This window comes from Chitinophaga barathri (assembly GCF_003807585.1).
Classification (GTDB): domain Bacteria; phylum Bacteroidota; class Bacteroidia; order Chitinophagales; family Chitinophagaceae; genus Chitinophaga; species Chitinophaga barathri.
Genome location: NZ_RMBX01000001.1, coordinates 692,055 through 749,725 on the forward strand (window position 1 = coordinate 692,055; position 57,671 = coordinate 749,725).

The window sequence follows — 57,671 nt, forward strand, 5'->3', positions numbered from 1 at the left end:
ATCCGCGCGTTGAAACCGCCTTTCAGTTCTTTTACAATATCATAGCAGTTTTCGCCTGTTTCGCGGTGGATGAGTTTCATGAGTACTTTTCCCTGGTATACGGACAGGTTTTCGAGCTTATCTCCAAATTCGGCTTTGAGGAGTTTTTCCTTGGAGGCCAGGTATTCTTTGCGTTCTTTTTTGGAGGAAAAGGTTTTCAGGTCGCGGTTCACATCTTTCAGGATGCGGCCGGCGGATACTGCGTAGGGATAAGTCACATATACGGCGTTGCGCAGCCTGGTCCAGCGCTCGCGTTGTTTGCGGAGGCGCCTGGGCAGTTTATCTGTTACATCAAAAATGTGAAGGGTAATGGATGGGATCGTGTCGTTTCCATACAGCACAGCCCTGACGGCTACGGTATCTGTAGCGGTGCGCTGCTGAGCCGCAGCGGAGCCTGCCAGGCACAGGATACATATGGAGAGGATGATCGAATAACGAAGCACGGTCATTGACGATTAATGGTAAACCCTGATCCCACCCAAGATACGAATTAGTTCCGATTCCTGTTTACCTCCCGCCACCAGCTGATGATGGCGGCTTCCACACCGGGCACGTCACCTGAAGTAATGCTGGAGCCAATCACGTGTGTACCCGCTTTGGGAATGGCCATTGCTTTTTTCAGGCTGTCCGGCGTGCCCAGCTCTTTGTGCATGTCCAGTATGGCGGACACTTTCACCGTCTGATCCTGCTCGGTTTCATTCTTATAATAATACAGGTTCAGCACCGGCTGGTGGATGCGCGCGAAGGTTTCTGGCGTCATGGTGTGGTCTACCAGGTTTTCCAGTTCCACAACGGCTTCCAGCCTGTATTTGGTATACCAGTATTTAGCTTTCTCCGGGTTCTCGGGTTTGTATTCGTTGTATTTCCCGCCCTTTACCAGCCGCGCTACCATCAGGCCCCACGGTTCGTCCAGCATCCCGATCATCTTTTCATTGATCGCGATGTTCGGGCTCATATTAATAACGGCCGCCACGTCATTGGGATATTGTGCTGCGAGCAACAGCGCGAGGGTGCCGCCGGTTGAAGTACCCATAAGGATCACCCTGTTGCCCAGCTGTTTACCGATGGCGAGGGCTTCTTTTGCGTCTTCCCAAAGACCCTGCGCGGTCATTTTTTCGAGTGCTTCGGAAGTATCTATGCCATGCTGATCCAGGCGGGAGAGATAAAGATTATAGCCGTTGAGTTTTGCAAAATCGCGGTGAACGGGGTCGCCTTCTTTTTCACTGGCCGAGAAGCCGTGCAGGTACACCACGCTATAAGGCGTTTTTTCGCCTTCCGCCCCTGCCCATACAATACGGGCCTCATTTCCCGGTCGAAGGCGGTGTTGAGCCTCTTTCTGGCCGATAAACGTCTCCAGCCAGGCCGGCTGATCGGGCACACCGGGCAACGCGCCGCCCAATGCGGGAGGTGCGGGCTTCGGCCCCAGAAAATACACGATCACCAAAAGGGCAATTACGACTAGTGCTGTTTTTAACGTCCGGCGCATAGGGTAGGGTTTATATTGCTAAGATAACAAAAAGGGCGGCCTTCCCGGGCCGCCCTTTATTATCATGTTGTAAAACAGTTATTTGTTGGCGCCTTTCAGCCGCTGACGGATGCTCATCACAAAGCCGATGATCATGATGATGATACCGATCCACAACACGTTAATATAAGGGAAAATAAGCGCCTTGAGCACGATGAATTCCATCGGGTCGCGGCTTTCTTTTATTTCCAGCTCAACTTTATTGTCGTTCGGCAGGATCTTCGTGAAACGCACGGCCAGGCTCAGCGGAGCGAGGGTATCGGGCACATTGCCCTGGAAACTGCTGTCCCGGATAAAATACACCGGGTGCATGTTATAATCGCCGTTTTCACGGGTGTGTACATAGATATCGGCGCCCACCGCGATGTCCCCCGGCTCGGGCTTGTAATTTTTCTGCTGCTGTACCCCGGTTTTGAGGGCGTTGAGCACCATAAAACCTTTCGAGAAGAAGATGGTATCTCCCTGTGAAATGGTATGTTTCTCATATGGCAGCGTGTCCGTCACCGCGCCTTTGATGGGCGCGAGGGTCACGTAGGTGAAGATGTCGCGGGTGAGGTAATGTTTGGAATCCGGGTTCGGGGACAGCTGTCCTTCCTGGCCTTTCACGTTCAGGTAAGCGTCCGGGTAAAGGGTGAAACGCTCTGTGGGCTCGTCATTCAGCTTCGCCTTTTTCTCGTATTCCACGATGAAGAAGGTTTTTTCTTTATCGGCCGTGCCGATGGAATCCCCTTTGTAGGTCACAAAATAAGGCCCCATCTGCACGGGCAGGCCTTTGGGCAGCAGGGTGTTCTCCTGGCTTTTCTGGCCGCTTTCTTTGGTGAAATATCCCGCCAGCATGTTCATTTTGTCCACGCTCAGCACTTCTTTTTTGGAAGAGGAAATCAGCACGCCCAGCAGCACCAGCCCGAAGCCGATGTGCGCCACGGAAGCGCCTGCTGCTTTGGTTTTGCCTTTCAGCACACTTACGATATACCCTGTATTGGCCACTACAGCGTATACGCTGGCGAACAACATCAGGTAAATAGCCACGAGGAAGCCGGGGCCGAATTCGTTATAGTTGATACGCCCCAGCCAGCCGATCAGTACGGTGAGCACCACGGAAATGATCGTCGGCAAGGCCAGTTTTTTCCAGAGGGTGCCTTTGGGCGTGTCTTTGTATTTCATGTACTGCACCACGGCAGTGAGTATACCCACGATGGCCGCCAGCCAGATCTGTATCTGGTTGTAGTGGAATACCGGGTCGGTAGGCGGCGCGAAGTCTTCCAGGTTGAAGAGTTTTTTCAGGCCGAACAGGTCCAGCAGTTTGTTCCACACGGGGATGGAAGTAGTGAAGGTGATCTGGATAGCGGACACCATCAGGATCAGCGCGCCCACAAACAGCCAGAACTCGCGGCTGTAGGTACTTTCCTCTTTATTGATCTTCGGGATATCTTTGCTGCGCGCGATCAGCATCCAGAAAGCCGGGATGGTGAAAATGCCCATAAAGATGAGCAGCTGGCCGCTCATGCCCAGGTCCGTAAAGGAATGCACGGAAGTTTGCCCCAGTATGCCGCTCCTGGTAAGGAAGGTGGAATACAGGATAAGCACGAAGGATATGATAAAGAAAAAGAAAGTAGAACGAAGCGCATGACCGGAGCTGCGGTATGCGAGCATGGTGTGCAGGCCTGCCACCAGGGTGATCCAGGGCACGAGCGATGCGTTTTCCACGGGATCCCAGGCCCAGTAACCGCCGAAAGTGAGTGCTTCATAAGCCCAGGCGGCGCCCATCATGATGCCGGTACCGAGGATCATAGTGCCGAACAGCGCCCATGGCATGGCGGGCTTCACCCAATCGCCGTACTGGCGCGTCCAGAGGCCGCCCACGGCGTATGCAAAAGGCACGATCACGGAAGCGAAACCGAGGAACAGCACCGGCGGGTGGATCACCATCCAGTAGTTCTTCAGCAGTACGTTCAGGCCGTTACCATCTACGAACTGTTTGAATTGCAGGTAGTTCGGATTCAGGAAGATCGGGGAATCCGGTGCGTCCTGGCGCATGAGGATGAAGGGGCTGCTGCCCACTTTGTACTCAAACCAGGGGAGATCCAGGTAAATGCCGAGCAGCATGGTGCCGAGGCAGATCTGCGCAAAGGCCAGTACGGTCATCACCGGGCCTTCCCAGCGTTTGCTGGTCCTGATCAGGATGAGGCCCAAAACGCTGTGCCATACGCTCCAGAGGAGGAAACTTCCCTCCTGCCCTTCCCAGAAGCAACTGAGGAGGTATTGCACCTCAAGGTCGCGGCTGGAGTGCTGCCAGGCGTATTTATATTCAAAATAGTGATTGGAAATGATGTAATAGAGGATGGCAAAAACGGCGAAAACGGAGAAAGCCTGCGTGATAAAAGCCCAGCGGCCCATTTTCAGCCAGGAAGCCTTTTTCAGCTCATCTTTCTGCTGAACGCTGCAGAAGTATGCAACGGTAGCCACAATTGAAGCTACAAAAGCGAGAATAGTGAAAAAATGCCCCAATTGTCCGGGAAGTAAATGCTCCCCTGCATATTTGATTTGTTCCAATTTTATGATCCGTAAGACGTTATGAAATCCCGCCGTGGCCGGGTATAGAGGCAAAGGCAGACGATATACAGTTACAGTTGTTTCTAGATATCTTTGGAGGCGCTGTAGGCCGTTTGTTCATCCTTGTATTTGGAAGGGCACTTCATGAGGATCTTGCTGCAGTGGAACTCGTTGCCCACCATTTTGCCCGTCAGTACCAGTTCTGTGGATTTTTCGAAGTCGGTGGGGCGTGTGCCGTTAAACACCACCTTGACGATGTCCCCGCTTTTATCTTTCATGTGGAAGCTGAAAAAATCGGCATTCGCAACCGGGTCGTACACCATCCCTTTGGCCTTATCCAGTGCGCCGATCACGTGAATTTCCTTTCCTTCTTTTTTCTTCGCGGTGGCAAAGGTCTCATAAGTGCTGAAATCCCCTACCATCATTACCATACCGGCAACGCAAACCGCTATTACAATGAGCAGAATAATACTTGTCTTCTTCATCCTTACCAGATTATAGTGAGCAAAGGTAGCCAAAAAAACGGTGTATAACGGCTGATATTCGTCAGGTTTACCCGCTGGGGGAACCAATTTTTACCTGTACCTTTGCGCCGAAATAAGCAAAGTACTGATTTATCATGGCTGATCTATCGCAATTTGACCCCAACTCGCCCGGATTGCTGTCCAATAACATATTCGGACTGCCTTTCAGCGAAGAGGACGCGCGGCTGGTATTGCTGCCCGTGCCCTGGGAAGTGACGGTATCCTACAACAACGGTACCGCCCGTGGCCCGGAACAGATATTTAAAGCCTCGTTGCAGGTGGATATTTATGATGCGGACGTAAAAGACGGCTGGAAGCAGGGCTTTTTTATGCGCGAAAGCAACCGCCAGCTACTGCTGAAAAGCGATTACCTCCGCAAAGAGGCCGAACTTTACCTGAAATTCCTCTCCGAAGGCGGGGATATCTCGGAAAATGAGTTCCTCCGCCGCTCTGTGGACGATGTGAACCGCGGTACGGAGAAAATGAACGACTGGGTGTACAACCAGACCAAAGAACTGCTCGAAAAAGGCAAACTGGTGGGCCTCGTGGGCGGCGACCACAGCACCCCGCTGGGTTTTTTCCGCTCCATGGGCGAATTCAAAGGCGATTACGGCATCCTGCAGATAGACGCGCATATGGACCTCCGCAATAGTTACGAAGGTTTTAAATATTCCCACGCCTCCATTATGTACAACGCGCTGACGGAGGTGCCCCAGATCAAAAAGCTGGTACAGGTGGGCGTCCGCGATTACTGCGACGAGGAAATGAATTATATCAGGAACAGCGAAGGCCGCGTGGTAACCTTCTTTGACCAGGAGATCAAAGAGCGGCAATACGAAGGCGAAGCCTGGAAAAGTATCTGCGACAGCATCATAGACCATCTGCCGCAGCAGGTATACATCAGTTTTGATATAGACGGCCTGGACCCGAAACTCTGCCCGCATACCGGCACCCCGGTGGCTGGCGGGCTGGAAGGGCCGCAGGTGTTTTATCTTTTCAAAAGACTGCTGGACAGCGGCCGCAAACTGATCGGGTTTGACCTGAACGAAGTGAGCGCCGGTCATGATGAGTGGGATGCCAACGTGGGCGCCCGCATGTTATTCAAATTGTGTAACCTGATGGTGAAATAAACATGTACAGATTCCGCATACTACATCCCAACGCCATGACACGCCTGCGATTGCAGCCGGTGATGCACGGCATGATCGGGATCCTTTTCCTGTTCAATGTAATTGGCGTGTACAAAATGGCGGACCCGAACTGGATCATCGCCGCGCTGTTTATCGTGATGGGCTTTGCCAGCCTGCTGTTCCCGTTTATGCTGCGCCGCGTGCGCAAGATCACGGAAACGAATTCCGTACTGCGGATGCTGCAGGCCTTTACCATGCTCAGCGGGTGCCTGTTCTTTTTATCGCACATGCAGCCGGTCATCGGGTTTACCCTTTTCCTGGCGGGCCTGGGCGTGGGTTACATCGGGTATGCGGAATATAAGATATTGCAACCGGCGTATGTAACGATAGACACCACCGGCATTTCACTCCCCACCGTGTTCGGCCACCGCCACCACGGATGGAACGAAATGAAAAACGTAATTTTGCGGAACGACCTGCTTACGCTCGACTATAAGAACAATAAAATATTACAGCTGGAAGTGCTGGATGAATTCGGCCCCGTGGAAGCAGCCGAAATGAATACTTTCTTTCAATCAAGGATCAGCTCATGAACGTATCGCCTTATATAATGTATTCAGATGGTAAAGGGAATATTTTTGAAGATACTTCTCTTTACGTGGTAGGCCGCAGCGGCTGGGATGCCATTCCCATCCCTGAGGACGAGTGGATAGAGCTGCCTGACGGCGGCAATCTCTACGAACTGCCGGGCCGCCGTGGCATTGGCATAGACGTAACAACCGGCGAAATGCGCCTTTGCGAAAAAGGATGGGCCGTAGCGGCTTTTATTCCTCCCGCCCATACCGGTTTTTACCTCGCCGCATACGAAACCGCGCCCGACGCGCCCACCCTGCCCCTGTTCTGCTACACGGCAGCCGGCTGGCATGATGATAAGTTTTATGTACCGGCCATCCGCATCGAGCAGGACATCCGCCAGGAATGCGCCGGCTTCAACGATTCCAAAGTACAAAGCGGCGTTTCCGGTATGCTGGAAGCCTACCCGCACAACCGCCTGGTACAGCACCTGGCGAACAATTGCGCCCTGACGTATCATTGCCCGGCAGCGCGCAACTACTTCATGGGCCGCTGGGAATGCCCCATCCCTTCTTCCCCTGCCTGTAATGCGAACTGCATCGGCTGCATCTCCTTCCAGCCGGAAGAAGAGACCATCGTGAGCACGCAGGACCGTCTCACGTTCAAACCCACCGCGGCCGAGATCGTGGAGTTTACCGTGCCACACCTGGAAACGGCGCCCTACCCCATCGTGAGCTTCGGCCAGGGTTGCGAAGGCGAGCCGCTGCTGATGTGGGAAACCATCCGCGAATCCATCCTCGAAATACGCAAACATACCCCGAAAGGGAGCATCAATATCAATACGAACGGTAGCAAGCCCAATGCGGTGCGCGAGCTTTGCAAAGCAGGGCTGAACAGTATCCGCGTGAGCCTGAACTCCGTGCGGGAACATATTTACACACCGTATTACCGCCCGAACAACTACACGTTCGCGGACATCATCGAAAGCATCAAAGTAATGCGGGAACATGGCGGCTGGGCTTCCATCAATTATTTTGTGTTCCCCGGCATGACAGACAGCGTGGAGGAATACGAAGCCCTGCGCACGATCATCCAGGAAACGGGGTTAAACATGATCCAGTGGCGGAATTTCAACATCGATCCGGATTGGTACCTGGGCAAGGTAGGCGTTACCGAAACCGGCGATTGTTTAGGCATGAAACAGATGATGGAACTGCTGCGCGATGAATTCCCCGATCTGAAATTCGGGTACTTCAATCCGCCGATGGAAAGGATCAAAGGGAATTACGAAGCGGATTTTGCACACGCGTAGATCCTGCTGAAAAGATATAAACAACGCCGCGGGCGGAACTTACACTTCCACCGCGGCGTTTTGTATTACGGGCGCCGGCGGTTCAGGCCTGGGCGTGGCATTCCCCCGTTTCAGCATCACCCTGAAACCAAGACTGGCCAGCACGCAGATGCCGCCCACGATATACCACCAGTTATTGAACCCGATACGCTCCACCACAAAAGCGCCGATGGTGGGCGCCGCGATCGTGGCTACGCAATAGGCGATCGTATACAATGCGGCGTACTGCCCGCGGTTATGTTCTTTGCTGCGGTGTATCCAGAAGTTGTTCATAAAGGGCATGCTCAGCATCTCCCCGGCCGTAAACATCACGATATATACAAATGCCACCCCGTATACCGGCGGCAGGAAATTAAACATCACATAAGCCATCCCCAGCAGAATGCAGCCCATGCTCATGTACGCCACATCCGGCCGTTTGTTCTCCAGTTTGTACACCAGTATCATTTCGATCAAAGCGATCAATATCCCGTTCACAGACATCACGATACCGATCAGGGCTTCGGACATATGGATCTTTTCCTTGAAATACACCGGCACGATGTTGAACAGCTGGAAAAGGCAGATGGCGAACAGGGTGACGAGCAGGATAAAGAAAAGGAACACTTTGTCGTTGTACGCCGAAACGCCATCCCTTACCGGCTTTGGTGTATCCACTCCCTTCGCAGCCTTACTGCGCACCGGTTTCAGGAATATACGCAGCAGGATGGCGGCCACGATGCAGGTGAAACCGTCCGTCCAGAACAGGAGATGATAACTGAAGGTGGCCAGGAGCCCGCCGATGGCGGGGCCGACGGAAAAACCCAGGTTGGAAGCCAGCCTGAGCAGGGAATAGGACCGCATGCGGGAGGTGGTGTCGCTGTAGTGCGCTATGGCGGCGCTGTTTGCCGGCCGGAAAGATTCCGCGAACACGCCCACGATAAACATCGTGGTGATCACCTGCGGGAAGGTGGACATTTGTCCTAACACCATGAACAGCAGGCCATTCATGATCAGGCTCCAGAACTGTACCGGTGCAAAACCGATGGTATCCGCCAACTTTCCACCCAACCAGGCGCCCGCGATGGCGCCCAGACCATAGATAGTGACAATCACCCCGGCCTGTTCCAATGAAAACCCCAGTTTTGACGTTAAATAAATGGTCAGGAAAGGAATCACCATAGCGCCGCTGCGGTTGATCAGCAACACGGTGGCCAGCAGCCAGACGCGGCGGGGAATGCCGCCGTATGCGTTTTTGTACAGTGAAAGCGTTTTGTGGAACATGTGGCTGCAAACTACATTTGACCCGTACAATTTCCAAGGGCGAAATGATGAACCGCATTAGCACAGGATGAATCCGGCGCATGGCAATGAGGCTGCGCGAACAGCCCGGCGGCGATGGTATAATTATCATGCAAGGTTACCGCAAGGCTGCGATCCCCGGTACTCAAAATCCATGGCCGTATCCGGCAGGAAATTTGCAGCAAAGGGGCGGATTACCGCCGTAACAAAAAAATATTAACTTTGGAACACCATGGCTGATCAAAAACAAGAAAAAAACGTAAAAGCAGCCGGCGTCACTATCGCCGTGCATGCGTTACTGTTAGTGGGGCTGTTCCTCATCAGTTTCTCCGCACCTCCGCCCCTGCCGGACCAGGACCTGGGCATGGAAGTGAACCTCGGTACATCAGACGATGGCATGGGCGACGAGCAGCCGCTCAACCCCAATCCCCCGGCCGCGGCACAACCTGCGCCTTCTATCCCGCCTCCCGCGCCCGCACAGGCTGAAGAGCAGGGGAACACACAGGAGCTGGCCACGCAGAACGAAGAAGAAGCGCCCGAAGTGAAACAGCCGCCCAAACCCGCACCCAAACCAAAAGAGATTGCCAAAACGATAGAGACCAAAACAGAAAAAGTAACACGCAAGCCCAAGGCCGTGCAGCCTCCCGCCCCCACTCCGCCCGCTCCCCCGAAACCGAAAGCGGTATTCACCGGCGGCACTTCCACCAGTGCGAACAGCGGAAATGGAGCGAACGGCAGCAATAACTCCACCGGCGAAGGCAATACCGGCAGGCCCGGCGACCGCGGCGTAATAGGCGGCGATCCCAATGCCACGGGTTATACCGGTACGCCCGGTGCGGGAAGAGGCGCGTCGGACTTCAGGCTCAGCGGCCGCAACCTCGTAAACCGCCCTTCAGTAGAATGGGATGGCAACGAAACCGGCTACGTTTCCGTAAGCATTAAGGTGGACCGCAACGGCAATGTGACCAGCGCTACGCATTCCCTGCGCGGCTCTACTATCAACAATCCTGCGGCGGTGCGCATCGCGCGCGACGCGGCCATGCGGATAAAATACAATGCCAGCACGGATGCGCCGGAAGAACAATTCGGCACTATCCGTTTTTATTTCAAAGCGCAATAAGATAAACACGGCAGAATAATCCGGTTATTTTCCCGTTATATGAACTAATGCGAACCAATCCGCGGACTATTCTATGCTGCATACAAGACTTCTAATAGCCATGCTGATGCTGTGCGCTGCTGTTTCAACGCAGGCCCAGGTCTTCCCGGGATATCACACCAGCCAGTATGCAGGCATACACGCTGTGCCCTTCAACCCCGCACTCGCCGCAGGCACCCGTTACCGCTGGGATGTGAACATTGTGGGCCTGGATGCGAAAGCAGGCAATACTTATATCCGCGCAAACAAATCATCCCTGCTCTCCGGTGACAAACTCGTAAGAAACGTAGATTATTTTCCTGACAGCACCGCTACCCGTAAACAATACGGCTGGGGCAGCGCGGATCTCATGCTGCCGTCCGTACTTTATTCCATAGACGAAAGACAATCTGTTGCATTCACCTGGCGCGTGCGCGGCTCCTCATACGGCGGAGGCGTCGAAACTTCCACTGCCAATTTCTTTACGCTCAACTACCCTAACCCCCGTTTCTTCGACCGCACGTTTGCGGACAACTACGGCAGCGGGATGGGTCATGCCTGGAACGAATTCGGGTTCAGCTACGCCCGCGTGATCAAGGACCAGGGCGATCACCGCTGGAAGGCCGGCATTACCGTCAAATACCTCGGCGGACAAGCAGCCGCATACGGCGTGGGCCGGGACGCCGCTTTTGTGTTTGAAGACCGGAACAGAGTGGACATCAACAGCGGTAAATTCTTTTACGGATACAACGAAGGATTGGATGAATGGGACAAGAACAATCAATTGTCCAACTTCAGCCCTTTCCAGAACCCGGGCATCGGCGCGGACATTGGCGTGGTATACGAATGGCGGCCGGACAACGACGGGTTTAATACCATGCAGGAAGGTGGGGACTGGAACCCCGACGCCGATACCTGGAAGGCACGCATAGCGGTGTCCATTGTGGACATTGGCGGCATCAGCTACAAGAAGTCCGCAACCAGTGCGGACCTAGACATGCGCGCGCAGGACTTCCCGGCCAGCCTGCTCAATAAAAGAAAAGAAGAAAGCATGCGGGCATGGACCAGCCGCCTCTCCAGTATGTTCACCCCGCTGGAAACAGACGAGAAATTTTACATGAACCTGCCCACCAGCCTGAACCTGATGGGCGATTACAATATCGACGGGCGCTTTTTTGTGAGCGCCAGCGCCACTATTGCACTGAACGGCGGCAAAAAGGACGACAACAAAACCACCGCCCTCACACAATTCCAGATCACTCCCCGGTGGGAAAGCACGCACCTGGGCGCCTACCTCCCCATCCAGGTGAACCGCTTCGGGCAGGCGGATGCGGGTGTGGCACTGCGTGCAGGGCCGCTGGTACTGGGCTCCGCCAGCCTGTTCACAAACCTCTTCCGCGAAAATATCAATCATGCGGATGTATTCGTAGCTTTGCGGATAATTCCGATCCGTTTCAACAAATGGAGCTGGGATAAAGGCAACGGCGGTATCTTCCGGAAGAAGCGTAACCAGCTGGGTTGCCCCGACATCTAGCCAGGCGATTTATGAATTATCAGCAAACCATCGAATTTCTGTACAGCCAGCTGCCCATGTTCAGCAAAGTGGGCGCGTCCGCGTTAAAAAACGACCTGCTCAATATCCGCGAGCTGTGCGGCATACTCGGCCACCCCGAACAAAAGTTCCCTACCGTACACATAGCCGGCACAAACGGCAAAGGCTCCACCAGCCATATGCTCAGTGCCATCCTGCAACAGGCGGGTTACAAAACAGGCCTGTATACTTCCCCTCACCTGCACGATTTCCGGGAAAGGATCAAAATAGACGGCGAAATGATCCCGCAAGATGAAGTGGTGCGTTTTACCGAACGTATGAAAGGCAATATCGCCACCATCCAGCCATCTTTTTTTGAGCTGACGGTGGCCATGGCCTTTGAATATTTTGCGCAGCAGAAAGTAGACATCGCGATCATAGAAACCGGCCTTGGCGGCCGTTTGGACAGTACAAACATCATCACCCCCCTTCTTTCCCTGATCACCAATATCAGTTACGATCACATGAATATACTGGGCGACACCCTGCAGCAGATCGCGTTTGAAAAAGCGGGTATCATTAAGCCGGATACGCCTGTGGTGATCAGTGAAACGCAACCTGAATCCATCCGTGTGTTCAGGGATACGGCGGACCTCCGCAATGCCCCCATCCGGTTTGCGGACCAGGAGTACCGCATCATCCACCGCCAACCGGGGCCTGATACGCTGCATCTTACCGTTGAATATATTCCTACCGCGGATGTGGAGCTGTATGTGCTGGACCTTCCCGGGCATTACCAGGAAAAAAACCTCGTGGGCGTGCTGGCGGCAATGGAGATATTGCAGCTGAAAGGTTTCCCTGTACCGCAGGCGGTCATCAGCGCGGCATTGTCCAATGTAAAACGCCTGACCGGTCTGGGTGGCCGCTGGGAGGTGATATCACAAGCGCCTTATACCGTACTGGATGTGGGGCACAACGAAGCAGGCATTCACGCCATCATGGAGCAACTCGCGCTGGAGAGTTTCCGCCGGCTGCATATTGTAACGGGTTTTGTAAAAGATAAAGATGTAATGGCCGCATTAAAACAGCTGCCACCCGATGCCATCTATTATTTCACGAAAGCGCAGATACCCCGCGCCATGCATGAAACCGACCTGCTGAAACTAGCCGGGGAAGCGGGTTTAAAAGGGCTCTCCTATCCTGATGTGCCCGCGGCTTATGCAGCCGCGCTGGCCGCCGCGGGCAAGGAAGATATGATCCTGGTCTGTGGCAGCGTATTTATCGTAGGCGATATGCCGGTGAGCTCAGGGAGGATGTAAACACCCCGTATCCCTGCTGGGTGCCGTCGGGAGTCGCGCAGAACGTCAGCCGGAAAAGTACAATTACTTCCCGCTCAATTCCTTTAGTTTTTCCAGCCCGTAATACAGGCAGCTTATATGCAGGGCCTGCAAAAACTCACGTTTTTTCAGCATGGCTTCCAGTTCCGGAATGCTTACTTCAAGCACTTCAATTTCCTCGTTATCGTCCAGCTGCTGCTCCTGCACTTTTTTGCCGCCGGTGGCCAGGAACATATGTACCAGGTTCGTCGTGGTGGAAGGATTGGCGGATACTACGCCGAGATCATATACTTCGCTGAACGCGTACCCCGTTTCTTCCAGCAATTCGCGGCGCACGGCCACTTCCGGGCTCACGTCTTCCGGGTCCATCACGCCGCCGGGTATTTCCACCAGCACACGGCCGATGGCATGGCGGTACTGGCGTATGAGCAGCACCTTGCCGTCTTCCGTGAGTGCCATCGCATTTACCCAGTCAGGATATTCAAGCACATAATAAGCGTCCACCTGTTTGCCATGCGGGGTTTCGCAGACGTCTTTGCGAACGGTGAGCCAGGGCTCCCTGAACAGGTATTCCGATCCTAAAAGTTTCCAGTCCAATGCAGCGGGTATTTAATGGTTAAAATTTTTTACCAGCCTTCGCGCTCTTTCAGCTTTTCGATATGCGCCAGGTGGTGCAGGCCGTGCCAGCTGTAGTTTGCGAGATGCGTGGCCATATTGTTCACGGCGTTGTTGCCGGGGTGAAAAAAGGTCTTGTCCCAATGGCGCGCTTCCATATGCTCCAGCACGGCCACCCAGCGGGTGTGCAGTGCATGCAGCAGGGTAATGGATACGTTGATGGGCGTGTATTGCACATCGGGCAGCTCGGCCCATGCCGTTTCGTCGTATGGTTTAATGGTGGGATTGTCTTCCGTAAGGGCCAGTTTCAGGCGCGTAAGCCCGTTCATATGCGAATCCGCCACGTGATGTACCACCTGTGCCACCGTCCAGCCGCCGGGGCGATAGGGCGTGCCCAGCTGGTGCGCATCGAGGTTCTGAATGGCCAGTTCCAGCAGCGAAGGCAGGTACCTGATATCGTTGATGTACTTCTTCCGCATCTCTGCGGTGATCACGGCGGGCGCATGGAAGCGGCCGATAGGATAGCGTAGATCTTCCATTATACGGGATGTTTGACTTGTTATTCTTCGCGAAGGTCTTTGCCGGTAAGGTGGATGAACACATCCTCCAGGTTCGCCAGCTTCACTTCTTTTTTACGCTCAAAACCTCCTGCCACCAGCTGGTCTATCAATGCATCCGGGGTATCCAGGGCAATGATCTTCCCGCTGTCCACGATCGCGCAGCGGTCGCAGAGGAACTCTGCTTCGTCCATGTAATGGGTGGTGATCACCACGGTGGTGCCCTGGTCGCGCACTTGCTGGATCAGCGTCCAGAGGTTGCGGCGGGCCTGCGGGTCCAGCCCGGTGGTGGGCTCGTCCAGGAAAATGATGCGCGGGCGGTTGATGAGCGTGGTGGCGATGGAAAAACGTTGTTTCTGGCCGCCGGAGAGGGATTTGTATTTCTCTTTGGCCTTGTCTTCGAGGTTGAACTGTTTCAGCAGCTCCATACCGTCCACTTTTCGGTTGTAGAGGCCGCCGAACAGGTCTATCAGTTCCAGCAGGTTGAGGCCGGGATAATATCCCGAGGTTTGCAGCTGCACGCCGATGAGCTGTTTGATGGCTTCGGGGTTATCGTCCAGGTTGAGACCGTTCACCGTTACGGTGCCGGACGTCTTTTCCCGGAGGGTCTCGATGATCTCCAGCGTGGTGCTTTTACCGGCGCCATTCGGCCCCAGGAGGCCAAAAACCTCGTTTTCGTATACGTCGAAGCTGATCCCTTTCACGGCGGTGAAGTCCCCGTATTTTTTCACCAGGTCCCTCACCTCAATGATCTTTCGTTTTTCCATGGGACCAAAATACGGCAAAAAACATTGCAGCGTATCCCGAATGTGAAGAGGCGTTTGGAAACCTCCCTGTGCGCGGGATCAGGGGGAAAGGCCGCGGCCGCCTCCCCGGTTAACTGTGCGCCACGGAGTGAAACAGCCCCGGATCGCAGGCTTCCTAAAATGCGTAAAGGCGCAGTTTCCTGCGCCCCTACACTCAAAATAAACAGTTAGTAAGCAGTTATTTTTTAGCCGTTGCAGCCGGCTTGTTGATGAATATCTGCGTGAAATAAACGATGTTGCCTTTGCCCCTGGCCGTACCGATGCCGATCAGGTTAAAGTCGCCCAGCATGTTCTTGCGGTGGCCCGGGCTTTTGATCCAGCCATCCACTACCGCTTCGGCGCTGAGGTTGCCGTAAGCCACATTCTCCGCAGCAGCGCGCACGGTGCCCAGTTTTTTGGAAATATCATCCACCCTGGATTCAAACCCGTCGTGCCCGAAATTCCTGCGGCCGGTAGCCATGGACTTGCTGTGGTCCCTCGCTTCGATGCTGATCACGTTGCTGATCTCCAGCGGCTTCAGGCCTTTGGTACGGCGGAACTTGTTCACATAAAAAAGGATATCTTCCTCTACACTCTTCTCATCTCCTTCCCTGGCTGTGGTATTGGCACTGGTGGATGTGGAAGTGGCAACGGGCCTGGAGCAGGCTACCGATTGGGAAGCGGCAAACACAAAAGTTGCCAGTACAAGGATCTTACAATAATGCTGGTTAAACATGTTTCTTTAAACGGTTTTTATATACCAAAAATTGTATGATCCAATATCAGGCCAAAAGTTTAACGGAGCGTTTCCTTCACCGCTTCCACCATGTTCTTTGAACCGATGAAGATAGGTATACGCTGGTGCAGCTCCGTAGGCTTGATGTCCAGCAGGCGGCGCTCCCCGTCCGCAATGGCCATGCCTCCCGCCTTCTCCATGAGGAAAGACATGGGGTTGCACTCATAACAAAGCCTCAAACGGCCTTGTGTATATTTTCCAAAGATGGGATACATAAAGATGCCGCCCTGTATGAGCGTGCGGTGTATCTCAGACACCATGCAGCCTACAAAACGGTGGCGGTACACCCGCTGGGTGTTATCCTTTGCCATGAACAGGTCTATGGCATTCCTTACCTTTTCTTCATACAGATGGTAATACCCCACATTCACGGAGAAAATATCGCTGTCCTCGGGTACTTTCAGGTTCGGGTGGCTGAGGCAGAACTCCCCGATGCTGGGGTCCAGCGTGAAGCCCTGCACGCTCCGGCGCGTGGCGTATACGAGCATGGTGGAAGAGCCATAGATGATGTACCCCGCGGCGATCTGCTGGCTGCCGGGCTGCAGGAAGTCTTCCAGCGTGCAGCGTGTACCGTTGGGGGAAAGACGGCGGTATACGGAAAAGATAGTGCCGATGGAAACATTCACGTCGATGTTGCCGGAACCGTCCAGCGGGTCCATGAGCACCACGTATTTGGAGTTCATGGACAGCTCGTCTTCAAAAGCGATAAACTCCTCGTTTTCCTCGGAGGCCACCCCGCAGCAATAGATACTGTTGCGCAGCGTGCTGATCAGCTGGTCGTTTGCAAATTCATCGAGCTTTTTCACGGCTTCGCCCTGTACGTTGGTTTTACCAGCTTCGCCCAGTATGTCCGCAATGCCTGCCTTGTTCACTTCCACATTCACTCTTTTGGAAGCCAGGCCGATATCCCGGAGGAGGCCGGAAAGCTGGCCGGTAGCGCCGGGGTAGTTGCGCAGTTCCTGGATCGTGAACTCATCCAAAGTCATCACTCGTTTGTTCATTTTCATATACGTGTTTAGGTTTGGGTGCGCTAAAATAAGCTAAATCAAGGGGTTTTATAAGAAAACGGTCATTCCCCGCCAAAGAGATTTTTAAACAATTCTACAATTGATGTACTTTTGCGGGATATTTTTTAAAAGAAGAGGTTTCTCCTTATGAAGGTTTTCAAATTTGGCGGCGCAAGTTTAGAAACTATTGAGCGCATACAACAGGTGGGTAAAATCATCCAGTCATTTCCTGACGATAAGCTGCTTGTCGTAATATCGGCAATGGGCAAAACGACCAATGAACTGGAAAAAGTCGCCCAGAACTATTTCATGCGTAAAAGAGAGATAGCCGCGCAGCTGCTTTACAACATAGAGCAGCAGCATATCCAGACCGCGGAGAACCTGCTGGGTACCCGCGAACACCCGCTGTTCGTACAATTGCAGCAGTTCTTCACCGAAGCGGAATGGACCCTCGGCGAAAAACCCACCCGCAATTACGATTATTATTACGATCAGCTCGTGGGCCTGGGCGAACTCCTCAGCACCGCTATCGTGAGCGCGTACTTCAACCAGGCGGGCATTGTGAACAGCTGGGTGGATGTAAGGGATGTGTTCAGAACGGACGATAACTTCCGTGATGCGAATATCAACTGGGAAATAACGGAATTGCAGGTGAACCAGAAGGTAATGCCGCTGTTCAACGCCGTGAACATCGTGATAGCACAGGGTTTTATCGGCAGTACGGACCAGAATGAAAGCGTCACCCTCGGCCGCGAGGGCAGCGACTTTTCCGCCGCCGTATTTGCCAACCTGCTGAATGCGGACAGCCAGACCATCTGGAAAGATGTGGAAGGCCTGAAAAATGCAGATCCCAAACTCTTTGCGGACACCATCAACATCCCCGAGATCGCATACGGGGAAGTGATCGAAATGGCGTATTACGGCGCGCAGGTGATCCATCCCAAGACCATCAAACCTTTACAGAACAAACAGATCCCCTTATACGTAAAATGTTTCCTGGACAAAGACCTTCCGGGCACCGTGATCAGGCAGGATGCAGACAACCGCAAGCTGCCGCCCCTCATTGTGCTGAAGAAAAACCAGGTGCTGATCTCCATCACTTCCCGCGATTTCTCCTTTATTACCGAAGACAGGATCAGCGACATTTACGAGATCTTCCACGACAAAAAGATCAAGATCAATCTCACGCAGAATGCCGCGATCACTTTCTCCTGCTGTATAGATAATAACCCGGAGAAGATTGAACTGCTTATCAAAGCCCTGCACGAAGGGTTCAAGATCTCCTATAACGAAGGCCTTGAACTGCTCACTGTAAGACATTACAAAAACGGTTTGCTGGAAGAGCTGACGAAAGGAAGGAAAGTATTGCTGGAACAACGTTCTGACAATACCGTACAGCTCGTGATGAAGTTGCCGCCCCAATGAGAGAACGCCGCGATCCCGGCACCTTACAGGTCTCTCCCCCTGTAAAAGGTGTCATCCAAATGCCGGAACCGCAACGTTCCATCACCGGCGTACATTTTTCCCATAAGCATAAAAGTGCATTTGCGGAATGTCCCCTGCGGGACGGCGTTGCTGTTACTATACAAATCCTAGAATAACGCGCTGTTCAAATATACACGCCATCTTTTCCTGTTACACAACAATTCAACCGGCCAGGGTTTGCGGCTGCCATACGGCCGTTTTTAGCGGCGCAAATGCATTCGTGGGGAGGAAACGGTCGTTCGTAGACAAAATTCCGGGCAGGCAAGGCATATCCTGGCTCAGGAAAGCTCCCGCAGCACCAGTTCCTTATAACTCCGCCCGATGGGAATGGGCTTCCCGTTGATCTCGATATCCGTAGCGGTAAAGGCGTCAATTTTGTCTTTAGCCACGATGAACGAGCGGTGGATGCGGATGAAGTTGTTCCTTGCCAGCAGCTCTTCTATTTCACCCAGCTGGAACTTGGTGAGGATGGTTTGTTTGTGCGTGGTGATGCCGATGTATTCTTTGAGGCTTTCGATGTAGAGTATTTCATCAAGATAGACCTTCACTTTCTTTTTACTGACATTAAAAAACAGGTAAGCCCTTTCCGGCGGTGTTACCCGCGCGGGCAGCGGTGCCGCGGGTGCGGGCAGCGGCTGTTGCCGCACTTTGTTCACCGCTGTGAGGAACCTGCTGAACTCGATGGGCTTGAGCAGGTAATCCGTTACATTCAGCTCGTACCCTTCCAGCGCGTATTCCTGGTAAGCAGTGGTGATGATGATCTGCGGCGGGTGTTTGAGGGCTTTGATAAAAGCGAACCCTTTGAGTTTGGGCAGATGGATGTCCAGGAAAATGAGGTGTACCTGCTCCCGTTGTAATACTTCCATAGCAAAGATGGCGTCCGCGCATACGGCCTTCAGCTCCAGGAAAGGCACCTGGCGGATGTAGTCGCACAGCACTTCCGCGGCCAGCGGCTCGTCTTCCACGATGATGCAGTTAAATTTTTGCATGACTGTCCAGGTTGATGGTCAATACTACTTTGAATACGGCGGCTTCTGAAAATACGAGCAACTGGTGTTCGGTATACATCAGCTCCAGCTGCCGCCGCACGTTGCCCAGCCCGATCTTGTGCTGGCTGTTGTTTCCTTCATGCTCGCGGTTGTTTTCCACGGTAAAGGTCAGTATTCCTTTTTGGAGGCGCAGGTCCATATGCACGTATGAATCGAAACGGGTTTCACTGACGCCGTGTTTAAAGGCGTTTTCCACGAAAGGCATCAGCAGCAGCGGCGCCACGGGGTGTTGCTCCTGGTCTATGTCCTGTGTGAAGGTAACATTCAGGCGGTTGTTGTAACGGATCCTTTCGAGGTCCAGGTAATCGTTGATCATCCTGATCTCTTCCGCCATCGTGATCATGCCTTTGCCGGATTCGTAGAGCATAAAACGCAGCAGTTTGGAGAGTTTCATCACGATCTCCGGCGCCTGGTCGCTTTTTTTGCGGGTGAGCGCGTAGATGTTGTTCAGGGTATTGAAGAGGAAATGCGGGTTCGTCTGGTTCCGCAGGAACTTCAGTTCTGTTTCCAGTTTTTCCTTTACGAGGTCCTTTTCCCGCACCCGCGCGGAAAGCTGCATCCGCAGCAGTTTGAAGGCCACGGCGGTGGCGCATACAAACCCGATGTCTATAATCCCCAGCAGCAGCCTGGGCAACGAAAACAACGCGCCGGGTTTGCCGATGCCATCATAAACAACCTGGTTGATGTAATACACGAACGTAACGCGGTATAGCACCAGCGAAACGGCCATCACGGCTATCACCTGGAGCGTGACCCAGGCGAGGTTCCGTTTTTCCTTCAGCACCTGCGGCACGGCGGCGTACAATACAAAATAGGTGATGATAAGTTTAGGCATGGTGGCTGCGGTAGCGGCATGAAGCGCTATTATAAAACGCCTGCCATCCGGCACGCCGGCCATCAGGGCGGCGGACCAGGTATATTCCATCAGGGCGTCCTGGAGGGTATAGGCCACCCAGAACAAGACATGTAAGAGCCATCGCTTCATCAGGGCCAAAAGTCGGTAAAAAGCATTTATATGAAGGCAAAAACATCCAAACGGCCGGTTTCGCAGGCCAGACGACAGGTAACAACAACCGGCGTTCAACTCCTTTCTATCTGTTTTCTTTTCTTTCCTTTTTGTATTTTAATTTATTATTAAAAATGAAGAAATTCTTATTATTTTGTTACCAATAACCATATTTTGTAAACTGTTCATAAGACCAAAATCAAGCGGATCTGTTCCGAAAGACTGAAAAGTTCCACCATAAGCATTTGAAAAACATTATGATAGGCATGTTATTTAGTTCTCTTAACAATTCTTTAATGGTTACTTAACCTGAAAGAAGAAGTAAACTCTTCTTTTATTCTCAACTTGCGTCCGCAATCCATTTGTTTCGCTGACGCTTTTTTACTGACAGTGCAGGTAACTGCTCTGAACGGACTTGTCGTTTTCGCACTCTTTGTATTTGTATAACTATAAAACCTTCAAACATGCTCACCACGCTTCGATCACTCAGCGGCTGGTTGCTATTGCTACTCTGCCTTTTCCCGGCATTGGCCAATGCCCAGCAGACAGGCGCCACCTTATCCGGCGTAATTACAAGCTCTAAAGGCGAACAACTTCCCGGCGTTACCATTGAAGCCAGAATGACGGACGGCCAGCGCAAAGGCACTGCCTCTCTTTCGGACGGCAACTACACTCTCGCCAATCTCCCGGAAGGCGTTCCTTTACAGATCACTTTTACATTCCTCGGATTTGAATCCCTTGTGATCAAGAACAAAATTTTAAAAAATGGCAACAACGCTCTTTCCGTTCAGTTACTGGAAGGAGACAGGAAATTGAATGAACTGGTAGTAGTAGGTTACGGCACCCAGAAAAAAGTGAACCTCACCGGCGCCATCGCCCAGGTGGATTCCAAAGCGCTGGAAAACCGCCCTGTAGCCAACGTAACACAGGCCCTGCAGGGTGCTATCCCCGGGCTTAACATCAACTTCACCGATGGCCGCCCCGGCGCAAACGGCCGCTTCAACATCCGCGGCACCAACCCGCTCAGCTCCGGCGCCACCCCGCTGGTACTGATAGACGGTGTACCCGGTTCAATGAACAACGTGAACCCGCGCGACATCGAGACTTTTACCGTACTGAAAGATGCCGCCGCTTCCGCCATCTATGGCGCGCGCGCAGCATTCGGCGTAATACTGATCACCACCAGGACGCCTAAAAAAGGTAAACTCAACGTTAACTACGGCAACAACTTCTCTAAATCCTATAACACCGTAAGCACAGACTTCATCACCGACGGTTACACTTCCGCCATGCTGAACGACGAAGCTTTCCTCGTAACCACCGGCAACACTTATACAAGATATACCCCGGCGGACATGGAGGAACTGAAAAAACGCCAGACGGACAAATCGCTGCCCACCGTGATCACAGACGTCCGCAACGGCCGTGAACAATACGTTTATTATGGTCATACCGACTGGTGGAAAGAATTTTTCCTGCCCGCACAGGACGGTATGGAGCACAGCCTGAGCGTTTCCGGCGGTACTGAGAAAGTAGACTTCCTGCTTTCCGGCCGCATGTACAACAAAAAAGGCATGATGCGCTACGACCGTGACGAATACAATTCGTTCAACCTCCGCACCAAACTCACCGTGAGGGCCACTAAATGGCTGACGTTCACCAACAATACCCAGTTCATGATCGGCAAGTACACCTACCCAGGCTGGGACCCGAACACGAACTTCGTGAACACTACCGTACACGCCCTTCCCTCTTATCTTCCCAAAAACCCGGACGGCACCGCCACTTACATCACTGCTCTGAATAACTACCAGATCGGCGACGGCCTGTTTTCCGACCTGCTTTACGGCAAAAACAAAGGCATTCAGCGCTGGAACGAGCTGATGAGCACCTGGGGCGCTACCATCAGGGTGAATGACAACATCAACCTGTACGCGAATTACACCTTTACGCTGAACCCTGCCAGGGACAACGATAACCCGACTATCTCCACCTACAGGCAGACTTCTTCTCCGTATTCCATCTATCCCGGTGTGATCGCCAAAGTGCCCAGGCCCGACTTCCTCCGCGAAGAGAACAACCAGGACTACTATCACGTTGCCAACGCCTATGGCGAGTTCCAGAAAAGTTATGGCAAACATAACGTGAAGTTCATGGCGGGCTACAACCAGGAGCTGAAACAGTTCAAACGCGTAACATCCGAGCGCGGCGACCTGCTGTCCCAGGACCTGAACGACGTGAACCTCGGCTCCGGTTATTACACCCTCACCGGTGACCAGAGCGAATGGGCGCTGCTCGGCTTCTTTGCCCGCGCGAACTACGATTACAAAGGCAAATACCTGCTGGAACTGAACGGCCGCTACGACGGAACTTCCCGTTTCCCGAAAGGCCAGCGCTTCGGCTTCTTCCCCTCTGTTTCCGCAGGCTGGAGGATCAGCGAAGAAAGTTTCTTCGAGCCGCTGAAAAAGACCATCAACGACCTGAAATTCCGTGCTTCCTACGGTCAGCTCGGCAACCAGGTTACTTCCAACTACCCTTATATTCCGTTGCTCGCACGCGGTACTTCAGACTGGATCGCAGGCGGCAAAAAGATCGAGTTCCTGACCGCTCCCCCTGCGATCTCCCCGAACCTGACCTGGGAAAGGACCGCTTCACAGAACTTCGGTATCGATATGGGGCTGCTTCAGAACAAACTGTCCGTAAGCCTGGATTATTACATCCGCGACACGAAGGACATGCTGACCAGGGGCGCCACCGTACCGGTAGTATTCGGTACCACCGAAGCGCGTGAAAACGCCGCCGATCTCCGCACAAAAGGTTTTGAAATCAGCATCAACTACAACGACCAGTTCGATCTCGCAGGCAAACCCTTTATGTGGAGCATCGGCGCGAACCTCAGCGATTTCAGCTCTGTGATCACCAGGTTCTCCAACGACAACAAACGCCTGAATGATTATTACGTAGGCCAGAAATACGGCGAAATGTGGGGTTACCTCACAGACGGTTACTTTAACAGCGACGAAGAAGCCGCCGCATGGCAGGCCAAAGTGAACCAGGACCTCGTTGGTTCCAACATCAAAAGCGCTTCCGGCCAGTGGAACAAACTGCGCGCGGGCGACCTGAAATTTAAAGATATCAACAACGACGGCACGATCAGCCCGGGCCTGAACACCCTCAGCGATCATGGTGACCTCGTATACCTCGGCAACAGCCAGATCCGCTACCCGTATGCCTTCAACGGCTCCGCCAGCTGGAATGGCATAGACCTGTCCTTCTTCTTCCAGGGCATCGGTAAAAGAGACTGGTACCCCGGCGCCAACGCGGACAAATTCTGGGGCCCCTATAGCCGTCCTTATTATTCCTTCCTCCCCACCAATTTCGAAGACCTGGTGTGGACCCCGGAAAAAGGCCAGGACAGCTACTTCCCCCGTCTGCGCGGTTACATCGCTCTCAATGGCAACAACCCGCTCACCAATACGAACGACAGGTACATGCAGGACCTGGCTTACCTCCGCCTGAAAAACCTCACCATCGGTTATTCCCTGCCTGACCAACTGCTGAAGCGTATTAAAATAAACCGCCTCCGCGTGTATGTAAGCGGCGACAACCTGGTAACCTGGACCAAGCTGGAATCCAAATACATCGATCCGGAGCAGGCTGCCGCTGACGCAAACGGCCGCGTTTATCCGTTCGGTAAAACATTCTCAGCCGGCCTGGACCTGTCCTTCTAACCAATTAAAAGAGCATCGAAATGAAAAAGCAAATATCCATACTTGCCATCGCCGCAGCCGGTCTTTTCTCCAGCTGCAGCAAATTCATGGACCGTCAGCCGCTATCCCAGATCGCGCCGGACCAGTATTTTAATAACGACAACGAGGCGAAGTTCTACCTGAACTCCCTTTACAGCATCTTCCCCAACGCGGAAGGCGTATATAACGAAGACATCGATAACATCGTAAAACAATCCCTCGGCGACAACATCACCGGCCGCCGTACAGTGCCCCTTACCGGAGGCAACTGGACATGGGGAGAACTGCGTAAGATCAATTTCTTCCTGGACAACTACAACCGCGTGATGCCTGAAAGCCAGGCCGCGCGGTATGCAGGCGTAGCCAAATTTTTCCGCGCCTACTTCTACTTCGATAAAGTACAGCGTTTCGGCGATGTGCCCTGGTATTCCCACGTCGTATTGCAGAATGACAAGGTTATGCTGACCAAAGCAAGAGATCCCCGCAAACTGGTGGTGGATTCCATCATTGCAGACCTGGACTATGCTATCGCCAACATCGATGATGCCGCGGCTCCGGCCGGTACCACTCCTACCGAAGTAGTGAACAGGTTCACCGCTATGGCGCTGCTCAGCCGCGTTTGCCTGTACGAAGGCACCTGGAAAAAGTACCGTGGCGAAACCGGTTGGGAAGCCCTGCTCACCAAAGGAGCTGCCGCAGCCGAACAACTGATGAACACCGCGAAATACAAGATCTATAAATCCACTCCCAATAAGGCGTACCTGGAGCTTTTTGCATCCATCAAGCCTATCCAGGAAGAGATCATCTTCGCCAGGAACTTCAGCAACGAGCTTTCCGTATGGCACAACGTGAACTACTACACGATCACTTCTTCCTACGGCAAACCCGGCCTGGACAAAGAACTCGTGAACAGTTACCTGATGGCGGACGGAACCCGTTTTACGGACATCAACCGTTACGACACCATCACTTTTTACGCCGAAACCCAGAACCGCGACCCGCGTCTTTCCCAGACCATCCGCACTCCCGGTTACGCGCGCATCGGTACTACCAACCCGCTGGTGCCTGACTTTGGCGCAAGCGTGACCGGTTACCAGCTGATCAAGTTCGTGACCGACATGTCCTTCGATTCATTCAACCGCTCCATCAACTCCATGCCGATTTTCCGCTACGCTGAAGTACTCCTCAACTACGCTGAGTGCAAAGCGGAACTGGGCACGCTTACCCAGGCGGACATCGACAAATCCATCAAACTCCTGCGCGACCGCGTGGCAATGCCCAATCTCGATGTGGCAGCCGCTAATGCAAACGTAGACCCTTACATGGAAGCACAATACCCTTCGGTTATCGGCGGGAACAAAGGCGTGATCCTCGAGATCCGCCGCGAAAGAAGGATCGAACTGGTAATGGAAACTTACCGCTGGAACGACCTCATGCGCTGGAAATCAGGCCAGAGCCTGGTACGCCAGTTCAAAGGCATGTACTTCCCCGGTGTTGGCCAGTATGACCTGGACCGCAACGGCAAAACAGACGTGCATATCTACGAAGGCACCAAACCTCCGGCTGTAGCAGGCGTTCAGTACTTCAAACTGGGCACTGAAATAGACCTGACAAACGGCGCCACAGGCGGCAACGTGATCATCAACCGCAGCACCGCCAAGACCTTCCAGGAAAACAGGGATTATCTTCAGCCTATTCCCATCCAGGAAAGACAGCTGAACTCCAACCTGTCTCAGAATCCTAACTGGGTAGACGGCCTGTAATCAGTCCCGATCCATAACAACTATAATACAAAGGGCTGCCCTGTTCGCAGGTGCAGCCCTTTCTTACAAGATCCACGTCCAACAAAAAAGCCGCGTCCTCCATGGAGCGGCTTTTTTGTTATACTGATTGAAAGTATTATTTCACCCTCACCGGGTCTGCCGGTTTCGGCACCGGTTCGTATGATTTTGTTTTCAGTTCTTCCAGCAATACCTGCACGCCTCTTTCCAGCTGCGGGTCGCGGCCGGCGATCACGTCCGCGGGCGTCTGTTCCACATCGATGTCCGCGGGGGTACCGTGGTTCTCGATGATCCAGTTGCCTTTGGTGTCGTAGATGCCGAAGCTGGGCGATGTAACGCTGCCGCCATCGATCAGGGTGGGATAACCGCTGATGCCTACCAGAATGCCCATCGTACGTTTCCCGATCAGCTTACCAAGCTTTTTCTGGGAGAACATCCAGGGCATCATATCGCCGCCGGAGCCTGCGTATTCGTTGATCAGCATGGCTTTGGGGCCGTAGATGGAATTACCGGGCGTGGTAAAGCTGCGGCCGTCACGTACACCCCAATAGCTAAGCACCTCGCGGTTCAGCACGTCGATGATATAATCCGCCACGGAACCGCCACCGTTGAAACGTTCGTCCAGCAGCAACGCTTTTTTGTCCGTCTGTGCAAAGAACATCCTGTTGAAGGAGGTATATCCCTGCTGGCCGGTGTTCAGCATATACACATAAGCGATCTTACCGTTGCTGAGCTGGTCCACCTTGCGGCGGTTGTCTTCCACCCAGCCGGAATGACGAAGATCCATTTCATTGCTCAGGCTAATGGGCTCCACAGTGATCTCTCGCGCGCCTGTTTCATTCGGCTGACCGTTTATTTTCAGCTGTACCTGTTTACCTACCTGGCCTTCCAGCAATTGGTCGATGCTCATGTCTTCCGTCAGATCCCTGCCGTTCACCGCGAGGATGTAATCGCCTTCTTTCACATTCAGGCCGGCCACGCCGAGCGGTGCTTTATTGCCGGGGTACCAGCGTTCGGTGGTGTATATTTTTTTGATGCGGTACTTGCCGTTGCTGATCTCATAATCCGCGCCGAGCAGGCCGGTGCTTACATTCGGGCTGGGCGGGATGTCGCCGCCGCTCACGTAGTTGTGGCCTACCACCATTTCGCTCATCATTTCATTCACCAGGTAGCTGAGGTCCGCGCGGTTGCTCACGTAAGGCAGCAGGGCGGCGTACTTCTTTTTGTTGGCATCCCAGTCCACGCCATGCATGTTTTTCACATAGAAGAAGTCTTTTTCGATCTTGTATACTTCTTCAAATATCTGTTTCCATTCGGCAACCGGGTCCACATACAGGCTGACGCCGGAAAGCTCTACTTTGGCTTCGTTCGGAGCGGGCTTGCGCGTGGCGTCCACGATCTGGTAACCGCCGCCTGCGGCCAGCAGCATCTTTTTACCGTCAGCACTGATGGCATAACCAAAACCTTTGGTAAATGTTTCCGCCTTGCGTTCTTTCAGGTCGTAATAACGGATTTCATCATCCGCAATAAAGAACAGCTTGTCTTTCACCTGCCCGCTCAGTGAGCGGTAGCTGCCTGCCGGCAGCGGCAGGGCGATGATACGGTCCTGTATGCCGTCAAAGTCCACATCCGCATCTTTGGGCTTAGCGGTTTTGGTGGTATCTTTTTTCGTGTCTTTTTCTTTTTCCTTATCGGCTTCTTTTACCGCTTCCTCATCACTTTCCGGTGTGAAAATGGTGGGCGTGGATTTAGAGAGCAGTACAGCGTAAATGTTGCTCATAACCCTTCTTTCGTAAGTCTGCATATGAAGCCCGCTGATGGCCATGCCACTGTTTGTGCTGGCGGGGAAAAAGAGGTATTTCCCGTCCGCGCTAAAGGAAGGATTGCCGGCATCGCTCATGCCATCCGTTACTTCCACGGATTTGCCTGTTTCAAGGTTATAGAGATATATGCCGTCAAAGCCATTGGGCAATGCGTTCGTATAAGCAAGGTATTTGGAATCGGGGCTCCAGCTGGGTCCGAATACGTTTGAGCTGCCGGAAGGAATGGAACCGTTTGAGTAGGTATCCACTTTTGTTACTTTTTTGGAAGCCACGTCCAGGTAATACAGGTTGAAGTGGGCGTCGCTGAATACGATCTTTTTACTGTCAGGGCTCCAGGTAGGGCCGAAATAATATACAGTGCTGCCCAGTGTGATCTCTACCGGCGCTTTCTCGGCTTTCTGATCGCGGAGGATCAGCTTGTAATTACCGTCCTTGTCAGACAGGTAAGAGATCCACTTGCCATCCGGTGACCAGGCTGGCTCACGCTCGTGAGAGCCGGGAGAATTGGAGATGTTGCGCACATCGCCTTTTTCCTTCGGAACGGAAAATATCTCACCACGGCCCTGTACCAGCAGGCGCTGGCCGGTGGGGGAAATATTGATCCTTTCAAAGGAGGATATCCTTTCGTAACGCGGGCGTTTGTACGGGATATCCGCGCGGATCAGCACGGGCACGTCCGTAACATCGTTATTGCCCGGGTTCAGCAGGTGAATGGTAGCGTCCTGTTCGAAAGCCAGCGTTTTACCATCGGTAGTGAGGGTCTTTACATCCGTGTTGAATTTGGTAACCTGCGTCACTTGTTTGCTGTCCGTATCATACCTGAAGATGTTCATGGTATGATTGCGGTCGCTGAGGAAGTATACGCTTTTGCCTACCCATACCGGGCGGACGTTATTGGAATTGGCAGCGGGGATCTCTTCGATCTGCGCAGTAGTGTTGTTGAACACCCAGATCTTCGGCATATAACCGCCGCGGTAACGCTTAAACGGGCGCCAGCTGGTTACGCTGCCTTCGGTGGGATCGGGATTTTTGATGTAAGCGGTGAATTTACCGTCAGGCGATACCGCGCCCTGTGTGGCTTCCGGTATTCTTGCGTGTACCTGCGGCAGGCCGCCTTTTACACTCACGGAGAACAGCTGCGTGGTCCTCATCGTGGGCGAAGTGGCGCCGGATGCGAAGAGGATGCGGTCATTCCCGATCCAGCCGCGTACGAGGTCGCGCGCGGGATGGTAAGTTACACGGCGCGGCTCCCCTCCTTCAACGGGGATCACGTACACATCGTAGTTACCGTCGTAGTTACCGGTAAAGGCGATCCATTTTCCATCGGGGGAAAAATACGGGTCCTGCTCAAATGCAGGGTTTACGGTGAGACGTACGGGCGATGAGCCGTTGCGGTTGGCAATCCAGATATCCCCGGCGTACATAAAGGCGATGTTCTTTTCGCTGACGGCGGGATTTCTCAGGAGTTTGGTTTCTGTCTGTGCCTGTGCGGACAAAGCACCAACGGTAAGTAGTGCCCAGCCGGATAGCTTTAATAGTTTATGCATCATAAGCGTTCTTGGGTGATTTAGATCAAATTGGCAATGGTGCAAAATAATGGAAAAAGCCGTATGAAAGGGCAGGCGACCAGCTGTATTTGGGACAAATGGCCGGAAAAGCGGGACGAAGGGCGCCGGGAGGTCAGGATGTCCGGAAGCGGACAGGGAATGGAAAAACAGGGCGGAAAATGCCTTTTACAAACACGCCCATCCGGAACGGACAGGCGCGCGGTGTATGATGAGTGACCAATTATCAGCCCATGGTAAGCATCATATCCCTGATGACGGTGATCAATGCCGAAGGGTAAACGCCCAGCCAAAGCAATAAGATCATCAGCGCGGACAGGGCGAAGATGCCGAAAAAGGGCATCCGCCTGCGCACAGCCGGCCCGGGCAGCGGCTGGAACATAATAGCCACCAGCCGGATATAATAAAACAAACCTATCACGCTGTTGATCACCAGCAATACCAGCAGCAGCCACAGCTCCGCGTCCACACCAGCCGCCACCACATAAAATTTTCCTATAAACCCCGCCGTGAGCGGAATACCCGCCAGCGACAAAAGCATCCCCGTAAAAATGGCCGCCAGCCAGGGCTGCCGCCAGAACAGGCCGCTGAAGTCCTCCAGGTTCTCCGCATCATTTTTTTCGTCGGACATCAGCGCCAGCACCCCAAATGCGCCGATGCTCGTGATCACATAAGCCACGAGATAAAAGATTACGGCCTCCTGCCCCGCTTCCTGGCCCGCCAGGAATGCGATCAGGATATACCCCATGTGCGCGATGGAGGAATATGCCAGCAGCCGCTTCACGTTCTGCTGCAGAAGCGCCAGCCAGTTGCCCGCGAACATACTGGCCATGGCGATGATGGCGAACACCCACCAAAGGATCGTGTATTCATAGCCGTTAATATCCCGGTAAAAACGCATGAGCAATACCAGCATACTGCCTTTGGATACCGTTGCGATATAGGCGGCCACAGGCAGCGGCGCCCCTTCGTAAATATCCGGCGCCCACATATGAAAAGGCACAATGCCCAGCTTAAAGCCCACGCCTATCACCATCAGCCCGAAACCAGCCACTACCGCCACCGGGGCGGCATGTAAGGTTTTCAGGTAAATGCCGATGCCGGTAAAGTCCATCCTCCCGGATTCCGCATACACCAGCGCCATACCGAACAACAGGAAAGCAGAGGAAAGCGCCGCCAGCAGCAGGTATTTGATCCCCGCCTCGTCCGACCGCTCTCTTGCCCGCAGGTAGGCGATCAGGCCGTACAGGCTGATGCTCATCGTTTCCAGCCCCAGGAACAGCGATATAAAGTGCTGGCTGATCACCAGCACCATCCCCCCTACCGTGGCCAGCAGCAGCAGGATGTAATATTCTTCCTTGCGTTCCTCCCGCTGCTCAAAATAACTATAGGAAAGGAACAATACGCTGAGACCCGCCAGCAGGATAAGACCGGTATTAAAAAGCGCGAACGCATCCACCACGAACAGCGGGGCTATCACATACGGTACCGCGTACGGCTGGAAATACAATGCCACCAGTGCGCATATAAATGCAAACACTGTAAAAGCATGCATCACCCGGTGATTGCGCCGGATGGCAACCAGCAATATCGCGATCACCGCGGATCCGCTGATGATCAGCAAAGGGAGTAAACTGAGAAGGTCTGATGCGGACATACCCTTTGGTTTATTTAGATGAATGAATCGCTACGGATGGCATTGCCCTGCTGGCTACATTGATCACCGGCTGGGGATATACGCCCAGCCAGATAATGGCGATGATCAGCGGTACCATCATCAGCATTTCCCGCAGGCTCAGGTCCGGCAGCGTGTATTCGCGCTGTGACGAGCCGAAAAATACTTTCTGCATAATGCGCAGGCTATAGATGGTAGCTACTACCAACCCGATGGTTGCCGCCACGGTGATCCATGGTGCGGCCTGCCAGCTGCCGGCCAGTATCAGGAACTCCGCGATGAAGTTCCCCAGCCCGGGCAGTCCCAGCGATGCCATTACAAATATCATAGTCACCACGCCCATCTTCGGCAAAGCGGGCCAGAGCCCGCCCATCCTGTCCAGCTCGCGTGTGTGCAGCCTTTCGTACAAGGAACCGGCGATCATGAACAGCGCGCCGGTACTGATGCCGTGGGTGATCATCTGCATCACCACGCCCTGGTAAGCCAGCGCGTTGAACGCAAAGGCCCCAACCAGTACAAAACCCATATGGCTCACGCTGGTGTAGGCCACCAGCCGTTTAAAATCTGTTTGCGCGTACGCCAGCTTGCCGCCGTACAGTATGCCGATGGCGCCCAGCAGCATGATGGCCGGGGCAAAATAATGCGATGCTTCAGGGAAAAGCGGGATCACAAAACGCAGGATGCCGTAAGCCCCTGTCTTCAGCAGCAGCCCGGCAAGTATCACAGAACCCGCTGTGGGCGCCTCCGTATGCGCATCGGGCAGCCAGGTATGGAATGGGAATGCGGGCAGTTTTACAATAAAAGCTATCAGGAAACCCAGCATCAGCCAGCGGTTGGCCTCCAGCGGCATCTGTGTATGCAGCAGTTCGAAATAAGAAAATGTAAACGTGCCGGTGAGGGAGTGATGAATAAAATATAACCCCAGTATGGACAGCAGCATCAACAATCCGCCCGCCTGAGTGAAGAGGAAAAATTTAAACGCGGCATAGGTCCTGTTCGCATGCCCCCAAATGCCGATCAGGAAATACATCGGGATCAGCATTACTTCCCAGAAAAAATAGAACAGGAAAAGGTCCATGGTGAGAAATACGCCTACGATACCGCCGAGCACAAAAAGGATATTAAAATGAAAAAATCCCACGCGCTCTTTGATCTCGTTCCACGACACCATCACGGACAATGCACCGAGAAAAAAAGTAAGCACCACCATCAGCAGGCTGAGCCCGTCCAGCGCCAGCGAGAAGCTAATGCCAAAACGCGGCATCCATGGCAGTTCGAAAGTGCGCAACCAGTGATCGCCGACAAAATAAACATCATCCTGCACCTGCCACCAGAGCCCGGCGGAGAGCACCAGCCCGGCCAGCATCACCAGCAGGGCCACCCATCGCGGCGCCGATCTGTGCACGGCAGAGGAAAGCCAGGCCACAAATGCGCCCAGTATGGGTAAAAGTATGAAGGCGAGAAGGATCATGTCTTTTATTGTTTAAAGTTCAGCGTTGAATCATTTTAATATCCACATGGCCCGCATATTGCCGCCAGATGATCACAGACAGGATGATAACGGCACCCATCACGATCCCCATCACGTACCAGCGGAGGATACCGCTTTGCGTGGCGGACATCATGCGATGGAACCGTTGTGTGATCATCGCCAGCCCTGTATACAGTTTGTCCACAATATCTTTCCTGTTGATCTTCGCAAGTTGTACAAAAGGCCGCACGAACAATACATTATACGCATCGTCAAAACCCCATCCGTTTTTCAGGACCTCCTTCAGCCCCGCCGGGAAAGGCGCGGCCAGCAGCCGCCAGGCCAGCCAGATGGCAAAGGCGCACAAGGCCACGGTGAGCCCCTGCATGCCCCATTCCAGCGCCACGCTCCCATGATCTGTGACCACGGCGGGCAATACCGGCGATAAAAAATCGCTGAGCAGGGTAAGATGCCCCAGCGTATGCGGCAGCTCCACAAAGCCCGCCAACGTGGACAATACAGCGAGTATATACAACGGCACCATCATCACCGGCCCGGGAGGGTGATGTACATACGTTTTTTCATGCCCGAAGAAGACCAGGAACACCATCCGCGCCGTATACGCCGCGGTGATAAAAGCCCCGAGAATAGCAGCCAGTGAATAAAATGCGCTGCCTCCCACGGCCGCGCCGGCCAGCCACACGATCTGGTCCTTACTGTAAAAACCAGACGTCACAAATGGCAGTGCCGCCAGCGAAGCGGAGCCCACCAGGAATATGATGAACACGCCCGGCAACGATTTTCGCAGGCCGCCCATCTTAAACATATCCTGCTCATGATGTAGCGCCACGATCACAGCCCCCGCGCCGAGGAATAACAATGCTTTGAAAAAGGCATGGGTGATAAAATGGAAGATCGCCGCGCTCCAGGCTCCCACGCCCAGTGCGAGGAACATATAACCGATCTGGCTGATAGTGGAGTATGCCAGCACTCTTTTGATATCCGTTTGTACAAATGCGCTGCAGCCCGCCAGCAATAAGGTAATGGCGCCGATAATGGCTACCGCCGCCTGCGCGGAAGGAGAAATTATAAACAGCACATTGGTGCGCGCGATCAGGTAGACGCCCGCCGTCACCATCGTGGCGGCATGAATGAGCGCGCTCACCGGTGTAGGGCCGGCCATAGCGTCAGGAAGCCAGGTCTGCAGGGGCAGCTGGGCGCTTTTGCCTACCGCTCCGCCTAATAACAGGAAAGCGATCAGCACCACGGTGGGATCGCCAACGGACCATAATTCCTGCGCCCTTGCAAGAATGGTACTCAGTTGCAGGCTGCCGGTATGCTGTACCAGCAGGAACAATGCAATGGCCATGGCGGTATCCCCCACGCGGGTAACGATAAAAGCTTTCCGCGCCGCGGCGCCATTGGCGGGGTCTTTGTACCAGAACCCGATCAGCAGGTAACTGCAAAGACCCACCCCTTCCCAGCCGAAATACAACAACAGGAGATTATCGCCGAGCACCAGCAACAGCATGGCGCCCACAAAGAGGTTCATACAGGCAAAGAACCGGGCGAAGTCCGGATCGTCCGTCATATAACCGGTGGAGTATACATGGATGAGAAACCCGACAAATGTAATGACAAAAGTAAACGCGAGCGAAAGCGCATCCAGCCGCAGGTCCATGCCGATACGGAATGTGCCGATGCTTACCCAGTCCCAGAGATGCTGCGTATACCCGGTGCTTCCCTCCTGCATAAATTGCAGGCCGGCGATGATGGTCACCAGTGCGGCCAGCCCCACGCTGCCGCAGCCGATGAGGGCCACGCCCCTCTTGCTGATCCGCCGCGAGGTAAGGACCAGGAGCAGTGCGCCCAGGAAGGGCAAAGCCGGTATCAGGTAAATCCACTGCATAGCTGAATGATTTTAATTTTATCCTCTCATTTTACTGGCTTCATCGCTGTCCAGCGTTTTGAGCTGGTGATAGATCTGCAAAATGAGCGCAAGCCCTACAGACACTTCAGCCGCCGCCATGGCCAGGATGAACATAAACATCACCTGTCCCTCCGGCTGTCCCCAGCGGGCGGCCGCTACGATAAAAGCAAGGCCCGCCGCGTTCAGCATGATCTCCACGCTCACCAGCATAAAAATGATGTTCCGCCTGATCAGCATACTGATCAGGCCCAGCGTGAATAAAATGCCGGCCAGCACCAGGCCTTCCATGGTTGTATTCATACGTCAGATGTTCTTTCAAGAAATCGGTGTACTATTTTTTTCTTCTGCCTGCCCAGGTGATAGGCCCCTACAATCCCGGCCATCAGCAACATGCCCGCAAGCTCCACCGCCAGGATGTAAGGACCGAATAAGCTCATGCCTACCGCTTTCGGGTCCACCGTTATTACATCCCCGGCCGTGCCGGCGGGTTGCAGGATGAGGTATACCAGTTCCGCGAGTAAAACAAGACAAAGGATGGAAGGGCCGATCCAGATGCGGGGCGTGAGCCATCTGGCCTCGTCCCCGGCCGTCTGCGGCCCCAGGTTCAACATCATTACAAAAAATATGATCAGCACCATGATGGCGCCCGCATATACGATCACTTCCAGGGCGGCCATAAACGGCGCGCCATACAGGTAAAAGATCACGGCGATGCTCAGCAGCGAAACAATAAAATACAGCAGCGCATGCATGATGTTGAATCGGGTGATCACCATCAGCGTGGATAAAATGGCTACCGCCCCGGCTATATAAAATGCAGGTCCCATGTGGTGAATGTTTTAAGGTAACAGGCTTTTTACGTCCACCGGCGGCTCTTCTTTGGCGGCATCGCCTTTGTCTTTGCCTCCGATCGCCATACCGGCCACGCGGTAATAATTGTACCCGGGATATTTCCCCTGGCTGTTGATGAGCAGGTCTTCCTTTTCATACACCAGGTTCTGCCGGTCGTACTCCGCTATTTCAAAATCAGGCAGCAGCTGGATGGCGTAGGTAGGACAAGCTTCTTCGCAGAACCCGCAGAAGATGCAGCGGGAAAAGTTGATACGGAAAAAGCTGGGATACCGCCGCCCGTCGGGAGCTTCCGTAGCCTGCAGGCTGATGCAGTCCACCGGGCAGGCCGCCGCGCAGAGATAACAGCCCACGCAACGCTCCCCGCCGTCGGGGTCACGGGTGAGGGCAATGCGGCCGCGCCAGCGTGCGGGCAGCGGGGCTTTTTCTTCCGGGTACTGGTAGGTTTCCCGCTTGTGGAACATATGCAGGAACACGAGCCACATACTTCTGAGTAAACTGAACATAAGCGTTATTTCAAATTGTCAGTCAGGATTAATTTCACCGCCGCTGTTACCAAAAGATTCAGCAAAGAGAGCGGGAACAATACTTTCCAGCCATATTCCATCAGCTGGTCATACCGTGGCCGGGGCATGGAAGCCCGCAGCAGGATGAACAGCGATATAAAAACAAATGTTTTGATCACAAACCAGATCACTCCCGGCAGGAAAGCAGGCCCCAGCCAGCCGCCGAAGTACAGCGTCACGATCATGGACGATACCAGCGTTACGCCCAGGTATTCGCCGATAAAAAACATACCGAACTTCATCCCGGAATATTCCGCGTGAAAACCCGCTACCAGTTCACTTTCCGCTTCAGGGATATCGAACGGCAGCCTGTGCGTTTCCGCAACACCCGCAATGAGAAAGATGACAAAACCGAGGAACTGCGGAATGATATACCACATTCCCCGCTGTGCTTCCACGATCTCACGCAGGTTAAACGAGCCGCTCAGTAGCACCACGCCCATCAATGCAAGCCCCATAAACACCTCGTAGCTGATCATCTGCGAAGCGCCGCGCATGGCGCCCAGCAGCGCGTATTTGTTGTTGGACGCCCATCCTCCCAGTACAATGCTGTATACACCGAGAGAAGACATGGCCAGGAAAAACAACAACCCAATGTTCCAATCCGCCACCAGTATATTCGGCCCGAAAGGGATCACAGCAAAACTCATGAGCACGGAAGCCACTACCACCGCGGGTGCAAATACAAACACGACCTTATCGGAGAAAGGTGGTATCCAGTCTTCTTTAAAAAAGAGCTTGATCGTATCCGCCAGCACGATAAACAAACCCAGCGGCCCTGCGCGGTTCGGGCCGTAACGGTCCTGCCAGAGCGCCAGCATCCGGCGTTCCAGCCATATAAGGCCAGCCGCCGTGTTTAGCAGTACAAAGAGTACACCGCCTATCACCCACCAGAAATGTGCTTCCATAATCAGTATATTTAATGCTGCCGGGCAGCAATACCGTAATCTGTTATTTCTCCGCTTCCTGATCCACCCGCTTGTTCAGCTTTTTCCGCATCGTTTGTTTATACCTTGTTTTACCGCGCTATATGCAATGACTCGCTTCCGCACAGCCTGATACATTGCGGCAGGTCTATGATCTTCGATTTTGGCAGCCCCGCATTGAGCGCGGCAATGCCCCTCGGCAGCCAGTGATTGGGCACGGCCACCATCTGGTAAGTATGATGGTCCACGTCAAAGCTCACCCAGATGCCGGGCGAAACGCCCCATTGGTGCATATCTTCAGGGTTCATATACATACAGAAAAAGTCCTGCGAGCTTTGCGCGATACCTTTTGTATACATGCTCAGCTCTTCGGAGCCAAATATGTTGTACATCGGCATCACCTGCACATGCCCGGGTATGGGCACGAAATGATCCGGCGCTTCCCTGAAGTAATGCGGTTTGCCGTTCACATGTGGTTCCAGCAGGCGCAGGCCGGGATCTCCGCCATGCAGGTGGCCGCCTATTTCCGTCTGGTATTTGTTCACAGACTGTACCGAGTTCCAGCCCGGGGACCAGAAGTATGGAATAAGCGGCGCGGGCGGCTCCCCACGATACCCTTCCATGGTAAAGGATAAGGGTGTATCAATATCGTCCGAGGGTTTGGGCTCGCTTACGTTCTCTTTTGCCAGGTTCGCCGTGCGACCGCTGTAACGGTGCGATTCGCGGGGTATCTTCTGCCCGTTGATCCTGAAGTCCGCATGCGGCGCTATCTGCTGCACCTTCTCCAGGAACGGCACCGCCACGCACATGGCCCAGATGATATCGTCGAGGTTTTGCAGTCCGTTGAGCCTGGGTATAATCGCCTTGTCCGCAATCTGGAGGAACCAGCGCCAGCTCTCCTGTACGGAACCTTTTGGCACGAACACCTGGAAGAAACGCTGTGCGCGGCCTTCGTTGTTCACCAGCGTGCCGTCCGCTTCCGCGAATGTGCCCGCGGGTAGTATCACCGTGGCTTTTTCAGCCGTCTGGTTGTAGAGATGATCTACCAGGATCACTTCTTTCGCGTGTTTGAACATTTCGTCTATCACATGTTCATCCGCGCGGCGGTAAAGATCGTTTTCGAGGATGATAATGGTATCTGCCTCTCCCTGTTTTACTACGTCTATCGCGGAGTCCAGCCGGTGGCCGCCGAGTATTTCAAGCCCGAGGCTGTTGCACTCCGGCAGCGTGAGGCTCAGCATCGGCGTGCGGCCCTGCTGCTGCAAAGCCCAGCTGATGTTCGCCGCGGCTTTCATGAAATGGTCGCAGCCCGAACCATAACCGGCGATGATGAGCGAGCTTTTAGCAGCCATCAATGCATCTGCCATCCTGGTCACCAGCTCTTTTTCGTCTTCATGCAGATCGCTTACCGGCGTGATGTCCGCACCAAGTTTAGCCGCCAATGCAAACGCGATACGGGCGAGGTTGTCCGGTGCGCCGCGGTGTATGGCGGTAGCCAGCTCGTCCAGCTTGGTGGGGAATGTATTCAGGATAAACAGCGGACCTTTTTTGTCCTGTATGGCTTCGCGCATGGGCGCGTCCTGCCAGGGGGCCAGGTGCAGCTGCTGTTCGGTATCATGTATAGGCTGCTGCCGCGCAGCCTGTCGCACGGCAAGCGCCATCAGGGGGGCAGTATTGGTAATGTCCTCCCCGAGGATGAGCACCGCGTCCGCCTGTTCCATTTCATGCAGGGACGGCGTACGGACGGGCCCTTCCTTTAATATCTTCAGCGCAAGGCCGGTATGATCATGATCCGAATCGGACATGCCGAGATAAAAATTATCCGTGCCTACGAGTTGTTTCAATGCAAAATTACTTTCCAGGCTAGCGCGCGGAGAACCGATGCCGATCACTTTTCCTTTTTTGATCTTTTCCGCCACTACTTCTATGATATGTTCTTTGTTCACCGTTCCATTGGAATGCGGGCGGATGGCGGGCTCGTAAATGCGTTGCTGGCTGTTCACAAATTCATAGCCATAACGCCCCCTGTCACAGAGGAAATAACCGTTCACTTCGCCGTTATAACGGTTCGCGATCTGTCTTAACGTGCCATAACGTTCCCCGGCGCTGACGTTACAGCCGAGCGAGCAGCCCTGGCATATGGATGGAGCATAAGTCAGGTCCCATTTGCGGGTGTAATGTGATTGTAAGGTCTTGTCGGTAAATACCCCGGTGGGGCATACTTCAGCGAGATTGCCGCTGAATTCGCTTTCCAGCTTGCCGTCGCCGCAGCGACCGAAATATACATGATTGTGCGCCGCGAATACATCCAGGTCTTTGCCGCCCGCGTAGTCCTTGTAGTAACGGACGCAGCGGTAACATTGTATGCAGCGGTTCATTTCATGGTTCAGGAAGGGGCCAAGGTCCTGGTTATTGTAGGTACGTTTTGTAAAACGGTAGTCGCGGTAGTTGTGGCCGGCCATCACGGTCATATCCTGTAAATGACACGAGCCTCCTTCGTCGCACACCGCACAGTCGTGCGGATGGTTGGTCATCAGCCAGCCTATCACCTGCTCCCTGAAACCCTTGGCATCAGAGTCTTCCAGCGAAATGCGGACGTTCTCGCGCACAGGCTCCATACAGCCCATCACCAGCCTGCCTTTTGTATCGTCTTCGTCTTTATAGAGTTTGATGGCGCATTGCCTGCACGCGCCCACGGAGCCGAGGGCCGGGTGCCAGCAGAAATAAGGGAGGTTCAGGCCCAGCTGAAGGCAGGCTTCCAGCAGGTTTTTGCCTTCCTTTATTTCATATTTTTTATTATCGATGTAGATGTTCATGGCCTGTGGAATGAAGGTGATGGTGATGATGGTTGTAAGGACAGCCTTCTTCTTTTATGTGTCTTTCGAAATCTTCCCTGAAGTATTTGAGCGCGCTTTGCAATGGTTCCATAGCGCCGGGCGCCAGTGCGCAGAAAGTATTGCCGGGGCCCAGCAACCGCGTTTGCGATTCCAGCAGCTCCAGGTCTTCCATCCGGCCGCGGCCCTGTTCTATAGCCCAAAGCAGCTTCTCCGTCCATGGCAGCCCTTCGCGGCAGGGTGTGCAAAATCCGCAGCTCTCCTGTGCAAAGAAATGTTCGAGATTATGCACGAAACCAACGGGGCAGGTCTGGTCGTCCAGCACGATCATGGTACCGGTGCCCAGGCGGCTGCCTGCCGCTGCTACACCGGCAAAGTCCAGTTGTATGTCCATGTGTTCTTCCACCAGGAAGTCCGTGGATGCACCGCCCGGCAATACGCCCCGGAAGCGGTATCCGTCCTGCATACCGCCCGCATGTTCTTCTATCAGCTCGCGCAAAGTGATGCCCATGGGCAGTTCCCAGGCGCCGGGATTTTTCACATGGCCGCTTACGCCGTATATTTTGGTGCCACCGTCCGCGGTCAGGCTGAGTTTTTGAAACCAGTCAGCGCCTTTGTTCACGATATGCGGGATGTAACAAAGCGTCTCCACATTGTTCACGATGGTAGGTTTGCCAAACAGCCCGCTTACCTGCGGGAAGGGCGGTTTGGAGCGTGGTGTGGCGCGTTTGCCTTCCAGTGAATTCAGCAACGCCGTTTCTTCCCCGCACATATACCTGCCCACGCCGGTATGCAGGTGCATTTCCAGGGAATATCCGGTGCCGAGGATGTTTTTACCGAGGTATCCCGCGTCATAGGCTTCCTGTATGGCTTTGCGGATTTCTTCCGCCGCCACCTTGTATGCCCATCGCATAAACACGAACGATTCGGTGGCCTGTATGGCGTATGCGGCCACGATCATGCCTTCTATCAACTGGTGCGGATTGCCTTCCAGCAGCCAGCGATCCTTGAAGGTGCCAGGCTCCATTTCATCAGCATTGCAGATGAGGTATTTCGGGCCTTGTACATTCATGGGCACAAAACTCCATTTCATGCCGGTGCTGAAACCCGCGCCGCCCCTACCCTTCATATTCGAATCTTTCACCAGCGCGGTCACCTCCTGCGGCTGCATATGCCTGATGGCTTTGCGCGCCGCCTGGTAGCCGCCTACGGCTTCGTACTGGCGGAGGCCCAGCGGGGGGAAAGTGATATGTTGTGTGAGCGGGCGTTCCATGGTTATGTATATTTTTCAAGAATGTTAGCAATCGATTCGGGCCGCAGGTCGCGGTACAGGTCATGGTCCACCATCAGCGCGGGCGCATGATCGCAGGTTCCGAGGCAGGGATTGGGCAAAAGGGTAAAACGGCCGTCTTCAGTGGTTTGCCCGTACTTTATTCCCAGGATGCTCACCAGCTCTTCATGCAATGCATTAAGTCCCATGACGTAACAACTGATGCTGTCGCAGAGCAGGATGATATGCCTGCCAACCGGCTGCCGGAAAATGAGATTGTAAAAAGTGGCTACGCTGTCCACTTCAGCGGGACTCATTTCCAGGATGTCCGCCACGTCCTGTATACCCTCGTCGGACACCCAGCGGCGGTGTTCCTGCACGATCTTCAGCGCTTCAATACAGGCTGCTTTTTTGACCGGCACCTGCCGGATCTCGTGTTCGATCTGTTCCTTTTCTACGGTACTGAGCATAACGGTTGCTTTTGGTTACCTGTCAAAACGGATGGCAGTATTCCCTGCCGGAATGATCACCTGTCTATATCGGCCAGCACATAATCCATGGCGCCGAGTATGGAGAGCAGGTCCGCCACTGTGTACCCGCGGCTGATGTACGGTATCATCTGCATATGGGCGAACGATGGCGTGCGCACCCTTACCCGGTAAGGGGATGTATTGCCGTCGCTCGTGAGATAGTAGCTGTTCCAGCCCTTGGTGGCTTCCGTGACGATCATCGCTTCGCCGCCGGGGATCACCGGCCCCCAGCTCACGTGCAGGAAGTGATGGATCAGCGTTTCAATGTCTTTCATCGTCATTTCTTTCAGCGGAGGGGTAGCCAGCGGATGGTCCGATTTGTACGGGCCGGCGGGCATATTGTCCAGGCACTGTTCTATGATGCGGAGGCTCTGCCACATTTCATTGACGCGCACCACGGCCCTGTCGTAACAATCGCCGTTCTGCGCAATGGGGATATCAAACTCATAATTTTCATACCCGCTGTAAGGCCGTTTTTTCCGCATATCCCACTCCATGCCACAGGCCCGCAGGTTGGGCCCGGTAGCACCCCAGTCTATCGCTTCTTCCTGTGTGAATACGCCGATGCCTACGGTACGTGCTTTGAACAGCGCGTTGCGCATTACCATCTTGTCGTATTCTTTGAGTTTTTTCGGGAAGTAATTCACGAATTCACGCACCAGTTTATCCCATCCATTGGGCAGGTCCTGGGCCACGCCGCCGATGCGGAACCAGTTCGGGTGCATACGCCCGCCGCATACGGCTTCTATGATGTTGAATATCTTTTCACGGTCCGTGAACATGTAGAACACCGGCGACAGCTGCCCCACGTCCTGCGCAAAAGTACCGTACCATACCAGGTGACTGGCAATGCGGAACAGCTCGCACAACATCACGCGGATCACTTCGGCGCGTTCCGGGATGCGGATGCCTGCGAGTTTTTCTACTGACAGTAAATATGCAAGATTGTTGTTGACGCCGCCGAGGTAGTCTATGCGGTCTGTGTAGGGGATGTAGGTGTGCCAGCTTTGCCGTTCGCCCATCTTTTCAGCACCGCGGTGGTGAAATCCGATGTCGGGAACGGCGTCCACAATGTCTTCCCCGTCGAGTTGAAGGATGATGCGGAGAACGCCGTGGGTGCCCGGGTGTTGCGGGCCGATATTGAGAAACATGTAATCTGAATCTTCACTGTGCCGTTTGAGCCCCCATTCCTCCGGGCTGAATTGCAGCGCTTCCTGTTCCCTGTCTTCTTTTGCCGCAAACAGCCGGAAGGGGCCCATCTCCGTAGCACGGGCCGGATGCTCCTTCCGGAGGGGATGACCCTCCCAGGTCACAGGCATGAGGATGCGTTTCAGGAGAGGATGACCGTCGAAGCGGATACCGAACATGTCGTACACTTCTCTTTCGTACCAGTTGGCGGCGGGCCAGATGTGCGTGCAGCTCGGTGTGTTGGGGAATTCTCCGCGAAGGGCTACTTTCAGTCTTACGAATGCATTACGCTCAAATGAAAACAGGTGGTAAACGAGGGTGAATTCACAGGTGCCGTTGTACTTACTTTTACAGGCACGCTCGTCGATGGCCGTGAGGTCATAGAGCATGCGAAAAGGTTGTTCCGCATCACTGCGGAGGTATTCCAGTACGGCAATAATTTTCCCTTGTGGCGTCCAGATAGTGGGCGTCTCATCCCGGGTGAGCTGTTCGTGGAAGATATTCTCACCGAACCGGGAGCAGAGGGCAGAAAAGATGCTAGCTGGCATGATTACATTTTTGATTGTATCAATGCGCCATGGTGCTTAGCTTTTCCTAGCTTGTGGGTCCCTTGCTTTTAATGAGCTGGTATTGTATCAGATTTTGTATCAGTCGTACGTTATATTTTTTCTTCAGGCTCCTGTATCCTTACGATGGATTCCTGTTCCACCACCAGGTAAGGTTTCGCGGCTTTCGGCGCGGGAGCTTTGTGTTTGTGCGCCAGGAATTTGGTCCTGAACTTTTCGGAAGCCCTCCGCGTGATGGACTTGCCGTGGCCGAAGCAGGCAATGTCAAAGTCGAAGGTAGACAGCTTTTCGAGACTGTGTTCGGCTTCCGTGAAGTTTTCGTAGAAGCAGCTGTAACTCAGTCCAAACAGGTTATCAGCGGCATCCGCGGCAAACAGCACATTTTTCCGCCCGGGCATAAAGAAGGCCAGCTGGCCGGCGCTATGGCCCGGAACGTGGATGGCGTGCAGGCCACCCGCCACAGGCAGCCAGTCCCCATCCTGCAACAGCACATCCACCTTTGTGGACGGGATGTAACCTGGAGCATTTTTGATGAACAGGTTGTACATCATTTTATTTACAAGACTTGTGAAATAAGGCACGGGCGGTTTAGCCACGAATCCTTTTTCCACGTTCAGTTTCTCCGCAGGATGCATATACACTTTTGCACCGGTGATCACCTTCAGCTGGGCCGCGCTGCCCGCATGATCCGGGTGACTGTGGGTGAGCAGGATATGCTTCAGCTCTTCTGGCTGACGGCCTATTTCCCTGATCATTTCTATGATCTGCCCGGTACTGTCCGGCACCCCCGTGTCTATCAACGTGAGCTTTTCATCCTCAACCAGGAAAGCGTTCACTTTCCCGAGTTGCAGCTCATACACATTTTCTGTGATCCGCCTGATACTCATCCGTACATGATTTTATATAGATCCCGGGGAGAAGTCTTATCCCGTCCGGCGTTTTTAAACCCATTCTGTATAGTGCTCCGGTTTGAATCGTATCTCTCCGGCGTTTACAATCAATTTAGTGCTCCCGGCTGAAACTATATTTCATCCGGTGTTTTAAATTCTGTCATCTGCTGGCGTTTCTCACGGTTCAGGTCTCTCTGCGATATCTTTTCGGGTTTGATGACGCCCTGGTCCCCGATCGTCCAGCTGAGGGGGCGCTTTTCTTTGCCAACGGACTGCTGCAGCAGCACCAGCCCATGCATAAAGGCGTCCGGCCTGGGAGGGCAGCCCGGCACGTATACGTCTACGGGCAGAAATTTATCCACGCCCTGCACCACGCTGTAAATATCATACATCCCGCCTGAATTTGCACATGATCCCATAGAAATTACCCAGCGGGGCTCCATCATTTGTTCATACAGGCGCTGAATAATGGGCGCCATTTTGATAAACACCGTTCCGGCGATGATCATCACATCCGCTTCGCGGGGCGTGCCGCGGATCACTTCCGCGCCAAAACGGGCCAGATCATACTTGGGCGTCATGCCCGTGGCCATTTCCACGAAACAGCAGCTGAGGCCGAAGTGAAAAGGCCACATGGAATTCTTACGCCCCCAGGCTACGAGCCGCTCCACGGAGGTAAGCATCACGGCCTGGCTCACGGATTCCTCCATGGAATAGTTGCCTGCCTTCTGAGTGGCGGCATCCTTTGGTTCAGTTAACCACCACTTCATGTTCGATCGTTTTAGGTTGAATCGTCTTGGCAGCTTCTTTATCTGTTTCTTTCCGCATTTTATGATAAGCCTTCAGTATCTTTTTCCCGTCCGGCCCAAAATCAAGCGCGCCGTTGCGCCACTCGTACACGAGCACGGCCAGTAATATAAAAATGAATACAGATACACCGATAAAACCCGCCCATCCAAGCTCGCCGAAGGCAATAGCCCATGACACTACGAACACCGTTTCGATGTCGAAGATCACAAACAACATGGCGACGAGGTAAAACTGGGAGGGGAATCTCAGGCGGGCGGAACCGGTGGACAGTACACCTGACTCATAAGCTTCGCCGGTGGAGCGGTCTTTATGGCGCTGGCCCAGGATGTAGGACAGACCCAGGATAGCCAGTACCAATACAAGCACAATACCGCCAAATACAAGAAAAGGCCAGGTCGGGTTCATGGTGATTGTTTTATAGTCGATCTGAATGATCCGGTACTAATTGAGCCGATTTGTTGTTTTTGTATGTCCATGCTGCGCTGCATCGCTCCGGATGCCGACGATAAAACAAAAAACAACGCTGGGTAACAGGGGCTGGCTGTGGATTAGATTGCCTTGCTAGTGGTGAGTGCCGTTAATGTAACATTCGAGGTTTTCAATAATGTGCTTCTGCTCGTCCATAATGTATTTCACAACGTCCCCGATGGAAATAACGCCGATCAGCCTGCCGCCATCGTCTACTACGGGCAGATGACGGATTCTTTTATCTGTCATCTTACACATGCAGTTTTCAATGGTTTCGTCTTCAGTAACAGTAATAGGATGTTCCGTCATAATCTCGCGAATGGTTGTTTCCTTGGAGGCACGGCCTTTCAGGATCACCCTGCGGGCGTAATCCCGCTCGGAGAATATACCTAAGAACCTGTCTTTGTCTAATACTACAAGGGCTCCCACGTTTTTGTCCACCAGCACTTTCAGGGCTTCATAAACGGTGCTGTCTGGATGTACGGAGTATACTGCGTGACCTTTGCCCACCAAGATATTTCTGACTCTGCCCATGGTAAGCTGATTTTAACGTGAAACAATACGATGTGCGAAAAACCTACTTTAAGTTAACTGTTTTTTTCTGCAAAATCAAAAAGTAAAAGGAAAAAAGAATCCCACATTCCTGCGTTCATCTCTTTTCCTTTTATCTGATAATGATCTATACGTTATGTTTTTTCCACGTTTGTTAGCACACGCTGCTCATGGCAATGCAGTGCCCAAACGGCTTTGCTGCTATTCCATCTCCTTATGGCCGGAAACAGCTGCTCCCTCCGTCTGGTGAAGGTCGAATACCTTAATGTCGTTCTCCCCTGTTTTCAGCCAGCTGGCGGGGCAATACAGCCGTTTCTGCGGCCCTATCTCCCAATAACGGCCCAGGTTATGCCCGTTCACCCACACAATGCCTTTTTTGAACCCGCTCATATCTATAAATGTATCGCCGGTTTTCTCCAGGCTGAATTTCCCCGCGAAGAACTGCCCGGGCTTGCCCGCTTCGGCTTTGGACGACTGCAAATTTTTGATAAAGACTTCATCCATCGGCAGGCCGTATACTTCCCAGTTCATCAGCGTCATGCCGTTCAGCACCACACGGTCTGTAATGCCCTTGCGGTCTATCAGGAACTGCGCAAAGTTGATGCGGCCCATGCCTTCCACCACTATTTCCAGCACGGGATCTTTTACGTCGCTCTTCGGTATATCGATCGTGCGCTCGCCCAGCCTTCTGTCCAGCTTGCCTACATATTGGCCGTTGAGATAAACGGTGGCGTAATCGTGCAGTTCGGTGATGGTGAGTTTGCCGCTTTTATGACCGATGAGTTTTGTTTTGTACACCATAAACCCGTAATCCTGTCCGTATGCCTCAAATGGTTTGGGTTGCACGGAGGCCACAGGCGCCGGGAGATGTTCCCAGATACTGGAATAAGCCGCCAGCTTTACTTCCGGAAAAACGATCGTCGGGATGGCTGAGGGTATTTTGGGCAGTTTTTGTTTTTTTGGAAGATATGAACCGATCAACTGGCGAAGAGCGTTGTATTTCGCGGTGGTATCGCCATTTTCGTTGATGGGCGCATCGTAATCGTAACTGGTCAGGTCCGGCTCGTATCCGCCTTTACCGCCGGAGTTCGCGCCGGCGGTATAACCGAAGTTCGTACCACCGTGGATCACGTACAGGTTAAAGGATTTTTTATGGTCCATCAGGTATTTCACTTCATCCACGATGCCTTTTATACCGGGTCTTGCCCATTTTTCACCCCAATGCGTCAGCCAGCCGGGATAAGACTCGCTGCTAAAGGAGGGTACATCCGGGTTCTGGCGCGTGGCGGCGGCAAATGCCTCGTCCGACCCACCGGAATCAAGACCGATGGCGGCGCCTGGAATAGAGCCCGCATCCAACATATAGGCCGTAGGGCCGTCGGCTGTATAATAAGGCACTACTATGCCGTTCTGGTCCCAGAGTTCTTTCAGGCGCAGCAGGTAGTTTTTATCGTTGCCAAAACTGCCATATTCATTTTCCACCTGCACCATCAGGATGGGCCCGCCTTTGGTCACCTGGAGGTCTTTCACCTGCGCGGCCAGCGCTTTTACATAACGCTCTACCGCCGCCATGTAGCGCGGATCCATGCAGCGCACCTTGATGTCCGGTATACGCAGCAGGTACGGCGGCAGTCCACCGAACTCCCATTCGGCGCATACATACGGGCCGGGGCGGAACAATACCCACATATTTTCTTCCTGGCAGATGCGCACAAATTCCGCGATATCACGATTGTCCGACGTAAAATCGAAAGTGCCTTCGGTCTGCTCATGATAGTTCCAGAAAACGTAAGCGGCGATGGTGTTGCAGCCCATGGCTTTGGCCATCTGGATGCGGTGGCGCCAGTATTCCTTCGGAATGCGCGCGGGATGCATTTCCCCGCTGATGATCTGGTATGGTTTCCCGTCGAGCAGGAACTCGGATTTGCCGAGCGCAAATACATGCGGCTTTTTATCCGCCTGGGCCTGCGCCATCCAGCAGGAAAGCGCCAGGCATCCGGTTAAGAGTAGCTTCTTCATTATGTAAAATAGACGTGAGTAACTGAAAATCAGCCGTAAACCTAATGAATGATTCGCTATTAACTGATACTTTTTTAATCATTCCGGGTGTGGAATTCACCTTTAATGATATAAATTTATCAGCATACATTCCCGAAAACCGCGCCCGGCCGCAATTATTATTTCCCGATCTCCACGTTCACCGCATTCAGCAAAGACTTTGCATCCCTGCTATCCTGTGTAAGTTCCCAGATCATCACACCGGCGGCTTTATTGCTCATGGCAAAGGCCACTTTTTGCCTGATCGTGCCCAGGCCGTTGTAATAGATCTTCCCGCCGCCGGTCACCATCACTTCATCCGCGTTTTCCGCGCCGGGGTATTGCACAATGAGTTCATTATACCGGATGCTGGAAGGCGCATTGGCCCCAAACCCGTACCCGTAGAAAGGCAGGCCCACCAGCAGTTTTTCAGCCGCTACTTTACGCGTACCGTTAAAATAATTGAAATCGCTTACAGCCATTTCGTACGGAGAATGCGGGCCGGGCCTGCCGGTATCCCAGGGGCCGGTTTTGTCGTAGCTCATGATATTGATAAAGTCATAACTCAGCATGGTGGCATCGGGGATCTTATTGGCGTTCCAGGAAGCGAGCGCGGCCGTCATGAGTTTCTTGCGGGCGGTGAGCGCTGTGCGCAGCTCAGCCACAAAAGCGGGATAGTCCCCGTTGATCAGTTCGTTCTCCAGGTCCACATCCACCCCGTCGAAACCATGCTGCTCCACCAGCGCCAGGATGCCGGTCACAAACGCGGTCCTTTTGGCGGGTTTGATCAGTTCCGCGAGATAAGCGGGCGCTCCGCCGCCGCCGATGGACATATATACCCTTACCTTTCCGGCGTGCGCTTTGTCCACCACCTGTTTCACAGCGGGATTGATGTTAAAACTTCCGTCTGCCGCAGGGTTCAGGAAAGCGAGGTTCAGATCGGTGATCTTCGTAAGGTCGATGGAATTGACGGCGGTATGCCAGTCGTTGCTGCTCATGAGATAACCGAGCACGCGGAAAGTTGTTTGTTTTTCATCCTGTGGTTCCGCGCTGGTTTTCTTTTTACAGGCGAGGGAAATGGCGGCTAAAAACACTATGTACGCTGCCAGCAGTAATTGTTTCATAAGAAAATAAAATGATGATGACCAATAATCATACGGCGCTGCATCCCGCGGTGGCGCGGCAAGGCGGTAATGACGATAAAAAAAGGATTATTGGTTAATGAGAGCAGCGTGAAGATAAAACAACCGTTTTATATATCCAACAAATACCCGCATACAAAAAAGGGCATACTAATGTATGCCCTCTGCGATCCTTATGGCAATATATCCCCTGTCAGGGATTCGTTGAGAAATAGTCTATGCGGAATGTCCAGTAAGTAGGCGCCGGATTATATTCGGTGATCACATACCGGCTCACCAGACTGCCGTCGCCGGTGTACTCGCTGGTCCGCTGCCATCCCTGCGGCCCCTCTCCTGTCCAGTTGTTGCGGGAAAGCAACGGAGGGCTGCCGTAGTCCATCGGAAGACGGAAAGCCAGCCCGTGGCTCAGGCTCATCAGCCTTTCCAATGCAATGGAATTATCGTACTGCCCGTATACCGGTATCTGGATGTTCCCCTGGTAAATGATGTCCCTGAAATTTTGCCCGGCAAACACATATCGCGCGGTATCCGGCAATCCGTGAATATTGCGGGCGATCTCCAAGACGGTATCCGGCCTGTACAGGTACCTGACCGAGCCGCTGAGGTACAGCGAGTCCCTGTTCGGATAACTGCTGTACCAGACTTCCATCTGCGAGGGCAGCGTATCATTGCCGGGATAGATAAATTTCCGGCGGGCGTTCACGCTGGGAAATGCGGGAAGATAGTTGTCCGACTGCGTCATCCGGCGGTTTGCATCATACAGCAGCGAATCTTTGGATTCAAACCGCAGTTGGAGGGTATCACCGTTCGCTGTATAAACGTAGCGGCTAACGGGCTTAAAATGACTGTTATAATGCAATTCATACACCTGCTTCAGAAAATGTTGGGCCGGCTCTCCCGGCAGCGGGTTCGGTGAACCGCTTCTCCTTACTATCGTTATTTTACTGACAAGCCATTGCGGCTTTGCCGGAACGGGCGGCTCTTCAGGGCCGGGGTCTTTGATGCAGCCAGCCAGCAGGAGGATGCAAAGGAAGCTAAAACAGGAGGCGGTTTTCATAAAGGGGTGGTTTAAATACACTTAAAGTTACCTGTAAACCTCCTGAATATTATTACTTGATCAAGTAATCAATGGCTACTTTCAACGGTTAGGATTTACTTATTCGGGTATCCCTGCCCCTAAAGCTTACGCCCTTGACACATGTAATAACCCGGTGTTATTTAATATCAATTCACCTTCCACATTACCAGCAAAATATTACCGGCCTCCAACCAGGCGAATACCTCAACGGTATTGTTTTTCATCCGGCTGACGGGCAGCTGTACGATTCTCCAGGGCTTTCACCCTTTCCTCCAGCGCTTCATTCCTTTTGCGCTCCTCGATGAGGTACAGCGTCAGCTCTTCTACCTTTTGAAGCAGCTTTGCCTGCATATCACCTACATCCAGCCCTGCGGATTTTACTTCTTCCGCTGAAGGAATAGCGGGCAGATGATGATGGGTTTTTATGTAAGCATCCAGCTCAGCAAGGGTAGGAAGCTGGTAATCTTTCTGAAATACATGGTCTGCCCAGGTTTCCTGGGTAACTTTTATTTTGCGGGCGCTCATGACGCCGTGCACGGACAGTTTGTAGGCAGACTGGGCATTTCCCCCAATCCCCATGTTGGCATTGGCGTCGATCATCACCGCATTTTTATTATTGCCGTAGATGTCAATTAGGTTCATGTAGATGAACTGATCCAGCAGCCGGATGTAGGAACTACCACGTTGCGTTATTTTACGGGTTATACCCCCTGGCCCGTTGTAGGCGTTATTGCCGATGCCCACCCCTGAATAGGAAACACCCGGCTCGCTGGCCCAGAGATACATGTTGGCACCCTGTAGAGGGTTGCCGGTCTCAACCCATTTCAGCTCCATGCGGGTAGTGGTGTGGGGGCCGGATATACTCAACATTTCAGGAGGATTAGTGCCCGCTCCTATGCTTGCATTACCGATAGACGGGAAATGGTTCTGTGCAAAGGTTGAAATAGAAAAAAAAAGCTGGATCAGCAAAATGGAAAACATTTTCATGGGTATAAAGATTAGTTTTTTGTAGGAGGTCAAGATAGCTAAATTTCTGAATTGTCCAGCTTTGCCGGATTGCGTACTTTCGTAAAACACCAGCCCCGACAATTTATTTTATGGGAAAAGATATGTTCAAGAGTATTCTCACCCGGCTTCTCTCCTCCGCCGGCGTTACAGTGAACGGAACCGAACCATGGGACATTACCGTACACCATGAAGACTTCTACCGCAAAACATTGACCGAAGGCTCCCTGGGCCTTGGAGAAGCGTATATGTCGCAGTGGTGGGACTGCCCCGAGCCGGACGAATTCGTTACCCGCATCCTGCGCAACAACCTGGCCCAACAGCTGAAGCCCAGTCTCAAACTGAAAATGGACGTGCTCCTCTCCCGCCTGTTCAACCGCCAGCAGCCCGCTGCCGCTTACCGCAACGGCAGCCGGCATTACGACATCGGCAACGACCTGTTTGTACTGATGCTGGACAAACGTATGACCTATACCTGCGGGTTCTGGAACAATGCTCGTACGCTCAACGAAGCGCAGGAAAACAAACTGGACCTTACCTGCCGCAAACTGAAACTAAGGCCCGGAATGCATGTGCTGGACATCGGCTGCGGATGGGGCAGCTTCGGGAAGTTTGCCACGGAAAACTATGGCGTGAAAGTGACCGGCATCACCATTTCAAAAGAACAGGCCGAGCTGGGCCGCAAAATATGCAAAGGTCTGCCAGTGGATATCCGCATCATGGATTACCGCTCACTACGCGAACGGTTCGACGCGGTAGTATCCATCGGGATGTTCGAACATGTGGGTTACAAAAATTACAGCACGTATATGAAAACGGTGCACAGCTGCCTGAAAGAAGACGGCCTGTTCCTGCTGCATACCATCGGCGCAAACCGCACCTCCACCCTCACCGATCCCTGGATCAACAAATACATTTTCCCGAATTCGCTCATCCCCTCCATCCGCCAGATCGGCGAAGCCATAGACGGATTGTTCGTGATGGAACACTGGGAGAATTTCAGCGTGGATTATGATAAAACGCTGATGGCCTGGTATGACAACATCTCGTCCAACTGGGATCGGCTGAAAGGCAAATACGACCCGGTGTTTTTCAGGATGTGGAAATATTACCTGCTTTCCTGCGCCGGGGCATTCCGCTCCCGGAGCAACCAGCTGTGGCAGGTGGTGCTTTCCAAAAGCGGGGTACCGGGCGGTTACCAGTTCGCCCGATAAAGGATCAGGTCAGCAATTGTTCAAAGAACCCTCCGATCTTTTTTTCCCTGTCCACAAAATGAATTTCGAGTATCCATTCCCGTTTGTTGCCGTTGGCATCCGGGAGGAACATATCGTTCGGGTTGCCGGGGTGCACATAGAGACCGTAGTTGCCCGGCTCCAGGCGCTCGTGCGGGAACTCGCCGATAAGGTGCCCAGCCAGTTCCCCGCCGAATTCCCAGCCGTATTTCCCCGCGAGATCATTCACATATTCAAAATATGCCGCGCCGGTGAGCGAGGTATGCCGGTGATACCATTCCTTCGCTTCGTACCAGGCAGACTCAATATCTTTACAGAGCTTATGCCGCGCGGGATCGTTGCCGATCACGTAAGTTCTCCCGAAGTCCGCCTCCCAGTCCTCCACGATAGGCCCGAAATCGAAGAAGAGGATATCTTCCGCCTGCAATACAAGATCAGGCGGGTTTTCATCATACGGGAGCAATGTATTTTCACCCGCGCGTACAATCCGTTTATGCCAGTATTTCTGGATGCCGAACATTTCTTCGGCCAGCTGGAATACTTCGTTGTTGAGGACTTTTTCGGTTTTACCGGGTACGATCAGGCCACGGTCCTCCACGGCTTTGAATAACTGTGAAGCGATGTTTTCCGCTTCCATCAATTTCTGTTTCTGTGCCAGCATATATTGAGTTGTCAGGGTAGGTGTTAAAGTTAATATATCCCCGGATGCTCTCCAAAATGCACAAAAAAAGGAGCGCATGGCGCGCCCCTTTACAAACAGTTCTAAATGCCATCAGTTAGGCGCGGTACCGTCCTTGTATACCTTTACATTCCTCCACTGTACAGTGGCTGTACCGGTGGTGAGCGTGCCGTAATTACCGTATTTCATGTAATTGGTCACCGCCTCATTGTCCGCGATGTCCGCTTTTTTTACGCCGTTCACATAGATCTTGATTCGGTTCCCCACGTTCTCCTGGAGATGGATCACATTGATCTTCAGCTCCTGGCCGTAACAATTGGTGGCCAGCGTTTGCCCGCCGCCTGTAATGGAGCCGCCGTTTGCGGAATAACCGCGGATCATCAATTGTGTGGCGCCGCTCGTGCTGCCGAAGATCTGCATCAGCGATTCATCATTCAGCGGGGCGCTGAACTTTACATACCCTTCAAACTGGCGGCTGCCGGAAGAATATTCGTTTTGCAACCTGATCTCGGAGCGGTTTGTCTGCGTGTTCAGCAGGCGGAAGGTTTCCGTCCCGCTCTCATACCTGTAATCCGCGCAAATGGGATTGCCCACGGATTTGTAACTGGTCCAGTTGAAAGTTTGCAGGCCGGCCTGGTCATCGAGGTGGATCTTTTTGGTGGGGGAATACTCCGTCCAGCCGCTGCCGAGGACTGATGATACCATCGGGGCGTTAGTGTCTTCAATTTGCCGGTTGCCGCCCCCGCCTCCTTCGGAATCATTGGGCGCAATGTCCTTTTTGCAGGCATACGCAAGGGGGGCGAAAATACAGATCAGTAACAGGGTTTGTTTGGGCCAGGGCATAGCTACGCCACGGCGGATTTTCATAACGTGTTTCATTTTGGTTTGATTTGTCAGTTAACAATAAAAGAAAAAACGTGAGTAGACGGGAGGGAAATGAAACGGGTAACAGTTGATATATGATGAATTTAACGGATAATTGCCAGAATGCAAAACCGTTTTTGCCAAGGCGGCACAAGTGGTGAATATCCTATCGTGATCTGCAAAAATAATATAACCCCGGGCCTTGCCTCCTGTACGCACTATATACAAACCGCCGGAGGAGTGCTCCCCCGGCGGTTTGTATCAAATACGCCTGTGTTTATCAGATATTGTTTTTCTTCAGTTCGCTCACCGCATAGTCCGCCGCGCGGGCCGTCAGCGCCATGTAAGTGATGGACGGGTTCTGGCAGGCTGAGGAGGTCATACACGCGCCGTCTGAGATGAACACGTTCTTCACGGCATGCATCTGGTTAAAACCGTTGAGCACACTCGTTTTCGGATCGCGGCCCATACGTGCCGTACCCATTTCGTGAATACAATGGCCCGGAGGCGGCATTTCATCTCCCCCGCCTACGTTTGTAAGACCGGCCGCTTCCAGCATTTCCTTCGCGCTTTCCAGCATGTCTTTACGCATGGCCAGCTCATTCTCACGGAAGTTGCAGTCGATGTCCAGCGTGGGCAGGCCGTACACGTCTTTTTTATCTTTGTTGAGTTTCGCGGTATTGTCCTGGTAAGGCAGGTGCTCGCCCCATGCGCCGATCCACATACCCCAGTTGCCGGCTTCTGCCTGGGATTCTTTCAGCTCAATGCCGATACCGTCCCAGCCGGTGCCACGCCCGCGGGAAGCACCGCCCTGGTAGCCGAAGCCGCGTACATAATCGGCCCGTTTGGTACCTTCGTTGATATTGCGGAAGCGTGGGATATAAATACCGTTTGCCCTGCGGCCGTATACGTACTGATCCTGGAATCCTTCAAAGGAGCCGCCCGCGCCCACACCGAAGTGATGGTCCATCAGGTTGCGGCCCACCTGGTCGCTGTCGTTGCCAAGGCCTGTAGGGAACCGGTTGGATACGGAATTGAGCAAAATGGCCGTGGTGCCTAAAGTAGACGCGTTGATGAACACGATCTTTGCAAAGTATTCCATCACTTCTTTTGTTTCCGAATCCATAATGCGCACGCCCTTGGCTTTTTGCGTGCTCTCGTCATAGATCACTTCCAGTACTATGGAGTGCGGTCTTAATGTGAGATTGCCGGTTTTATTCGCGGCGGGCAGCGTCACGCCGTTGCTGCTGAAGTAGCCGGTGAACGGGCATCCGCGCGCGCATAGGTCACGGTACTGGCAGGGGCCGCGGCCGTTGTGTTCTTTGGTTACATGCGCCACCCGGCCGATGGTCATGATGCGGTCTTTGTATTTTTCTTTGATCCTTCCGGCCACATGTTTTTCCAGGCAATTCATTTCCATTGGCGGCAGGAACTCCCCGTCCGGCAACTGCGGCAAACCTTCCGCCTGCCCGCTGATGCCCGCGAACTTCTCCACGTAGCTGTACCAGGGCGCAATGTCTTTGTAACGGATAGGCCAGTCCACGCCGTGCCCGTCCCTGGCGTTTGCTTCAAAGTCTATATCGCTCCAGCGGTACACCTGCCGGCCCCACATGAGCGAGCGGCCGCCTACGTGATAACCGCGCAGCCAGTTGAACGGCTTTATTTCGTTGTAAGGATTTTCTTTATCGTTCACCCAGAAATGCTGCGTGGCTTCGTCGAATGCGTAGCAGCGGCTCTGGATGGGATGGTTCTCTTTCATTTCGTGTGAATGCCAGCCCCGGTATTTGTAGCTCCAGGGGTCCCAGTTGGCCGTGGTGTAATCCTTGACGTGCTCTACATTACGGCCTCTTTCGAGTACGATGGTCTTCAGGCCTTTTTCGCACAGTTCTTTGGCGGCCCAACCTCCGCTGATGCCGGAGCCTACCACGATGGCGTCATAGGTATGTTCCTGGGTTGCTTTGATGTTCAGATTCATGTAGCGTGGGTTTAAAGATGCATATTAATAATATCGGGCGGCCCTGTTGGCTGGCCCGTGCCTGGCATGTCAGACTTCCTCTTTTAAGCAGGAAGAGCCGCTCATTGAGGCGGCTCTTCCATGAAAATGTATCTTTTTATCCGGATGATCAGATATTGCCTTTTTTCAGTTCTTTCACCGCATAGTCCGCCGCTCTTGCAGTCAGCGCCATGTAAGTGAGCGAGGGGTTCACGCAGGACGCTGAGGTCATGGAAGCGCCGTCTGTCACGAACACGTTCGGTACGGAATGCACCTGGTTCCAGCCGTTCAGGATAGACGTTTTGGGATCGCGGCCCATACGCGCGGTGCCCATCTCATGGATGGCCATACCCGGCCATGAACCGTTGTCGTATGTCTTCACATTTTTGATGCCCGCCGCTTCCAGCATTTCTGCCGCATCGTTCATCATATCCTTGCGCATTTTCGCTTCGTTCTCTTTGAACTCCGCGTTAAAACGAAAGACAGGCTGGCCCCATGCGTCTTTCTGGCTGTTGTCCAGCGTTACGACGTTGTCTTCGTAAGGCAGGCACTCGCCAAAGCCGCCGATGCCCATGCTCCACTGGCCGGGTTCGGTAAGCATTTCTTTAAAGTCTTTACCCACGCCCATTTCCGCAATACCACGGCTCCAACCGCTGCGGCTTGCGCCGCCCTGGTAACCGAAACCACGGATGTAGTCGCGTTTGTCGCCGCCGATGTTCCGATAGCGGGGTATATACAGGCCGTTTGCACGGCGACCGTAGAAATATTTATCCTCGTACCCTTCTGCCACACCGGAAGCCCCGATCTTGAAGTGGTGATCCATGAGGTACTTGCCCAGCACACCGCTGTCGTTGCCCAAACCATTAGGGAAACGGTTGCTGATGGAGTTCATCAGCACAAAGGTGGAGCCGAGTGTGGAACCGTTCACGAAGATGATCTTCGCATGGTATTCCACCATTTCTTTGGTGTGTTTGTCTATCACGCGCACGCCGGTGGCTTTCTTTTTGCCTTCGTCGTAGATGATGCTGTTCACGATGGAATCAGGGCGGAGCGTAAGATTACCGGTAGCCACGGCTGCGGGCAGCGTGGATGATTGCGTGCTGAAATAGGCGCCGAAAGGACACCCCCTGCTGCACAGGTTCCTGTACTGGCAGTTCGTGCGGCCGGGCAATGGCTGCGTAATGTTCGCCACGCGGCCGATAGTGATCCTGCGGGCTTTAAAAGACTCTTCCACGCGTTTTTTCACGTCTTTCTCCACACAGTTCATCTCCATAGCCGGCATAAAGATGCTGTCCGGCAGGTGAGGCAGGTTCTCTACGGAACCGCTGATGCCCACGAACTTCTCTACGTATTCGTACCATGGTTTGATGTCTTTATAACGGATGGGCCAGTCTATAGCGATGCCGTCCTTGAGGTTGGCCTCAAAGTCAAGGTCGCTCCACCGGTAGCTCTGGCGGCCCCACATGATGGATTTGCCACCTACGATGTCCGGGCGGTACCAGTCAAAACGTTTGTCTTCCTTATAAGGGCTTTCGCTGTCGTTGATCCAGTATTTTTCGTTGTGTTCGCTGTAAGGATAGTCGCGGCTGAGCTTTTCATGGCTCTGGCGCTGGTCCTGTGTAATACGGCCGCGGTGTGCAAACTCCCAGGGGTCTTTATTCGCTGTTTCGTATTTGCCGTGCTCGAGGTTTTTACCACGGTCCAGCATCAGTACTTTCAGTCCTTTTTCAGTCAGCTCTTTGGCAGCCCATCCGCCGCTTACGCCCGATCCTATTACGATGGCGTCATACGTGTTCTGGTCCTGCGCTTTTATGTTCAGGTTCATTTGAGTTGGTGTTTAGTGGTTCGGAGAAACGGGTTAAGCCCAGGCTTTATCGCCTTTTTTGTAAGGCACGCAGCCTTCATACTTAGCCGGT

The 57,671-nt window shown here is 53.3% G+C and carries 47 protein-coding genes (2 of these 47 cut by a window edge); 10 read left to right on the forward strand and 37 right to left on the reverse strand.

Translation table 11 applies throughout. The features are described from left to right. The 4 genes from EG028_RS02505 to EG028_RS02520 all read right to left on the reverse strand — a co-directional run. Nucleotides 1–482 carry the 5' portion of a DUF4294 domain-containing protein gene (locus tag EG028_RS02505; protein WP_241559038.1) on the reverse strand. Its footprint begins 118 nt before the window's first position, so only the first 482 of its 600 coding nucleotides appear in the window; the start codon lies at nt 480–482; its stop codon lies beyond the left edge, outside the window. Between the two features lie 47 nt (nt 483–529). Continuing rightward, nucleotides 530–1,525, reverse strand: coding sequence for an alpha/beta hydrolase (locus EG028_RS02510; protein ID WP_120514465.1), 996 nt, complete (start codon nt 1,523–1,525; stop codon nt 530–532). 78 nt (nt 1,526–1,603) lie between these two features. After that, on the reverse strand, nt 1,604–4,117 hold the full coding sequence (gene ccsA, locus EG028_RS02515) for a cytochrome c biogenesis protein CcsA (protein WP_241559039.1): 2,514 nt from the start codon (nt 4,115–4,117) through the stop codon (nt 1,604–1,606). Nucleotides 4,118–4,200: 83 nt separating this feature from the next. Next, nucleotides 4,201–4,602 carry a cytochrome c maturation protein CcmE domain-containing protein gene (locus EG028_RS02520; RefSeq protein WP_120514466.1) on the reverse strand — a complete coding sequence of 134 codons (402 nt, stop codon included), beginning with the start codon at nt 4,600–4,602 and terminating at the stop codon, nt 4,201–4,203. Nucleotides 4,603–4,736: 134 nt separating this feature from the next. Between EG028_RS02520 and EG028_RS02525 the strand changes: the two genes are divergently transcribed. From EG028_RS02525 to EG028_RS02535, 3 genes are read left to right on the forward strand one after another with little or no spacing between them, the layout of a single operon-like run. Next, on the forward strand, nt 4,737–5,771 hold the full coding sequence (locus EG028_RS02525) for an agmatinase family protein (protein WP_120514467.1): 1,035 nt from the start codon (nt 4,737–4,739) through the stop codon (nt 5,769–5,771). A gap of 2 nt (nt 5,772–5,773) precedes the next feature. Continuing rightward, nucleotides 5,774–6,364: a hypothetical protein gene (locus EG028_RS02530; protein WP_120514468.1), complete on the forward strand. Its 591-nt coding sequence runs from the start codon at nt 5,774–5,776 to the stop codon at nt 6,362–6,364. After that, on the forward strand, nt 6,361–7,656 hold the full coding sequence (locus EG028_RS02535; protein WP_120514469.1) for a radical SAM protein: 1,296 nt from the start codon (nt 6,361–6,363) through the stop codon (nt 7,654–7,656). Before EG028_RS02530 ends, EG028_RS02535 begins: the two co-directional genes overlap by 4 nt. A 39-nt stretch (nt 7,657–7,695) precedes the next feature. Here EG028_RS02535 and EG028_RS02540 read toward each other — a convergent pair whose 3' ends face one another. After that, nucleotides 7,696–8,958: an MFS transporter gene (locus EG028_RS02540; protein WP_120514470.1), complete on the reverse strand. Its 1,263-nt coding sequence runs from the start codon at nt 8,956–8,958 to the stop codon at nt 7,696–7,698. 250 nt (nt 8,959–9,208) lie between these two features. Here EG028_RS02540 and EG028_RS02545 point away from each other — a divergent pair, with 250 nt between their 5' ends. The 3 genes from EG028_RS02545 (at nt 9,209) to EG028_RS02555 (ending at nt 12,964) form a co-directional block, all read left to right on the forward strand. Further along, nucleotides 9,209–10,096, forward strand: a complete 888-nt coding sequence (locus EG028_RS02545; RefSeq protein WP_120514471.1) for a hypothetical protein — start codon at nt 9,209–9,211, stop codon at nt 10,094–10,096. Between the two features lie 73 nt (nt 10,097–10,169). Next, nucleotides 10,170–11,648, forward strand: a complete 1,479-nt coding sequence (locus EG028_RS02550; protein ID WP_123864528.1) for a DUF5723 family protein — start codon at nt 10,170–10,172, stop codon at nt 11,646–11,648. 11 nt (nt 11,649–11,659) lie between these two features. Continuing rightward, nucleotides 11,660–12,964, forward strand: a complete 1,305-nt coding sequence (locus tag EG028_RS02555) for a bifunctional folylpolyglutamate synthase/dihydrofolate synthase (protein WP_120514473.1) — start codon at nt 11,660–11,662, stop codon at nt 12,962–12,964. A gap of 63 nt (nt 12,965–13,027) precedes the next feature. Here the strand turns inward: EG028_RS02555 and EG028_RS02560 are convergent, their stop codons facing one another. From EG028_RS02560 to fbp, 5 genes are all read right to left on the reverse strand, one after another. Then, nucleotides 13,028–13,579, reverse strand: a complete 552-nt coding sequence (locus EG028_RS02560) for an NUDIX hydrolase (RefSeq protein WP_120514474.1) — start codon at nt 13,577–13,579, stop codon at nt 13,028–13,030. Between the two features lie 29 nt (nt 13,580–13,608). Continuing rightward, a complete protein-coding gene (locus EG028_RS02565) occupies nt 13,609–14,136 on the reverse strand; it encodes a YfiT family bacillithiol transferase (RefSeq protein WP_120514475.1) in 528 nt (175 codons plus the stop codon). A gap of 20 nt (nt 14,137–14,156) precedes the next feature. Beyond that, a complete protein-coding gene (locus EG028_RS02570; RefSeq protein WP_120514476.1) occupies nt 14,157–14,921 on the reverse strand; it encodes an ABC transporter ATP-binding protein in 765 nt (254 codons plus the stop codon). Nucleotides 14,922–15,138: 217 nt separating this feature from the next. Further along, the gene (locus EG028_RS02575) at nt 15,139–15,675 is read right to left on the reverse strand and encodes a CAP domain-containing protein (RefSeq protein ID WP_120514477.1); all 537 of its coding nucleotides are present in this window, start codon (nt 15,673–15,675) and stop codon (nt 15,139–15,141) included. A gap of 59 nt (nt 15,676–15,734) precedes the next feature. Further along, complete coding sequence (gene fbp, locus EG028_RS02580) at nt 15,735–16,736, reverse strand: class 1 fructose-bisphosphatase (RefSeq protein WP_120514617.1); 1,002 nt, start codon at nt 16,734–16,736, stop codon at nt 15,735–15,737. 153 nt (nt 16,737–16,889) lie between these two features. Here fbp and EG028_RS02585 point away from each other — a divergent pair, with 153 nt between their 5' ends. Further along, nucleotides 16,890–18,167 (forward strand): aspartate kinase, encoded by a 1,278-nt coding sequence (locus tag EG028_RS02585; RefSeq protein ID WP_120514478.1) that lies wholly within the window; start codon nt 16,890–16,892, stop codon nt 18,165–18,167. Nucleotides 18,168–18,505: 338 nt separating this feature from the next. Here EG028_RS02585 and EG028_RS02590 read toward each other — a convergent pair whose 3' ends face one another. Continuing rightward, a complete protein-coding gene (locus tag EG028_RS02590) occupies nt 18,506–19,216 on the reverse strand; it encodes a LytR/AlgR family response regulator transcription factor (RefSeq protein ID WP_120514479.1) in 711 nt (236 codons plus the stop codon). Continuing rightward, entirely contained in the window at nt 19,203–20,261 is a 1,059-nt protein-coding gene (locus tag EG028_RS02595) for a sensor histidine kinase (RefSeq protein ID WP_120514480.1), read from the reverse strand. The genes EG028_RS02590 and EG028_RS02595 overlap by 14 nt, the downstream gene beginning before the upstream one ends. Nucleotides 20,262–20,746: 485 nt before the next feature. Here EG028_RS02595 and EG028_RS02600 point away from each other — a divergent pair, with 485 nt between their 5' ends. Beyond that, entirely contained in the window at nt 20,747–24,013 is a 3,267-nt protein-coding gene (locus tag EG028_RS02600) for a SusC/RagA family TonB-linked outer membrane protein (RefSeq protein ID WP_120514481.1), read from the forward strand. 20 nt (nt 24,014–24,033) lie between these two features. Continuing rightward, nucleotides 24,034–25,794: a RagB/SusD family nutrient uptake outer membrane protein gene (locus EG028_RS02605; RefSeq protein ID WP_120514482.1), complete on the forward strand. Its 1,761-nt coding sequence runs from the start codon at nt 24,034–24,036 to the stop codon at nt 25,792–25,794. Between the two features lie 136 nt (nt 25,795–25,930). Here EG028_RS02605 and EG028_RS02610 read toward each other — a convergent pair whose 3' ends face one another. The 20 genes from EG028_RS02610 to EG028_RS02705 all read right to left on the reverse strand — a co-directional run bounded on the left by EG028_RS02610 (nt 25,931) and on the right by EG028_RS02705 (nt 50,852). Then, on the reverse strand, nt 25,931–29,185 hold the full coding sequence (locus EG028_RS02610; protein ID WP_120514483.1) for a S41 family peptidase: 3,255 nt from the start codon (nt 29,183–29,185) through the stop codon (nt 25,931–25,933). 241 nt (nt 29,186–29,426) lie between these two features. Next, nucleotides 29,427–30,857 carry an NADH-quinone oxidoreductase subunit N gene (locus tag EG028_RS02615; protein WP_120514485.1) on the reverse strand — a complete coding sequence of 477 codons (1,431 nt, stop codon included), beginning with the start codon at nt 30,855–30,857 and terminating at the stop codon, nt 29,427–29,429. A gap of 10 nt (nt 30,858–30,867) precedes the next feature. After that, the gene (gene nuoM / locus EG028_RS02620) at nt 30,868–32,346 is read right to left on the reverse strand and encodes an NADH-quinone oxidoreductase subunit M (RefSeq protein ID WP_120514486.1); all 1,479 of its coding nucleotides are present in this window, start codon (nt 32,344–32,346) and stop codon (nt 30,868–30,870) included. A 19-nt stretch (nt 32,347–32,365) separates the two neighbouring features. After that, nucleotides 32,366–34,255 carry an NADH-quinone oxidoreductase subunit L gene (nuoL, locus tag EG028_RS02625; RefSeq protein ID WP_120514487.1) on the reverse strand — a complete coding sequence of 630 codons (1,890 nt, stop codon included), beginning with the start codon at nt 34,253–34,255 and terminating at the stop codon, nt 32,366–32,368. Nucleotides 34,256–34,273: 18 nt separating this feature from the next. Next, nucleotides 34,274–34,576, reverse strand: coding sequence for an NADH-quinone oxidoreductase subunit NuoK (gene nuoK / locus EG028_RS02630; protein WP_206614337.1), 303 nt, complete (start codon nt 34,574–34,576; stop codon nt 34,274–34,276). Then, nucleotides 34,573–35,103, reverse strand: coding sequence for an NADH-quinone oxidoreductase subunit J (gene nuoJ, locus EG028_RS02635; RefSeq protein ID WP_120514488.1), 531 nt, complete (start codon nt 35,101–35,103; stop codon nt 34,573–34,575). Before nuoJ ends, nuoK begins: the two co-directional genes overlap by 4 nt. A gap of 12 nt (nt 35,104–35,115) precedes the next feature. Beyond that, nucleotides 35,116–35,631 carry an NADH-quinone oxidoreductase subunit NuoI gene (nuoI, locus tag EG028_RS02640; protein ID WP_120514489.1) on the reverse strand — a complete coding sequence of 172 codons (516 nt, stop codon included), beginning with the start codon at nt 35,629–35,631 and terminating at the stop codon, nt 35,116–35,118. Nucleotides 35,632–35,636: 5 nt separating this feature from the next. Beyond that, a complete protein-coding gene (gene nuoH / locus EG028_RS02645; RefSeq protein ID WP_317127215.1) occupies nt 35,637–36,662 on the reverse strand; it encodes an NADH-quinone oxidoreductase subunit NuoH in 1,026 nt (341 codons plus the stop codon). Nucleotides 36,663–36,709: 47 nt separating this feature from the next. Further along, the gene (gene nuoG / locus EG028_RS02650) at nt 36,710–39,433 is read right to left on the reverse strand and encodes an NADH-quinone oxidoreductase subunit NuoG (protein ID WP_120514491.1); all 2,724 of its coding nucleotides are present in this window, start codon (nt 39,431–39,433) and stop codon (nt 36,710–36,712) included. Then, nucleotides 39,414–40,724 carry an NADH-quinone oxidoreductase subunit NuoF gene (nuoF, locus tag EG028_RS02655; RefSeq protein ID WP_120514492.1) on the reverse strand — a complete coding sequence of 437 codons (1,311 nt, stop codon included), beginning with the start codon at nt 40,722–40,724 and terminating at the stop codon, nt 39,414–39,416. Before nuoF ends, nuoG begins: the two co-directional genes overlap by 20 nt. 2 nt (nt 40,725–40,726) lie before the next feature. Further along, the gene (gene nuoE / locus EG028_RS02660) at nt 40,727–41,191 is read right to left on the reverse strand and encodes an NADH-quinone oxidoreductase subunit NuoE (protein ID WP_120514493.1); all 465 of its coding nucleotides are present in this window, start codon (nt 41,189–41,191) and stop codon (nt 40,727–40,729) included. A gap of 56 nt (nt 41,192–41,247) precedes the next feature. After that, nucleotides 41,248–42,987, reverse strand: a complete 1,740-nt coding sequence (nuoC, locus tag EG028_RS02665) for an NADH-quinone oxidoreductase subunit C/D (RefSeq protein ID WP_120514494.1) — start codon at nt 42,985–42,987, stop codon at nt 41,248–41,250. 110 nt (nt 42,988–43,097) lie between these two features. Then, the gene (locus EG028_RS02670) at nt 43,098–43,892 is read right to left on the reverse strand and encodes an MBL fold metallo-hydrolase (RefSeq protein WP_120514495.1); all 795 of its coding nucleotides are present in this window, start codon (nt 43,890–43,892) and stop codon (nt 43,098–43,100) included. A 134-nt stretch (nt 43,893–44,026) separates the two neighbouring features. After that, on the reverse strand, nt 44,027–44,665 hold the full coding sequence (locus EG028_RS02675; RefSeq protein WP_120514496.1) for an NADH-quinone oxidoreductase subunit B: 639 nt from the start codon (nt 44,663–44,665) through the stop codon (nt 44,027–44,029). Continuing rightward, nucleotides 44,646–45,110 carry an NADH-quinone oxidoreductase subunit A gene (locus tag EG028_RS02680; RefSeq protein ID WP_120514497.1) on the reverse strand — a complete coding sequence of 155 codons (465 nt, stop codon included), beginning with the start codon at nt 45,108–45,110 and terminating at the stop codon, nt 44,646–44,648. Before EG028_RS02680 ends, EG028_RS02675 begins: the two co-directional genes overlap by 20 nt. Nucleotides 45,111–45,266: 156 nt before the next feature. Then, nucleotides 45,267–45,707 (reverse strand): CBS domain-containing protein, encoded by a 441-nt coding sequence (locus tag EG028_RS02685; RefSeq protein ID WP_120514498.1) that lies wholly within the window; start codon nt 45,705–45,707, stop codon nt 45,267–45,269. Between the two features lie 219 nt (nt 45,708–45,926). Then, nucleotides 45,927–47,744: a glycoside hydrolase family 35 protein gene (locus EG028_RS02690; RefSeq protein WP_120514499.1), complete on the reverse strand. Its 1,818-nt coding sequence runs from the start codon at nt 47,742–47,744 to the stop codon at nt 45,927–45,929. 158 nt (nt 47,745–47,902) lie between these two features. Next, complete coding sequence (locus tag EG028_RS02695; protein WP_120514500.1) at nt 47,903–48,886, reverse strand: glycosyl hydrolase family 18 protein; 984 nt, start codon at nt 48,884–48,886, stop codon at nt 47,903–47,905. Nucleotides 48,887–49,097: 211 nt separating this feature from the next. Then, nucleotides 49,098–49,961, reverse strand: a complete 864-nt coding sequence (locus EG028_RS02700; RefSeq protein ID WP_120514501.1) for a hypothetical protein — start codon at nt 49,959–49,961, stop codon at nt 49,098–49,100. 225 nt (nt 49,962–50,186) lie between these two features. Further along, nucleotides 50,187–50,852: a hypothetical protein gene (locus EG028_RS02705; protein WP_123864529.1), complete on the reverse strand. Its 666-nt coding sequence runs from the start codon at nt 50,850–50,852 to the stop codon at nt 50,187–50,189. 239 nt (nt 50,853–51,091) lie between these two features. Here EG028_RS02705 and cfa point away from each other — a divergent pair, with 239 nt between their 5' ends. Continuing rightward, nucleotides 51,092–52,201, forward strand: a complete 1,110-nt coding sequence (gene cfa / locus EG028_RS02710; RefSeq protein ID WP_206614338.1) for a cyclopropane fatty acyl phospholipid synthase — start codon at nt 51,092–51,094, stop codon at nt 52,199–52,201. Between the two features lie 4 nt (nt 52,202–52,205). On the opposite strand, the gene EG028_RS02715 is transcribed toward cfa, so the two are convergent. The 5 genes from EG028_RS02715 to EG028_RS02735 form a co-directional block, all read right to left on the reverse strand. Continuing rightward, nucleotides 52,206–52,880, reverse strand: a complete 675-nt coding sequence (locus EG028_RS02715; RefSeq protein ID WP_120514504.1) for a M24 family metallopeptidase — start codon at nt 52,878–52,880, stop codon at nt 52,206–52,208. A gap of 111 nt (nt 52,881–52,991) precedes the next feature. Continuing rightward, on the reverse strand, nt 52,992–53,765 hold the full coding sequence (locus EG028_RS02720) for a LamG domain-containing protein (protein WP_123864530.1): 774 nt from the start codon (nt 53,763–53,765) through the stop codon (nt 52,992–52,994). Nucleotides 53,766–54,042: 277 nt separating this feature from the next. After that, entirely contained in the window at nt 54,043–55,737 is a 1,695-nt protein-coding gene (locus EG028_RS02725) for a GMC oxidoreductase (protein ID WP_120514506.1), read from the reverse strand. A 148-nt stretch (nt 55,738–55,885) separates the two neighbouring features. Then, on the reverse strand, nt 55,886–57,580 hold the full coding sequence (locus tag EG028_RS02730; protein ID WP_120514507.1) for a GMC oxidoreductase: 1,695 nt from the start codon (nt 57,578–57,580) through the stop codon (nt 55,886–55,888). Nucleotides 57,581–57,613: 33 nt separating this feature from the next. Further along, on the reverse strand, nt 57,614–57,671 hold the end of the coding sequence (locus EG028_RS02735; RefSeq protein WP_120514508.1) for a gluconate 2-dehydrogenase subunit 3 family protein. The gene runs 509 nt beyond the window's last position; 58 of the gene's 567 nt are visible here — the last part of the coding sequence; its start codon lies beyond the right edge, outside the window; its stop codon occupies nt 57,614–57,616.

What these genes read in the sequence shown, in the direction of transcription:
- EG028_RS02510 (WP_120514465.1), bottom strand. Translation starts at nt 1,525, where the DNA reads ATGCGCCGGACGTTAAAAACAGCACTAGTCGTAATTGCCCTTTTGGTG.
- EG028_RS02520 (WP_120514466.1), bottom strand. Translation starts at nt 4,602, where the DNA reads ATGAAGAAGACAAGTATTATTCTGCTCATTGTAATAGCGGTTTGCGTT.
- EG028_RS02525 (WP_120514467.1), top strand. Translation starts at nt 4,737, where the DNA reads ATGGCTGATCTATCGCAATTTGACCCCAACTCGCCCGGATTGCTGTCC.
- EG028_RS02530 (WP_120514468.1), top strand. Translation starts at nt 5,774, where the DNA reads ATGTACAGATTCCGCATACTACATCCCAACGCCATGACACGCCTGCGA.
- EG028_RS02535 (WP_120514469.1), top strand. Translation starts at nt 6,361, where the DNA reads ATGAACGTATCGCCTTATATAATGTATTCAGATGGTAAAGGGAATATT.
- EG028_RS02540 (WP_120514470.1), bottom strand. Translation starts at nt 8,958, where the DNA reads ATGTTCCACAAAACGCTTTCACTGTACAAAAACGCATACGGCGGCATT.
- EG028_RS02545 (WP_120514471.1), top strand. Translation starts at nt 9,209, where the DNA reads ATGGCTGATCAAAAACAAGAAAAAAACGTAAAAGCAGCCGGCGTCACT.
- EG028_RS02550 (WP_123864528.1), top strand. Translation starts at nt 10,170, where the DNA reads ATGCTGCATACAAGACTTCTAATAGCCATGCTGATGCTGTGCGCTGCT.
- EG028_RS02555 (WP_120514473.1), top strand. Translation starts at nt 11,660, where the DNA reads ATGAATTATCAGCAAACCATCGAATTTCTGTACAGCCAGCTGCCCATG.
- EG028_RS02565 (WP_120514475.1), bottom strand. Translation starts at nt 14,136, where the DNA reads ATGGAAGATCTACGCTATCCTATCGGCCGCTTCCATGCGCCCGCCGTG.
- EG028_RS02570 (WP_120514476.1), bottom strand. Translation starts at nt 14,921, where the DNA reads ATGGAAAAACGAAAGATCATTGAGGTGAGGGACCTGGTGAAAAAATAC.
- EG028_RS02575 (WP_120514477.1), bottom strand. Translation starts at nt 15,675, where the DNA reads ATGTTTAACCAGCATTATTGTAAGATCCTTGTACTGGCAACTTTTGTG.
- fbp (WP_120514617.1), bottom strand. Translation starts at nt 16,736, where the DNA reads ATGAACAAACGAGTGATGACTTTGGATGAGTTCACGATCCAGGAACTG.
- EG028_RS02585 (WP_120514478.1), top strand. Translation starts at nt 16,890, where the DNA reads ATGAAGGTTTTCAAATTTGGCGGCGCAAGTTTAGAAACTATTGAGCGC.
- EG028_RS02590 (WP_120514479.1), bottom strand. Translation starts at nt 19,216, where the DNA reads ATGCAAAAATTTAACTGCATCATCGTGGAAGACGAGCCGCTGGCCGCG.
- EG028_RS02595 (WP_120514480.1), bottom strand. Translation starts at nt 20,261, where the DNA reads ATGAAGCGATGGCTCTTACATGTCTTGTTCTGGGTGGCCTATACCCTC.
- EG028_RS02600 (WP_120514481.1), top strand. Translation starts at nt 20,747, where the DNA reads ATGCTCACCACGCTTCGATCACTCAGCGGCTGGTTGCTATTGCTACTC.
- EG028_RS02605 (WP_120514482.1), top strand. Translation starts at nt 24,034, where the DNA reads ATGAAAAAGCAAATATCCATACTTGCCATCGCCGCAGCCGGTCTTTTC.
- EG028_RS02610 (WP_120514483.1), bottom strand. Translation starts at nt 29,185, where the DNA reads ATGATGCATAAACTATTAAAGCTATCCGGCTGGGCACTACTTACCGTT.
- EG028_RS02615 (WP_120514485.1), bottom strand. Translation starts at nt 30,857, where the DNA reads ATGTCCGCATCAGACCTTCTCAGTTTACTCCCTTTGCTGATCATCAGC.
- nuoM (WP_120514486.1), bottom strand. Translation starts at nt 32,346, where the DNA reads ATGATCCTTCTCGCCTTCATACTTTTACCCATACTGGGCGCATTTGTG.
- nuoL (WP_120514487.1), bottom strand. Translation starts at nt 34,255, where the DNA reads ATGCAGTGGATTTACCTGATACCGGCTTTGCCCTTCCTGGGCGCACTG.
- nuoK (WP_206614337.1), bottom strand. Translation starts at nt 34,576, where the DNA reads ATGAATACAACCATGGAAGGCCTGGTGCTGGCCGGCATTTTATTCACG.
- nuoJ (WP_120514488.1), bottom strand. Translation starts at nt 35,103, where the DNA reads ATGGGACCTGCATTTTATATAGCCGGGGCGGTAGCCATTTTATCCACG.
- nuoI (WP_120514489.1), bottom strand. Translation starts at nt 35,631, where the DNA reads ATGTTCAGTTTACTCAGAAGTATGTGGCTCGTGTTCCTGCATATGTTC.
- nuoG (WP_120514491.1), bottom strand. Translation starts at nt 39,433, where the DNA reads ATGAACATCTACATCGATAATAAAAAATATGAAATAAAGGAAGGCAAA.
- nuoF (WP_120514492.1), bottom strand. Translation starts at nt 40,724, where the DNA reads ATGGAACGCCCGCTCACACAACATATCACTTTCCCCCCGCTGGGCCTC.
- nuoE (WP_120514493.1), bottom strand. Translation starts at nt 41,191, where the DNA reads ATGCTCAGTACCGTAGAAAAGGAACAGATCGAACACGAGATCCGGCAG.
- nuoC (WP_120514494.1), bottom strand. Translation starts at nt 42,987, where the DNA reads ATGCCAGCTAGCATCTTTTCTGCCCTCTGCTCCCGGTTCGGTGAGAAT.
- EG028_RS02670 (WP_120514495.1), bottom strand. Translation starts at nt 43,892, where the DNA reads ATGAGTATCAGGCGGATCACAGAAAATGTGTATGAGCTGCAACTCGGG.
- EG028_RS02675 (WP_120514496.1), bottom strand. Translation starts at nt 44,665, where the DNA reads ATGAAGTGGTGGTTAACTGAACCAAAGGATGCCGCCACTCAGAAGGCA.
- EG028_RS02680 (WP_120514497.1), bottom strand. Translation starts at nt 45,110, where the DNA reads ATGAACCCGACCTGGCCTTTTCTTGTATTTGGCGGTATTGTGCTTGTA.
- EG028_RS02685 (WP_120514498.1), bottom strand. Translation starts at nt 45,707, where the DNA reads ATGGGCAGAGTCAGAAATATCTTGGTGGGCAAAGGTCACGCAGTATAC.
- EG028_RS02690 (WP_120514499.1), bottom strand. Translation starts at nt 47,744, where the DNA reads ATGAAGAAGCTACTCTTAACCGGATGCCTGGCGCTTTCCTGCTGGATG.
- EG028_RS02695 (WP_120514500.1), bottom strand. Translation starts at nt 48,886, where the DNA reads ATGAAACAATTACTGCTGGCAGCGTACATAGTGTTTTTAGCCGCCATT.
- EG028_RS02700 (WP_120514501.1), bottom strand. Translation starts at nt 49,961, where the DNA reads ATGAAAACCGCCTCCTGTTTTAGCTTCCTTTGCATCCTCCTGCTGGCT.
- EG028_RS02705 (WP_123864529.1), bottom strand. Translation starts at nt 50,852, where the DNA reads ATGTTGAGTATATCCGGCCCCCACACCACTACCCGCATGGAGCTGAAA.
- cfa (WP_206614338.1), top strand. Translation starts at nt 51,092, where the DNA reads ATGTTCAAGAGTATTCTCACCCGGCTTCTCTCCTCCGCCGGCGTTACA.
- EG028_RS02715 (WP_120514504.1), bottom strand. Translation starts at nt 52,880, where the DNA reads ATGCTGGCACAGAAACAGAAATTGATGGAAGCGGAAAACATCGCTTCA.
- EG028_RS02720 (WP_123864530.1), bottom strand. Translation starts at nt 53,765, where the DNA reads ATGAAAATCCGCCGTGGCGTAGCTATGCCCTGGCCCAAACAAACCCTG.
- EG028_RS02725 (WP_120514506.1), bottom strand. Translation starts at nt 55,737, where the DNA reads ATGAATCTGAACATCAAAGCAACCCAGGAACATACCTATGACGCCATC.
- EG028_RS02730 (WP_120514507.1), bottom strand. Translation starts at nt 57,580, where the DNA reads ATGAACCTGAACATAAAAGCGCAGGACCAGAACACGTATGACGCCATC.